The sequence below is a fragment of the Mucilaginibacter sp. RCC_168 genome (assembly GCF_041355315.1).
In the GTDB taxonomy this organism is placed as follows: domain Bacteria; phylum Bacteroidota; class Bacteroidia; order Sphingobacteriales; family Sphingobacteriaceae; genus Mucilaginibacter.
This window is the reverse complement of record NZ_JBFUPN010000012.1, coordinates 115,344-172,571: the sequence shown is the minus strand read 5'-3', so window position 1 is coordinate 172,571 and position 57,228 is coordinate 115,344. Positions and strand designations below refer to the sequence as shown.

At 42.6% G+C, this 57,228-nt stretch carries 67 protein-coding genes (2 of these 67 running past the window's edge); 29 read left to right on the top strand and 38 right to left on the bottom strand.

Going from position 1 to position 57,228, the window contains the following annotated elements; all coding sequences use genetic code 11:
- The 9 genes from lspA to AB6735_RS13280 all read right to left on the bottom strand — a co-directional run.
- A protein-coding gene (gene lspA, locus AB6735_RS13320; RefSeq protein ID WP_370996339.1) for a signal peptidase II crosses the window boundary here: on the bottom strand, nt 1-408 show its 5' portion. The gene continues 135 nt to the left of window position 1, outside the view; the window shows 408 of its 543 coding nt (coding positions 1-408); its start codon is at nt 406-408; its stop codon lies beyond the left edge, outside the window.
- 60 nt (nt 409-468) lie between these two features.
- Complete coding sequence (locus tag AB6735_RS13315) at nt 469-789, bottom strand: hypothetical protein (protein ID WP_370996338.1); 321 nt, start codon at nt 787-789, stop codon at nt 469-471.
- Nucleotides 790-847: 58 nt separating this feature from the next.
- Nucleotides 848-2,143, bottom strand: coding sequence for a phosphopyruvate hydratase (gene eno, locus AB6735_RS13310; RefSeq protein WP_166095758.1), 1,296 nt, complete (start codon nt 2,141-2,143; stop codon nt 848-850).
- A 167-nt stretch (nt 2,144-2,310) separates the two neighbouring features.
- Entirely contained in the window at nt 2,311-3,045 is a 735-nt protein-coding gene (locus AB6735_RS13305; protein ID WP_370996337.1) for a DUF2490 domain-containing protein, read from the bottom strand.
- A gap of 96 nt (nt 3,046-3,141) precedes the next feature.
- Nucleotides 3,142-4,620, bottom strand: coding sequence for a TonB-dependent receptor (locus AB6735_RS13300; protein ID WP_370996336.1), 1,479 nt, complete (start codon nt 4,618-4,620; stop codon nt 3,142-3,144).
- A 180-nt stretch (nt 4,621-4,800) separates the two neighbouring features.
- Entirely contained in the window at nt 4,801-5,895 is a 1,095-nt protein-coding gene (locus tag AB6735_RS13295; RefSeq protein ID WP_370996335.1) for an ABC transporter permease, read from the bottom strand.
- 115 nt (nt 5,896-6,010) lie between these two features.
- Nucleotides 6,011-6,775, bottom strand: a complete 765-nt coding sequence (locus tag AB6735_RS13290; RefSeq protein ID WP_370996334.1) for an ABC transporter ATP-binding protein — start codon at nt 6,773-6,775, stop codon at nt 6,011-6,013.
- A 472-nt stretch (nt 6,776-7,247) separates the two neighbouring features.
- Nucleotides 7,248-7,391: a hypothetical protein gene (locus tag AB6735_RS13285; RefSeq protein ID WP_370996333.1), complete on the bottom strand. Its 144-nt coding sequence runs from the start codon at nt 7,389-7,391 to the stop codon at nt 7,248-7,250.
- Nucleotides 7,392-7,397: 6 nt separating this feature from the next.
- Nucleotides 7,398-7,598, bottom strand: a complete 201-nt coding sequence (locus AB6735_RS13280) for a hypothetical protein (RefSeq protein WP_370996332.1) — start codon at nt 7,596-7,598, stop codon at nt 7,398-7,400.
- A gap of 503 nt (nt 7,599-8,101) precedes the next feature.
- On the opposite strand from AB6735_RS13280, the gene dctA reads away from it, so the two are divergent.
- Nucleotides 8,102-9,406, top strand: coding sequence for a C4-dicarboxylate transporter DctA (dctA, locus tag AB6735_RS13275; protein ID WP_370996331.1), 1,305 nt, complete (start codon nt 8,102-8,104; stop codon nt 9,404-9,406).
- Nucleotides 9,407-9,741: 335 nt separating this feature from the next.
- On the opposite strand, the gene AB6735_RS13270 is transcribed toward dctA, so the two are convergent.
- A complete protein-coding gene (locus tag AB6735_RS13270) occupies nt 9,742-10,746 on the bottom strand; it encodes a hypothetical protein (RefSeq protein ID WP_370996330.1) in 1,005 nt (334 codons plus the stop codon).
- Between the two features lie 210 nt (nt 10,747-10,956).
- Here AB6735_RS13270 and sucD point away from each other — a divergent pair, with 210 nt between their 5' ends.
- The 12 genes from sucD (at nt 10,957) to AB6735_RS13210 (ending at nt 21,993) form a co-directional block, all read left to right on the top strand.
- Nucleotides 10,957-11,832: a succinate--CoA ligase subunit alpha gene (gene sucD / locus AB6735_RS13265; protein ID WP_370996328.1), complete on the top strand. Its 876-nt coding sequence runs from the start codon at nt 10,957-10,959 to the stop codon at nt 11,830-11,832.
- 406 nt (nt 11,833-12,238) lie between these two features.
- On the top strand, nt 12,239-13,120 hold the full coding sequence (locus tag AB6735_RS13260) for a helix-turn-helix domain-containing protein (RefSeq protein WP_370996327.1): 882 nt from the start codon (nt 12,239-12,241) through the stop codon (nt 13,118-13,120).
- A gap of 122 nt (nt 13,121-13,242) precedes the next feature.
- Nucleotides 13,243-13,641 (top strand): cupin domain-containing protein, encoded by a 399-nt coding sequence (locus AB6735_RS13255; RefSeq protein ID WP_370996325.1) that lies wholly within the window; start codon nt 13,243-13,245, stop codon nt 13,639-13,641.
- A 10-nt stretch (nt 13,642-13,651) separates the two neighbouring features.
- Nucleotides 13,652-14,059 (top strand): putative quinol monooxygenase, encoded by a 408-nt coding sequence (locus tag AB6735_RS13250; protein WP_370996324.1) that lies wholly within the window; start codon nt 13,652-13,654, stop codon nt 14,057-14,059.
- 256 nt (nt 14,060-14,315) lie between these two features.
- The gene (locus tag AB6735_RS13245) at nt 14,316-15,299 is read left to right on the top strand and encodes an aldo/keto reductase (protein ID WP_370996323.1); all 984 of its coding nucleotides are present in this window, start codon (nt 14,316-14,318) and stop codon (nt 15,297-15,299) included.
- 479 nt (nt 15,300-15,778) lie between these two features.
- Entirely contained in the window at nt 15,779-16,153 is a 375-nt protein-coding gene (locus AB6735_RS13240) for a methionine-R-sulfoxide reductase (RefSeq protein WP_370996322.1), read from the top strand.
- Between the two features lie 558 nt (nt 16,154-16,711).
- Nucleotides 16,712-17,683 (top strand): ribonucleoside-diphosphate reductase small subunit, encoded by a 972-nt coding sequence (locus AB6735_RS13235; RefSeq protein WP_370996321.1) that lies wholly within the window; start codon nt 16,712-16,714, stop codon nt 17,681-17,683.
- A 183-nt stretch (nt 17,684-17,866) separates the two neighbouring features.
- Complete coding sequence (locus AB6735_RS13230) at nt 17,867-20,239, top strand: ribonucleoside-diphosphate reductase subunit alpha (protein ID WP_370996320.1); 2,373 nt, start codon at nt 17,867-17,869, stop codon at nt 20,237-20,239.
- A 169-nt stretch (nt 20,240-20,408) separates the two neighbouring features.
- On the top strand, nt 20,409-20,633 hold the full coding sequence (locus AB6735_RS13225; protein WP_370996319.1) for a cysteine-rich CWC family protein: 225 nt from the start codon (nt 20,409-20,411) through the stop codon (nt 20,631-20,633).
- Between the two features lie 217 nt (nt 20,634-20,850).
- Nucleotides 20,851-21,246 (top strand): RidA family protein, encoded by a 396-nt coding sequence (locus tag AB6735_RS13220; RefSeq protein WP_370996318.1) that lies wholly within the window; start codon nt 20,851-20,853, stop codon nt 21,244-21,246.
- Nucleotides 21,247-21,454: 208 nt separating this feature from the next.
- Entirely contained in the window at nt 21,455-21,595 is a 141-nt protein-coding gene (locus tag AB6735_RS13215; RefSeq protein ID WP_370996317.1) for a hypothetical protein, read from the top strand.
- 215 nt (nt 21,596-21,810) lie between these two features.
- Nucleotides 21,811-21,993 (top strand): hypothetical protein, encoded by a 183-nt coding sequence (locus AB6735_RS13210; RefSeq protein ID WP_370996316.1) that lies wholly within the window; start codon nt 21,811-21,813, stop codon nt 21,991-21,993.
- A gap of 80 nt (nt 21,994-22,073) precedes the next feature.
- On the opposite strand, the gene AB6735_RS13205 is transcribed toward AB6735_RS13210, so the two are convergent.
- Nucleotides 22,074-23,279: a family 16 glycoside hydrolase gene (locus AB6735_RS13205; RefSeq protein ID WP_370996315.1), complete on the bottom strand. Its 1,206-nt coding sequence runs from the start codon at nt 23,277-23,279 to the stop codon at nt 22,074-22,076.
- An 86-nt stretch (nt 23,280-23,365) separates the two neighbouring features.
- On the opposite strand from AB6735_RS13205, the gene AB6735_RS13200 reads away from it, so the two are divergent.
- The 7 genes from AB6735_RS13200 (at nt 23,366) to rpsJ (ending at nt 30,529) form a co-directional block, all read left to right on the top strand.
- Entirely contained in the window at nt 23,366-24,643 is a 1,278-nt protein-coding gene (locus tag AB6735_RS13200) for a hypothetical protein (RefSeq protein ID WP_370996314.1), read from the top strand.
- A 37-nt stretch (nt 24,644-24,680) separates the two neighbouring features.
- Complete coding sequence (locus AB6735_RS13195) at nt 24,681-25,409, top strand: hypothetical protein (protein ID WP_370996313.1); 729 nt, start codon at nt 24,681-24,683, stop codon at nt 25,407-25,409.
- Nucleotides 25,410-25,748: 339 nt separating this feature from the next.
- On the top strand, nt 25,749-26,750 hold the full coding sequence (locus AB6735_RS13190; protein ID WP_370996312.1) for a hypothetical protein: 1,002 nt from the start codon (nt 25,749-25,751) through the stop codon (nt 26,748-26,750).
- Between the two features lie 155 nt (nt 26,751-26,905).
- Nucleotides 26,906-27,319 carry a 30S ribosomal protein S12 gene (gene rpsL, locus AB6735_RS13185; RefSeq protein WP_002993550.1) on the top strand — a complete coding sequence of 138 codons (414 nt, stop codon included), beginning with the start codon at nt 26,906-26,908 and terminating at the stop codon, nt 27,317-27,319.
- 19 nt (nt 27,320-27,338) lie between these two features.
- A complete protein-coding gene (gene rpsG / locus AB6735_RS13180; protein ID WP_090462876.1) occupies nt 27,339-27,806 on the top strand; it encodes a 30S ribosomal protein S7 in 468 nt (155 codons plus the stop codon).
- A 173-nt stretch (nt 27,807-27,979) separates the two neighbouring features.
- On the top strand, nt 27,980-30,091 hold the full coding sequence (gene fusA, locus AB6735_RS13175; RefSeq protein ID WP_370996311.1) for an elongation factor G: 2,112 nt from the start codon (nt 27,980-27,982) through the stop codon (nt 30,089-30,091).
- Nucleotides 30,092-30,223: 132 nt separating this feature from the next.
- Entirely contained in the window at nt 30,224-30,529 is a 306-nt protein-coding gene (rpsJ, locus tag AB6735_RS13170) for a 30S ribosomal protein S10 (RefSeq protein WP_022830652.1), read from the top strand.
- A 138-nt stretch (nt 30,530-30,667) separates the two neighbouring features.
- Here rpsJ and AB6735_RS13165 read toward each other — a convergent pair whose 3' ends face one another.
- Nucleotides 30,668-31,078 carry a VOC family protein gene (locus tag AB6735_RS13165; RefSeq protein ID WP_370996310.1) on the bottom strand — a complete coding sequence of 137 codons (411 nt, stop codon included), beginning with the start codon at nt 31,076-31,078 and terminating at the stop codon, nt 30,668-30,670.
- 229 nt (nt 31,079-31,307) lie between these two features.
- A complete protein-coding gene (locus AB6735_RS13160; RefSeq protein WP_370996309.1) occupies nt 31,308-32,849 on the bottom strand; it encodes an acyl-CoA carboxylase subunit beta in 1,542 nt (513 codons plus the stop codon).
- Between the two features lie 608 nt (nt 32,850-33,457).
- Here AB6735_RS13160 and AB6735_RS13155 point away from each other — a divergent pair.
- From AB6735_RS13155 to can, 5 genes are all read left to right on the top strand, one after another.
- Nucleotides 33,458-33,790: a hypothetical protein gene (locus AB6735_RS13155; protein WP_370996308.1), complete on the top strand. Its 333-nt coding sequence runs from the start codon at nt 33,458-33,460 to the stop codon at nt 33,788-33,790.
- 141 nt (nt 33,791-33,931) lie between these two features.
- The gene (locus AB6735_RS13150; protein WP_370996307.1) at nt 33,932-35,536 is read left to right on the top strand and encodes a SulP family inorganic anion transporter; all 1,605 of its coding nucleotides are present in this window, start codon (nt 33,932-33,934) and stop codon (nt 35,534-35,536) included.
- Nucleotides 35,537-35,543: 7 nt separating this feature from the next.
- Nucleotides 35,544-36,236 (top strand): carbonic anhydrase, encoded by a 693-nt coding sequence (locus AB6735_RS13145; protein WP_370996306.1) that lies wholly within the window; start codon nt 35,544-35,546, stop codon nt 36,234-36,236.
- Nucleotides 36,237-36,571: 335 nt separating this feature from the next.
- Nucleotides 36,572-37,318 carry a YoaK family protein gene (locus AB6735_RS13140; RefSeq protein ID WP_370996305.1) on the top strand — a complete coding sequence of 249 codons (747 nt, stop codon included), beginning with the start codon at nt 36,572-36,574 and terminating at the stop codon, nt 37,316-37,318.
- A gap of 25 nt (nt 37,319-37,343) precedes the next feature.
- Nucleotides 37,344-38,006, top strand: coding sequence for a carbonate dehydratase (gene can, locus AB6735_RS13135; protein WP_370996304.1), 663 nt, complete (start codon nt 37,344-37,346; stop codon nt 38,004-38,006).
- Between the two features lie 159 nt (nt 38,007-38,165).
- Here the strand turns inward: can and pruA are convergent, their stop codons facing one another.
- The gene (gene pruA / locus AB6735_RS13130; RefSeq protein WP_370996303.1) at nt 38,166-39,803 is read right to left on the bottom strand and encodes an L-glutamate gamma-semialdehyde dehydrogenase; all 1,638 of its coding nucleotides are present in this window, start codon (nt 39,801-39,803) and stop codon (nt 38,166-38,168) included.
- A 94-nt stretch (nt 39,804-39,897) separates the two neighbouring features.
- Between pruA and AB6735_RS13125 the strand changes: the two genes are divergently transcribed.
- Entirely contained in the window at nt 39,898-40,383 is a 486-nt protein-coding gene (locus AB6735_RS13125; protein WP_370996302.1) for a GNAT family N-acetyltransferase, read from the top strand.
- On the opposite strand, the gene AB6735_RS13120 is transcribed toward AB6735_RS13125, so the two are convergent.
- Complete coding sequence (locus AB6735_RS13120; protein WP_370996301.1) at nt 40,373-41,239, bottom strand: DUF6340 family protein; 867 nt, start codon at nt 41,237-41,239, stop codon at nt 40,373-40,375. The genes AB6735_RS13125 and AB6735_RS13120 overlap by 11 nt on opposite strands.
- 278 nt (nt 41,240-41,517) lie before the next feature.
- Between AB6735_RS13120 and AB6735_RS13115 the strand changes: the two genes are divergently transcribed.
- From AB6735_RS13115 to AB6735_RS13105, 3 genes are all read left to right on the top strand, one after another.
- Nucleotides 41,518-42,633, top strand: coding sequence for a M42 family metallopeptidase (locus AB6735_RS13115; RefSeq protein ID WP_370996300.1), 1,116 nt, complete (start codon nt 41,518-41,520; stop codon nt 42,631-42,633).
- 99 nt (nt 42,634-42,732) lie between these two features.
- Nucleotides 42,733-43,635, top strand: coding sequence for an NDP-sugar synthase (locus AB6735_RS13110; protein ID WP_370996299.1), 903 nt, complete (start codon nt 42,733-42,735; stop codon nt 43,633-43,635).
- A gap of 150 nt (nt 43,636-43,785) precedes the next feature.
- Entirely contained in the window at nt 43,786-43,950 is a 165-nt protein-coding gene (locus AB6735_RS13105) for a hypothetical protein (RefSeq protein ID WP_370996298.1), read from the top strand.
- An 86-nt stretch (nt 43,951-44,036) separates the two neighbouring features.
- Here AB6735_RS13105 and dnaK read toward each other — a convergent pair whose 3' ends face one another.
- From dnaK to rplP, 23 genes are all read right to left on the bottom strand, one after another.
- Nucleotides 44,037-45,947: a molecular chaperone DnaK gene (gene dnaK / locus AB6735_RS13100; protein ID WP_370996297.1), complete on the bottom strand. Its 1,911-nt coding sequence runs from the start codon at nt 45,945-45,947 to the stop codon at nt 44,037-44,039.
- Between the two features lie 298 nt (nt 45,948-46,245).
- Nucleotides 46,246-46,836: a 50S ribosomal protein L17 gene (gene rplQ / locus AB6735_RS13095; RefSeq protein WP_370996296.1), complete on the bottom strand. Its 591-nt coding sequence runs from the start codon at nt 46,834-46,836 to the stop codon at nt 46,246-46,248.
- A 187-nt stretch (nt 46,837-47,023) separates the two neighbouring features.
- Nucleotides 47,024-48,016, bottom strand: a complete 993-nt coding sequence (locus tag AB6735_RS13090) for a DNA-directed RNA polymerase subunit alpha (RefSeq protein WP_076377379.1) — start codon at nt 48,014-48,016, stop codon at nt 47,024-47,026.
- Between the two features lie 188 nt (nt 48,017-48,204).
- Entirely contained in the window at nt 48,205-48,813 is a 609-nt protein-coding gene (gene rpsD, locus AB6735_RS13085) for a 30S ribosomal protein S4 (RefSeq protein WP_076377381.1), read from the bottom strand.
- 68 nt (nt 48,814-48,881) lie between these two features.
- Nucleotides 48,882-49,271, bottom strand: coding sequence for a 30S ribosomal protein S11 (gene rpsK, locus AB6735_RS13080; protein WP_166095849.1), 390 nt, complete (start codon nt 49,269-49,271; stop codon nt 48,882-48,884).
- Nucleotides 49,272-49,403: 132 nt separating this feature from the next.
- Entirely contained in the window at nt 49,404-49,781 is a 378-nt protein-coding gene (gene rpsM / locus AB6735_RS13075; RefSeq protein ID WP_076377385.1) for a 30S ribosomal protein S13, read from the bottom strand.
- 73 nt (nt 49,782-49,854) lie between these two features.
- The gene (gene rpmJ / locus AB6735_RS13070) at nt 49,855-49,971 is read right to left on the bottom strand and encodes a 50S ribosomal protein L36 (RefSeq protein ID WP_074487407.1); all 117 of its coding nucleotides are present in this window, start codon (nt 49,969-49,971) and stop codon (nt 49,855-49,857) included.
- Nucleotides 49,972-49,979: 8 nt separating this feature from the next.
- A complete protein-coding gene (gene infA / locus AB6735_RS13065; RefSeq protein ID WP_022833270.1) occupies nt 49,980-50,198 on the bottom strand; it encodes a translation initiation factor IF-1 in 219 nt (72 codons plus the stop codon).
- Between the two features lie 64 nt (nt 50,199-50,262).
- On the bottom strand, nt 50,263-51,054 hold the full coding sequence (gene map / locus AB6735_RS13060) for a type I methionyl aminopeptidase (protein WP_370996293.1): 792 nt from the start codon (nt 51,052-51,054) through the stop codon (nt 50,263-50,265).
- Nucleotides 51,055-51,062: 8 nt separating this feature from the next.
- Nucleotides 51,063-52,403 carry a preprotein translocase subunit SecY gene (gene secY / locus AB6735_RS13055; protein WP_166095856.1) on the bottom strand — a complete coding sequence of 447 codons (1,341 nt, stop codon included), beginning with the start codon at nt 52,401-52,403 and terminating at the stop codon, nt 51,063-51,065.
- A 6-nt stretch (nt 52,404-52,409) separates the two neighbouring features.
- Entirely contained in the window at nt 52,410-52,856 is a 447-nt protein-coding gene (gene rplO, locus AB6735_RS13050) for a 50S ribosomal protein L15 (protein WP_076377391.1), read from the bottom strand.
- 4 nt (nt 52,857-52,860) lie between these two features.
- Complete coding sequence (gene rpmD / locus AB6735_RS13045; protein ID WP_076377393.1) at nt 52,861-53,040, bottom strand: 50S ribosomal protein L30; 180 nt, start codon at nt 53,038-53,040, stop codon at nt 52,861-52,863.
- 6 nt (nt 53,041-53,046) lie between these two features.
- A complete protein-coding gene (gene rpsE, locus AB6735_RS13040) occupies nt 53,047-53,565 on the bottom strand; it encodes a 30S ribosomal protein S5 (RefSeq protein WP_076377395.1) in 519 nt (172 codons plus the stop codon).
- Between the two features lie 12 nt (nt 53,566-53,577).
- On the bottom strand, nt 53,578-53,928 hold the full coding sequence (gene rplR / locus AB6735_RS13035; RefSeq protein WP_166095862.1) for a 50S ribosomal protein L18: 351 nt from the start codon (nt 53,926-53,928) through the stop codon (nt 53,578-53,580).
- A gap of 5 nt (nt 53,929-53,933) precedes the next feature.
- The gene (gene rplF / locus AB6735_RS13030) at nt 53,934-54,491 is read right to left on the bottom strand and encodes a 50S ribosomal protein L6 (RefSeq protein ID WP_090462794.1); all 558 of its coding nucleotides are present in this window, start codon (nt 54,489-54,491) and stop codon (nt 53,934-53,936) included.
- A gap of 16 nt (nt 54,492-54,507) precedes the next feature.
- Entirely contained in the window at nt 54,508-54,906 is a 399-nt protein-coding gene (gene rpsH / locus AB6735_RS13025) for a 30S ribosomal protein S8 (RefSeq protein WP_076377401.1), read from the bottom strand.
- A gap of 147 nt (nt 54,907-55,053) precedes the next feature.
- The gene (gene rpsN, locus AB6735_RS13020; protein WP_166095871.1) at nt 55,054-55,323 is read right to left on the bottom strand and encodes a 30S ribosomal protein S14; all 270 of its coding nucleotides are present in this window, start codon (nt 55,321-55,323) and stop codon (nt 55,054-55,056) included.
- Nucleotides 55,316-55,879, bottom strand: a complete 564-nt coding sequence (gene rplE, locus AB6735_RS13015) for a 50S ribosomal protein L5 (protein ID WP_090462789.1) — start codon at nt 55,877-55,879, stop codon at nt 55,316-55,318. The genes rpsN and rplE overlap by 8 nt, the downstream gene beginning before the upstream one ends.
- The gene (gene rplX, locus AB6735_RS13010) at nt 55,879-56,223 is read right to left on the bottom strand and encodes a 50S ribosomal protein L24 (protein WP_166095873.1); all 345 of its coding nucleotides are present in this window, start codon (nt 56,221-56,223) and stop codon (nt 55,879-55,881) included. The genes rplE and rplX overlap by 1 nt, the downstream gene beginning before the upstream one ends.
- Nucleotide 56,224: 1 nt before the next feature.
- Nucleotides 56,225-56,593, bottom strand: a complete 369-nt coding sequence (gene rplN, locus AB6735_RS13005) for a 50S ribosomal protein L14 (RefSeq protein WP_073405786.1) — start codon at nt 56,591-56,593, stop codon at nt 56,225-56,227.
- A 1-nt stretch (nt 56,594) separates the two neighbouring features.
- Nucleotides 56,595-56,849: a 30S ribosomal protein S17 gene (rpsQ, locus tag AB6735_RS13000; RefSeq protein ID WP_090462782.1), complete on the bottom strand. Its 255-nt coding sequence runs from the start codon at nt 56,847-56,849 to the stop codon at nt 56,595-56,597.
- Between the two features lie 16 nt (nt 56,850-56,865).
- Nucleotides 56,866-57,075, bottom strand: coding sequence for a 50S ribosomal protein L29 (rpmC, locus tag AB6735_RS12995; RefSeq protein WP_090462779.1), 210 nt, complete (start codon nt 57,073-57,075; stop codon nt 56,866-56,868).
- A 123-nt stretch (nt 57,076-57,198) separates the two neighbouring features.
- Nucleotides 57,199-57,228, bottom strand: partial view of a 50S ribosomal protein L16 gene (gene rplP / locus AB6735_RS12990; protein ID WP_076377413.1) — the 3' portion only. The gene runs 393 nt beyond the window's last position; 30 of the gene's 423 nt are visible here — the last part of the coding sequence; its start codon lies beyond the right edge, outside the window; its stop codon occupies nt 57,199-57,201.

Here is a 57,228-nt window from a genome sequence, read left to right as displayed (position 1 = left end):
AAACCAGGGATATTTGATGAGCATAAAATCGGTTACACTTCCATAAACCCAACGATCGTAAAGGTTACCCATACCACCGGCCAATACCAGGATAATGCCCAATACGGTTAGTTTATTCAGGTTGGTTTTTATAATGATGTAAGTAAGTCCAAATAACAGCACAGCCGCCGGCATCAACGTAAGCAGCATAAACCGCCAGGGATTACCCAGCGAATCTCCCAGGCTTAAAAAGGCGCCTGTATTTTCGACCCGGGTAATGAGGTAATGGAGATTATTTTTGAAAGGCAGTATCTCTTCGTAATAACGGAAATTATGGCGTATATAGTTTTTAGTGATCCTGTCTAAACCAATATCAGCAACCAGGATCAATAGTATTACCAGGCCCCTCAAAACCCCTTTCTTGTTCATTAATGTAGTTTGTATGTGTATATGGTTATAACGTGGCTGGTATGGTTAAATTATTCGGGCTTATTGCTTCGGCATTGGATATTGGCCCATAAAACCTTTGTCGTGTTTAGTTTGCTCCCAGTTATTGGTATAGGCTGCCAGCCAGTAATCATACTTTTCAAAATCAAATTCCAGGGAGGTGTATGGTTTTAAAAAAGTAGCGTCGACAGGTTCCAGCTGATAGGTATCAAATATGGGATCATCGGCATCGGCCTCAAAATAATTTTGCAGGATAGACAGCTCAATAGGCGCAAGCTCAGCTTCGCCTGCTAAGGATTCGTCGGCCTTATTAAAGTACTGTATTTCCCGTTTTAACCATTCCGGCTGTTTGTTCTTTCCCATCTATACCAATTAAAAAGAGCCACCTGTTTTTAGGCAGATGGCTCTTTGATGAGTTAAATTATTTTTTGTAGAATTTGAAATTCTTACCGATGAATTTTGCATTGCTGCCTAATTCTTCTTCGATGCGTAATAACTGGTTGTATTTCGCGATCCTGTCTGAACGTGAAGCCGAACCGGTTTTGATCTGACCGCAATTTAAAGCTACAGCAAGATCGGCAATGGTTGCATCCTCAGTTTCGCCAGAGCGGTGACTCATTACAGAAGTATAGCCATTGGTTTGAGCTAAACTTACCGCGTTGATAGTTTCGGTCAATGAACCTATCTGGTTTACTTTTACCAGGATAGAGTTAGCGATACCTTCGGTAATACCTTTTTGTAAACGGGTGGTGTTGGTTACAAATAAATCGTCGCCTACTAATTGTACTTTAGCGCCCAATTTTTCGGTTAATAATTTCCAGCCAGCCCAATCGTCCTCGTGCATACCATCTTCAATGGATATTACAGGATATTTAGAGGCCAATTCGGCCAAATATTCTACCTGCTCGGCGCTGGTGCGGATGGCACCTTTTTCGCCTTCAAATTTGGTGTAATCGTACTTACCATCTTTGTAAAACTCAGATGCGGCACAGTCAAACGCAAGGAAAATGTCTTCACCGGCTTTGTAACCCGCTTTTTCAATAGCTTTTAAAACGGTTTCAACAGCATCTTCGGTACTATCAAAGGTTGGTGCGAAACCACCCTCGTCACCTACAGCGGTAGAAAGACCACGGTCATGCAGGATCTTTTTCAGATTATGAAATACCTCGGTACCCCAGCGTAATGCTTCGGAAAAAGATGGCGCGCCAACCGGCATGATCATAAATTCCTGGAACGCGATAGGCGCATCAGAGTGAGAACCACCATTGATGATGTTCATCATTGGGATAGGTAAAGTATTAGCGTTTACCCCGCCGATATAACGGTATAAAGGCTGACGGCTTTCCTGAGCTGCGGCTTTAGCAACGGCTAAAGAAACACCTAAAATAGCGTTGGCGCCAAGCTTGCCTTTGTTTTCGGTACCATCGATCTCGATCATGATGGCATCGATAGCGTTTTGTTCAAAAACATCAATACCTTTCAATTCTGGTGCAATGATGTCATTTACGTTGGCAACGGCTTTTAAAACACCTTTGCCCATGTATTTTGATTTATCGTTATCGCGAAGTTCAACAGCTTCGTGGGCACCGGTTGATGCACCTGAAGGTACAGCAGCACGACCTAAAGCGCCGTTCTCGGTTAAAACTTCTACCTCCACAGTGGGGTTACCGCGCGAATCTAAGATTTGGCGGGCGTGTACGTCAATTATTAAGCTCATAGTTTATTGTCAGATATTTGTAATTTGTAAACCGCGCTAAGTTAAGCAAATTCAGGAAATCGCAAAAAAGAGTTCAGATATTAGAATCAAGCTTTGGGGAATAAAGATCAGGGAGCCAGGATTATTTGTATTGTCCTTACTCTTTGATCCCTAAGTCCTTGCTCCTGTTAATCGGTTGTTGTAGGTACGTGCTCTTGCTGACCGGCCCCTTTGCGACTGATACGATACATCAGCATCAGCATAATATTATTTTTACCGCTGCTTTGTGTAGCCGTATAATTACGCTGATTGATCCAGCCGGCTTGTGCTATCCATTTTTTATCAAACTGATAACCCAATGCCGCAGATATCCGGTTGCGTTCAAAATTGGGCGCCTTATTATTAAAAAATACCTCGTCAAAAACCGATAGGAACCATGTTTTAGCTACGATCTTGGTATTATTCAATGGAATAAACATATTTAGCCTGTACCGGAAACGGTTACGGTAATCGCCATTAACCCAGCGCTGTTCTATACGGTAACGGTGTTCAAATTTAAGGCGGTATAGGAATTGGTTAACGGTCATTTGCTCCCACAACCTAAATTCATTAGTGTTGGGGCCGCTGCCCAAATCGGCATAGTCATAAGTATGATAGGTGCCTGTACCCAGTAAAGCGGTAAAATCTTTGTTGATATCATAGCTTACACCAGCTTTAGCCTCATAATATTGAAACTGGCTGAATGGCCCATTGGTACGTATCTGCAATTCAGAGTAGCCACCCCATTTATGGCTGCTGTCGCCGGGAAGTACTACTGTGGCAATTCCCCATGTCCCAACTTTAGAGTCCTGGGCGTGAGCACGAAATAAGCATGCTGTTAACAGTACAAAAATTACAATTATAATAATAGGGATCTTCAACATCTTACGCAGGTTTTATACCGCAAAGATATTTCCGCAATGTTATCTAAATGTTAATTTTAAGATAGTTAATGTTATGATAATGTTAAGCAATATCTTTTACCGCTCCCGAATCTTCATTTGCGCGGGTAGGTCTTGTTTAGCTCCATCTGCCGTTAAAGGGTATCCAAATAAATGACGTTCTTTGATCATCGCAGCTACCTCGGCCGGAACATATTCTTCCCATCCTGCTGCCCCCTGCTTAATGAGCTGTAATACGTTATCTGTCTCCACGTTCAGGTTATTTTCATTAAAGTGCCTGATATCTTCAATTTTATTATTAGCTATCAGGTATCTGAACAGGTCGATGAGGTGTGAAGGCAGCGAGAATTTCAGGCAATTCCAGATCACGCCATCGCGTAAAGTAGGATAGATAAATAGCTTTACTTTACGGCTAAATAAAGTGGCGAACGACTCGAGGATACCACCCGGCAGATCCTGGTAATGTTCTTCCGAAAAAATGTATTCCAGGTTTGGATAACCTAATACCACGCCCATTTTTAGCTTGGTGATCTTGGATAAGTAAGCTACCAGCTTATAATATTCATGAAAGTTAGAGATCAGTACCGTTTGCCCCAGTGAGCAAAGAATATCTACGCGGTCAAGAAAATCCTTTTCATCAATCTCGGCATCAAGATCGGCGTCCCTTTCCTTTAACGACTGCAGGGTAAGTTCGGTAACAACAATTACGTTGCTCTTATCCACATCGGGTTCCTGCAGAAATTGCTTAACACCCTGGGTTAGCATATCGAGGTGCACGTTGATAACCGGACGGAAACGACCGCGTACCACTACGGCATGTTTTTTATATAATGCCTCTGTTGGCTGCAGGTTTTTACCATCGGGACTAAATACAGCAGCATCCGAAAATCCAAATTTAACCAGGTGAAGACTCATCAAGCGGTTATCTACTTTCTGGAAATCAGGTCCCTCAAAGCTGATCATATCAATCTGGATACGATCTCTTGAAAGGTTATCTATCAGCGAAAGCAAAAACACCGGAGCTATTTCATGATAATAGAAACAAGCATAAATCAGATTGACGCCCAATATACCAGCGGCCTGCTGCTGCAGAATGTTATCGTTATCCAATAGCTTTACGTGGATCACCACATCATTAAACCCGCCATTGGGCTCTGTTTGGAAGCGAACCCCCATCCAGCCATGCCCTTCGTTTGTTTTATGATAGTTGAGGGCCGAAAAGGTATCAGAAAAAGCAAAAAAGGTTGTAGTATCGCCACGCAATGCAGCCAAACGCTCAATCAGCAAACCATATTCATGGTCAAGCATAGATATCAGCCTCGACTCACTTACATAGCGACGTGTTTGCTGAACTCCATAAATAGCATCAGAAAAAATCATGTCATAAGCCGACATGGTTTTGGCGATTGTGCCTGACGAAGCACCGGCTTTAAAAAAATTGGCAGCTACCTCCTGCCCTGCACCAATCTCGGCAAATGAACCATAAATTGAGGGGTCGAGGTTAATGGCAAGCGCTTTTTGTTTTGTTCCAATATCCTTATTATGAACGATATTCATAAGCTACGATTATTTATAGTTTACTGCTGCCAGTATGATGATCTGAAATACAGCTCAAAAATACGATTTTTTAAAGAATACAGCGAAAAACTGATAAATAAAGCAAGAAACCGACCTACATTTTTCGGTTTTGGGATTTTACATTAAGGAAGGATTATCACTATGTTAACGAACACTCTTTTATTCCCATTTAAAGGTTTTAACAGCAACAGCGTATATAATCACAAACCATATTAATAATATAAACAGTTGGTGCGTTACGTCGCCTAAACCGGCACCTTCAAAAGCTACTTTACGCATGGCATTATTCAGGTGGGTTAATGGCAATGCATTACTGATCCCTTGCAGCCATTTAGGGAAAGCGGTAACCGAAAAGAATGTACCCGACAATAAAAATTGCGGCAAGGTTATGATATTAGATAATGGAGGCACCGTACTTTCGTTTTTGGCGATGCCTGATATGGTGAAGCCAAAACCCATAAAAATAATAAGCCCTATGGCCGAGAGCACCAGCATATTGAGCACCGTGATTATACCATGTATCAGGGTGAAACCAAACATATAGTGACCAACCAGAATAATAAACAGGGCGCCTAATAATGAGAACGTCATCCTGGCTAATGCCTCGCCTAATACAATGCTGTAGCGTTTAACCGGCGTAGCAAAAAAACGTTTGATCACCAGGGTTAAACGCAGGCTCAGAAATACGAATGCCGTACCAAAAACACCGCTGCTCAATAAGGAGAAACCTAATTGCCCCGGCAGTATAAAATCAATGTATTTATACTCACGGCCCTGAATGGTGGTTTCCCTGATCTCGGCTACCGGCGGGGTATTGATCTGCGCATTGTTATTGATATTGTAATATATATTGCTGAGTACCGACCTGAGGATATTCCCTTTTTCGGCAGAAGCTTTAGTGTATTCTACATTAACCGTAAACGGAGGCCTGGTATTGTTTTTTTGTATATTGATAATAGCGTCAATGCTCCCTTTTGAAAGGTTTTTATTCATTTCTTCCGTGGATTGATCCTTCACCAAGTGAACAACCTTTATATTTTTCAACGCCTGGTAAACCGGACTAATGGTATCACAATTTTTAGCCACACCAACATCAACCGTAACGCCGCCGCCGCCAATATTGGCAAACACAATAATAAATATCAAAGGGAAAGCCAACGTAAATACCACCGCCGAAGGACTGCGCAGTATTGACCTGAAACTGGCTTTAGCTATAGCCAGGGTTGCTTTTGTATTGCTGTAATTTTGGTTCATTAGTTCAATCGTTCATTGAGAATCATCGTTCGGTTATTTGTGTGGGGCGCCATTGAGTCATTTTTTTACTGCAAACTCAAAACTGATAACTGCTCCCACTTCTGGGGTTGGGGGATTATCCCTCTCGCCATTCTTTACCGGTGAGATTTATAAACACATCTTCCAGGTTGGCCAGCTTTACTTGTTTTTTGCGTTCAAATCCGGATGCTACCAACTGGTCGATAAAATGATCGGGAGTATCAATGCCGATGATATAACCACCATCAACAAAAGCCACTCTGTCACACAATACTTCAGCTTCATCCATATAATGGGTGGTAATCACAACGGTGGTGCCCTGATCACGGATCTCGCGGATCAAATCCCACAAATTACGGCGGGCCTGCGGATCGAGGCCGGTTGTTGGCTCGTCCAAAAAAATGATCCTTGGATTATTAATAAGCGTGGTAGCAATAGAAAATCGCTGCTTTTGCCCTCCCGACAGGTCTTTATATTTAGCTTTCGCCTTATCGGTCAACGCTACTTTCTCCAGCATTTCCATGGGGCTTTTATCGATTCCATATAAGCCCGAAAACAGCATGATCAGTTCCGATAGGTTCAAATTAGGATAATAACCCGCTGCCTGTAATTGTACACCGATACGCTTTTTGATGCTATCGGTATCTGTTTCAATATCAAAGCCATCAACAATAATGCGGCCCGATGTTTTTTCGCGCAGGGTTTCAATGATCTCGAGGGTAGTGGTTTTACCGGCACCGTTTGGGCCGAGCAAACCAAAAATTTCGCCCTCATATACTTCAAAACTAATGCCTTTTACGGCTGCAAAATCGCCATAGTTTTTTACCAGGTCATTTACAGTGATGATGGGTTGTTTTGTCATAGGGTAAAAATGCATTACTATAATGAAATAACCATGAGTTTTATTTATATCCCGAAAATTTTACAGCTTGGGTGATTATTGTACCCGGTACTGCTTAGGGCGTATTACTTTATCAGGTGACCAATGGAGTGCCACAATGCTTCGGCATGTTGGGCGGCTTTCATAACCAGGTGAATAATTTGTATGGCGAGTAGCGTTTTCATGATGTGATGATTTTATGGTTCAAATGTGCTAACAGAATATGTTTTTGAGTAGTGCTTTTAGGTAAAGGCGGCTAAACTTCCGGTAAACGGCGGAAAATTACCGATGAATGAACCTGCTTTAGCCGCTCAGTTGGCAAGCATCCCAGGTACTTTTTCTCAGGTAAATAAATTAGCCATCAGTTGTGTAAACAGGGGTGAATGTTCCTGTAGGTATACTATTAATGATATAATAGGAGTAGATAAAGTTTTCATAGCAATGTTGTTTTTCTTCAAAATTGCTGTGTGGAGGCTATAGTAACCAAAGCTTTTTGACCAGCTGCGGGAAAATTCCGGTGAACGGCAGAAAATTGCGGGTAGATATTTTCGCCGGTAAACAAAAAGCCGGCTAAGCCGGCTTCCTGATCCTTTAACAAGTTTTATTATTTACAGGTTTTATCGCAATTGCCCGAAGTTTTGCAAACCTTGCTGCAATAATCCATACAGGCATTTTTATCACAGGTTTTTGAACATTTTGTGCAATGGTTCATTTTGCTGTTGCAGCATGGTGTATTAGCGTTAGCGATTGATGTAGCGCCCAAAGATGATACCATCACTATGGCGATGAAAAGAAACTTTTTCATGATTTGAATTTTTTAAATTGTTTAATAATAGAAGTTTAACCTAAACGGATAAGGCAAAGGCAGACAGGAGCATATTATTAAACTTTTGGAGGGCGCCAGGACCACGATGAATAAGCAGACAAGCTCCCCGAAAGGTAAGGTGTAACTGATCGTTCCCTCAAAACCGGAACAATTGGATTTACAGTTACCTGTTCAACAAACAGAAAGCCGCAGGTATTGCAGGATAACATGGTGTTGCACATACCCTTTCCACAATCGTCTTTTTGCTGATGTTCGCAGGACTGGCTTCTGGTTGTTTTATGGCAGCATTTTTCAAGCATGCCGCTACCCTTTGCCCTTACTGTAAAAACAGAAACAAAGACCATACAAATAACCAAAAGGAGCGCTGTTGCTTTCACTATTTCAAAGAACGGTACTTTTTTAATTAAATTACAAACCCATTTATCAGGCAAGTGTCATATCAAAATATTGGTATCATGAACCTAAAGCCGTATCATTGAGTAATGAAACGCTTTTTCTCAAACCTCACCGTCCAGGTACTTATTGCTATCGCTTTGGGCATTGTAGTAGGATTGAATTTTAAACAATTCGGGCCAACGGCCGAGATGATCAGCAAAATGTTCATCAGCCTGATTACAATGTTGATTGCACCTATTATATTTTTCACTATTGTATTGGGCATAGCTGGCATGAGCGATATGAAAAAGGTTGGCCGGGTGGGCGGCAAAGCTTTACTCTATTTTGAGATCGTAACCACTTTCGCACTCATTATCGGGGTTACCGTGGCCAATATTCTCAAACCGGGCGCTGGCTTTGTTCGGCAAGGGCCTATTGATACCGGTAAGATCGGGGTGTACGAAAAGGCTGCTTCTGAAATGCATTGGGGCGATTTCTTTGCTCACATTATCCCATCCAATGCTTTTGAAGCCTTTGCCAAAGGCGATATTTTGCAGATCCTGTTTTTTGCAGTACTGTTTGGTTACGGCCTGAGTTTGATGGGCGAAAGCGGGCAGCCCGTAATACAGCTGTTTGATAAGCTGTCAAAAGTATTTTTCAATGTGATGAAAATTGTGATGAAGGTAGCCCCTATAGGCGCTTTTGGGGGTATGGCTTTTACCATCAGCAAGTATGGTTTAAAAACATTAAAACCATTGGCTTTGCTCATGGGTTCGGTTTACCTCACTATGTTCCTGTTTATTTTTGTGGTGCTTAACCTCATCTGCTACCTGTTTAAATTTAGCCTGTGGAAATACCTGAAACATATTAAAGAAGAGATCCTGATCGTGCTGGGAACGTCCTCCTCCGAATCGGCCCTACCGGGTATGATGAATAAGATGGAAACTTTCGGCTGTTCCAAATCGGTTGTTGGTTTAGTGATTCCTACGGGATATTCTTTTAACCTGGATGGCACTACCATATATCTTTCCATGTGTGTTATATTCCTGGCGCAGGTTTTCAATATCCCTTTATCCTTATTTCAGGAGCTCACCATTATCGGCATTCTGATGGTGACCTCTAAAGGTGCGGCAGGCGTAACCGGTAGTGGCTTTATAGTATTAACCAGTACGTTGACGGCCATCAAAGTGATCCCGGTTGAGGGAGTGGCAATACTGCTTGGAGTAGACAGATTTATGTCCGAAGCACGGGCCATCACCAACGTGATCGGCAATGGAGTAGCCACCATCGTAATAGCCAAGAGCGAGAAAGAGTTTACACCACAACCAGACAAAGATGACGATGATGACGGTACCGGCGATTTTATAAAAGGAGCGGCAAAGTTTTTAAGTACTTTCCGGGGATTTAATTAGAAGATATGATCTCTGAAACTTTTTAAACCCTAAATTTTAACACTTTTCTGCCCAAAAGCGGCCGAAAATCACTCAAAAAACATTCAAAAAACTTCATTTTAACAAATTACAGCCAGTTTTGAGCAGTTTTAAAAACTTTAAAAAGTATTAATTTTTGATAGTCATATATATTACATACCAAGTGGTCGGTTTATACCTTTTTTACCCTAAACTAAAACGGCCCGTTTCTCCGGATAAAGGAGAACGGGCCGTGGTGTTTTTAAAAGATACTAAATCTTGGAGCAATGTCAAACATCGACGACTCACCAAAAGCCCCCTCTTTAGGGGTCGGCGGGCTAATTACAAATCACTTTCAATTTCTTCGTCACATCGGGGTTCAAAGGCTCATTGGTTTGGGCCAGGCGCTGGGCGCCTACGTTGGCCGGGCAAGCTATGCCATTGGGGCCATCATATGTAAGTCCAGGTTTGGTATCGATCAGCCCTTTGGGCACATATATCTGTACGGTGGTTTGCGAATATCCATGCGGAATAAACCGGATATAATATCCATCGGGATGTAATGACCAGATGCCCGACGGAACTTCCGGATCGGGCTGGGGTGCCAGACCGGCAATCATGGCATATTTCTCCATTTCTTCGTACGATGCATTACCCGATGCCGCCAGCTGACGGATATTATTTTCGGCCTCAAAAACACTTTGCGCGGCGGGTGGCAGCTGATCTTTGGCTTTGGCCATTACACTGGCAGGCAGTACGCCCAGGGCGCCGCCTTCCAGCATCAGCAGTTCATTGGGTGATAACAGCCTGGTGGCGGTGAGCTTAATATCGGTACCAAAATCGGCAAATTTGGTGCGGGCAATTATCGCCCATAACAATATCTGAATGCTGTGCTGATTAACCTCCGGATGCGTTTCGGCATGTTTCAGTATCAGTATCACCACATCACGCTTAGGACCAAGCACGGGGGCAAGCATATAACCGTCGCCGCTGCTGGGGCCGCGTGTACCGGCGTGCAGGCAATAGCTTTTATTGGTCATTTCGTAAAAGCCGGCGCAAAGCTTATAAGCGCCTGTGGATGTTTTGGGTAAAAGATATAAGGGCTCGGGTGTTTGCCCTTCCATAAACGATGGCGGTTTTGAGCCCGTTTTGTTTACATCTTTAAAACTGGTGGTAATGGCCTGTGGTTGTTTCAGGATCTTGTTAAGACCACCTCCGGATGCCATTTCGGTGCCTTTATCCAGTAGTTTTTTTCCCAGGCCGCCAAATTGTGCCTGCGCGGCAGTGGTACAAAAAAAGCATGCTATAAGCAGGGTAGTAAGGTTTTTGTTTGTTTTTTTCATAGTGTTAAGGCGTAATGTGGGGCTAAATTAATTAAATGATAGCAAAAATGGGAACTATCCAATCCCGAAAACAAGCTCTTTCCGATAACCCGAAAGTCAACTTTATGTTAACAAACAAAATTATTACCGTATAAGCAGTTTGAGCGGCTAAAATTAATTTGACTTTATTGTCAATAACTTTAGCTTTGCCGTACTAAACGAAAAAAGCCAATGAGTGTTCTCGTAAATAAAAATTCTAAAGTTATTGTACAGGGTTTCACAGGTAAAGAAGGTACTTACCATGCGGAGCAAATGATTGCTTATGGTACCCAATTGGTTGGGGGTGTTACACCGGGTAAAGGCGGTCAGCAACATTTAGACAGACCGGTTTTTAATACTGTTAAAGACGCGGTTACTGTTACTGGTGCCGATGTATCTATCATTTTTGTACCTCCGGCTTTTGGTGCGGATGCCATTATGGAAGCTGCCGAAGCTGGTATTAAAGTTATTGTTTGTATCACCGAAGGTATCCCTACAAAGGATATGATCGAGGTAAAAGAATATTTAAGCGATAAGGATTCACGCCTTATTGGTCCTAACTGCCCGGGCATCATTACTGCCGACGAAAGCAAAATTGGTATTATGCCTGGATTTATCTTCAAAAAAGGTAACGTAGGTGTAGTTTCTAAATCAGGTACCTTAACTTACGAAGCCGTTGACCAGGTGGTTAAAGCCGGTTTAGGTATCACTACCGCTATTGGTATTGGTGGAGACCCGATCATTGGTACACCAACCAAAGAGGCTGTTGAGTTATTGATGAATGATCCTGATACGCACGGTATCATCATGATTGGTGAAATTGGTGGCGGCATGGAAGCCGAAGCTGCCCGCTGGATCAAAGCAAACGGTACAAAACCAGTAGTAGGTTTCATCGCGGGCCAAACAGCGCCTCCGGGTCGCCGTATGGGTCATGCCGGTGCAATTGTTGGTGGGGCCGATGATACTGCTGCCGCTAAAATGAAAATTATGGCCGAATGCGGTATCCGCGTAGTGGCATCACCCGCCGAAATTGGCGCTGCCATGGCAGAGGAACTGGCTAAATTATAACCCCCCAGCCCCCTAAAGGGGGAGCTTGGAAAATCATATTTAAAAATCCCGGTCAAGGTTTGGCCGGGATTTTTTTTGTGGGTGGTGATTTTGTCTGAACCATGATTTTGTTGGATTTTAGGATTACCGCGATTACAAAACTAATCAGCAGTCCTAACCCACACGTCATTGCGAGGCACGAAGCAAGAGCCCCCTCTAAATCTCCCCCAAAGGAGGAGACTTTAAAAATGCTTTAAAGCCCTCTCCTTTGGAGAGGGTTGGGTGAGGCTCTTGCTTCGTACCTCGCAATGACGCGCGGAGAGAAAAAGGCTCCTCATCCTCTTCCTGCCGCAGATAGGGTGATCCAGCGAAGCGCAGATCGGCGAGTCCACTCACATTTACTATTTGTTTTTCTTATTTTTACTTTATGGATGATAAAGGAATGGCCGCGCTTTGCGATGCCCACGCGGTTGATTTGAAGCTTAAAGGTTTTAAGGTATACGAAATTGAAACCGGCGCAAGCCATGTGCCGGCTTACCGGCGTAAGGATTTTTATAAAGTATGTATCCTGAATGCAAAAAGCATCATACATTATGCCGACAAGAGCATTAACCTGGATGGCTCCACTTTATTCTTTGCCAATCCACACATACCTTACGCCGCCGAACTTTTATCCGAAAAACAAACCGGATACGCCTGTCTATTTACAGAAACATTCCTAAAAGCCAATGAGCGTTCGCAAAGCCTGCAGGAATCACCCTTGTTTAAGATCGGTGGTAACCCTGCATTTTCATTAAATACGGAGCAGGCCGCATTTGTTAATACCATCTTTAAAAAGATGCTGGAGGAGCAAAGTACCGATTACCTGTACAAGAATGACCTGATCCGCAATCACATCAATCTGCTTATCCACGAGGCGATGAAAATGCAACCTGCCGATAACTTTATCAAGCATAAAAACGCGTCGTCGCGAATCACTTCCTTATTCCTGGAACTCCTGGAAAGACAATTCCCGATAGAAAGCGCCGACCGGCCGCTCAAGTTAAAAACAGCGCAGGACTTCGCCCAAAACCTGTCGGTACATGTTAACCACCTCAATCGTTCGGTAAGGGAAATTACAGGTAAACCCACCACCGCGCACATTGCCGACCGCATCATCAGCGAAGCAAAAGCGCTCCTGCAACATACCGACTGGAGTACTGCCGAAATTGCCTATGCTTTAGGGTTTGAATATCCCACCTATTTTAACAATTACTTTAAAAGAATTACCGGCACTATCCCCAAATCTTTAAGGACTAAAGCTGTTTGATTTTCTTACTCTTCTGTTTGATATTCATTAACCGAGGCCTGTTTGCTGGCGATATCTTTGTGCTATCTAAAACACTATGGATAAATTAGTGTAATAATTAAGTATATCAAACAGATCATTTTATGGAAATTAAATGCAGCGGCTCACAACCATCGGGTAAAGGTCCCGCAGAATATTTTACCGGAACGGTACGTATCGATCCGCTTTTTAATCCGCCAGACCCGGCGCGTGTGGCCATGGCGCTGGTTACGTTTGAGCCGGGTGCTCGTACGGCATGGCATACCCATCCGCTGGGGCAAACCCTTATTATTACCGCCGGCAGCGGCTGGGTACAGCGCGAGGGCGGACCAATAGAAAACGTTCACCCCGGAGATGTAGTTTGGTTTGCCCCGGCTGAAAAACACTGGCATGGCGCTACAACCACTACAGCGCTGAGCCATATAGCCATCCAGGAAAAACACAATGGTTCGCCGGTTGACTGGATGGAGCAGGTTACGGACGAGCAATACAATAATCAATAAAGGCAAAAAGATGAAACCTGTTATTTCAAAACCCCGTCACGCAATAATGGTTATGATCCTGGTGTTAACGCTATTTTCACTGAGTAATGCTGCTGCGCAGGATAAAAACCAGGTAGTGCGGATAGCCAAACTACAGATAGATCCGGCACAGCTGGAAAACTACAAAACCGCCTTAAAAGAACATGCCGAAACCGCTGTGCGTGTAGAGCCTGGGGTGATAACTTTATATGCTGTGGCCGAGAAAAATAATCCTACGCACATCACGGTTTTTGAAATATATGCCAATGCCGAAGCATACCAGGCGCATTTGCAAACAGCACATTTTAAAAAATACAAGAGTACGACAAAGGATATGGTCAAGTCGCTCGAATTGGTTGATGTTGAGCCGATCGCTTTGGAAACGAAAATGAAGCAGTAGCATCTAAAAAAGGGCACTGTCAAGCTACAAGGTTAAAGTCAAGGCGCTGAACAGACTCACCCGGTCTACGCTGCGCTGGACCACCTTCTCTACGGCTTCGCCGCAAAGAGGGTAAAGAAAAAAGAAAGCCCCCTCTATGCGCGAAGCGGAGAGAGGGGTGACTAGCGAAGCGATGTCGGGGTGAGTCGATTGCCACCATGTTTCGATGACACTCAGCACGCCCCCGTTCGGACATAGTAATTAAAAATTCTACAAAATGGAAAAACGAAAATTAGGTAATAGCGGTCTTGAAGTTTCCGCACTGGGACTGGGCTGCATGGGTTTGAGCTTTGGCTATGGCCCGGCCACAAACATACCGGATGCCATTAAACTCATCCGTACCGCCTTTGAAAGTGGTGTTACCTTTTTTGACAGCGCCGAAGCTTACGGCCCTTTTAAAAATGAAGAATTATTAGGCGAAGCACTGGCTCCATTCCGGGATGAGGTGGTGATCGCCACCAAGTTTGGCTTTAAGAACGGAAACGTTCAGGAAGGTGTGGACAGTCATCCGGAAAACATCAGGCAGGTAACTGAAGCCTCGCTTAAACGATTAAAAACCGATCGTATCGATCTGCTGTACCAACACCGTGTAGACCCCAATGTACCTATGGAAGATGTGGCCGGTACCGTAAAAGAACTTATTGCCGAAGGCAAAGTAAAACACTTCGGCATGTCTGAAGCCGGTGTACAAAACATTCGCCGGGCGCACGCAGTACAGCCGGTTGCCGCCCTGCAAAGCGAATACTCGTTATGGTGGCGCGAGCCAGAGCAGGAAATTCTACCTGCATTGAAAGAACTGGGTATTGGCTTTGTACCCTTCAGTCCGCTGGGTAAAGGTTTTTTGACCGGAGCTATTAATGAGAATACCACGTTTGACAGTACCGACTTCCGCAATATTGTGCCGCGCTTTACGCCCGAAGCCCGCAAAGCTAACCAGGCACTGGTTGATCTGCTGGGTAAGATAGCCGCTCAAAAGCAAGCTACACCCGCCCAGATAGCGCTGGCCTGGCTGCTGGCCCAAAAGCCATGGATTGTACCGATACCGGGAACCACCAAACTGCATCGCCTGCAAGAAAACCTTGAGGCTGTTCAAATAACGCTTACTGTAGAAGACCTGCACGAAATTGAAGAAGCCGCCGCTCATATTACTATTGAGGGGGAACGCTATCCGAAGCACCTTCAACAACGGGTTGACCGCTGATTTGATTTGAACGCTGGCGAAGACTCACCCCAACATTGCTTCGCTTGTTGACCCTCTCTCCGGCTATGCCGGAAAGAGGGTTGGGAAAATACCTATTTTGTCAAGGAACGGAGTAAAGCATCTGTTGTATGACAGGCATATTGAAGAAGATCCTTCGCTGCGCTACCCATGACGTGTTTAGTAAATTGAGTAAAGACTTACGAAGTTTTTGAAACTTCGTAAGTCTGGCATCAGCGCAGGATCCGTCATTTCATCTTCAGAATCCAGCGGATTTTACAACTCAGGATGACAACTTTTATATCACTGCATCCTCATCTGCACATTTGAAATCTGCACATCTGCACGTCCGAAACACCCATGTCAAATCAGTGTAAACAAGCCCGTAGCAGGCAATCCATCCCGGTAAAATTCCGTATCTTTAAGTAACTAAAGAAGGTTTGAGAAATCACTAATTCAGTAATTCACTAAATCAATAATTAATGATGTATAATCAGTTAACACCCGATGAAGAATGGGTGATATTGCATAAAGGAACCGAAAGACCATTTACCGGGGCTTTGCTCGATAATAAGGCCGAGGGCCTGTATGTTTGCAAACGCTGCGATACGCCGCTGTATACTTCCGAATCAAAATTTGAATCACACTGCGGCTGGCCAAGTTTTGACGATGAGATCCCCGGCGCGGTGAAAAGGGTACCGGATGCCGATGGACGCCGTGTAGAAATTGTATGCGCTAATTGCGGCGCTCATTTGGGCCATGTGTTTGAGGGGGAATACCTTACACCAAAAAATGTGCGCCATTGCGTTAATTCGGTATCGATGAAATTTGTATCGGCTGACGACATAAAAAAATAATTAAAACTTTTAGGAATATCCCGGCGTGTGATCAACCTGTTGGGATATTTCGTTTTCCACAATTGCAAAATAAGCCTGTTTTTCCGATCAATTTCAAAGTTGTAATTGGTGCTTAGCAAAGCCGTTATACAATTCGCAATAATTGTCGGTGTTAAGTCAACTAATTCTCAATGTTAAATTATCGTTTTTTGCAAATATTTTCCGGGCAAATTTAACCTGCATTTTTTAACCGACTGTAATCAAGTTCATTAATTTTTTCTTTTATCAGATAAGGGCATTAAAGTGTTAATAACTCGGGGGTTTGTGTAAAACTATCATTAAAAACTTGGGGTTTCAAACATTAACTTTGTTGAACAAGGTTCGCAAAAAGTATTCAAAAGACAGCCGGATGTATTCCCCATCCAAAATAAAAGAACTTAGCTGTCAGTACGTTACATAATAAAACCTGTGATTGGTCAGGCCAAACGCAAATATCCAAACGCCCTAATTGAAAAACTGGGGTGGCTTTCGTGTCTGATTGCTTGAAGTAATAAAAAGGAACAATAAAAAAGGTATCATATGAAACAGGAAGATGAAATATTACTCAAAGAAAACAAGGACAGGTTTGTAATTCTGCCGATTAAATATCCTGCTATTTGGGAAATGTATAAAAAGGCCGAAGCCAGTTTCTGGACGGCCGAGGAGATCGACCTTTCGGACGATATGAAACATTGGGAAAACCTGAATGAAGGCGAGAAACATTTCATCTCACACATCCTGGCCTTTTTTGCGGCGAGCGATGGTATCGTGAATGAAAACCTGGCCGTAAACTTTATGAGCGAGGTGCAATTGCCCGAAGCCCGTTGTTTTTATGGTTTCCAGATCATGATGGAGAACATCCACTCCGAAACCTATGCCCTGCTTATTGATACTTATATAAAAGATCCGGCTGAAAAAGACCGCCTTTTCCATGCCATTGATACCGTACCATGCGTGGGCAAAAAAGCAGAGTGGGCATTACGCTGGATAAACAACGGCAACTTTGCCGAGCGCCTGGTAGCATTTGCTGCCGTAGAAGGCATTTTCTTTTCGGGTAGCTTCTGCTCTATATTCTGGCTTAAAAAACGCGGCCTGATGCCTGGGCTTACCTTCAGCAATGAACTAATATCGCGCGATGAAGGTTCGCATTGCGAGTTTGCCTGCTTATTATACAAAATGCTGAACACCCGCCTAAGCGCAGATGCTGTAACCAAGATCATTACCGACGCGGTAGAGATAGAAAAAGAATTTGTGACCGATGCCCTGCCGGTGAACCTGATTGGCATGAACGCCAAAATGATGAGCCAGTATATTGAATTTGTGGCCGACAGATGGTTGGGCGAACTGGGTTACGAAAAACATTATGGCGCAACTAACCCATTCGATTTCATGGAAATGATATCCTTACAAGGCAAAACCAACTTCTTTGAAAAACGCGTAGGCGACTATCAAAAAAGCGGCGTAATGAACAATGCCGAAAGCAAGGCGTTTTCGTTGGACGAGGACTTTTAGAGGCAGTATCAAGTAGTTAGTATCAAGTATCACGACAAGAATACCAGCAAGTTGAAAATCATGATACTTGATACTAACTACTTGATACCAATAACCACTATATACTAAAATTAATTAACACACTATATACACAAGTTGGTATAGGGCTTGCTACCTGATATCAGCTTCTAAATACTCGAAAACATGCTTGTAGTAAAAAGAGACGGTAGAAAAGAGTCGGTAAAATTCGACAAGATCACAGCACGTATAGAAAAACTGTGCTATGGGTTTAACCTGGTTGACCCCATTGATGTGGCCAAAAAAGTAATTGAAGGTTTGTTTGACGGGGTTACTACGTCTGAGCTGGATAACCTTGCTGCAGAAACGGCAGCATCGTTAACCACCAAACACCCTGATTATGCTTTGCTGGCATCGCGTATAGCGGTATCCAACCTGCATAAAAACACCATCAAGTCGTTCTCTGAAACCATGCGTTTACTGCATGAATATATCGATCCCAAAACCGGTAAGGACGCGTCACTTATAGCTGATGATGTTTGGGAAGTAATTGAAGCCAACGCTGAACTGCTTGACAGCACCATCATTTATGACCGCGACTTTGGTTTTGATTACTTCGGTTTTAAAACCCTGGAGAAATCATACCTGTTAAAAATCAACGGTAAAATAGCCGAGCGTCCGCAGCACCTGTTTATGCGTGTTTCGGTTGGTATCCACAAAGCTGATATTGAAAGCGCTATTAAAACCTACCATTTAATGAGCGAGCGCTGGTTTACCCACGCTACTCCTACGCTGTTCAACGCGGGTACACCAAAACCGCAAATGTCGTCATGCTTCTTGTTAACCATGAAAGATGACAGCATTGACGGTATATATGATACTTTAAAACAAACGGCCAAAATTTCGCAAAGCGCCGGTGGTATCGGTTTAAGCATCCACAATGTAAGGGCTACAGGCTCCTACATCAGCGGCACCAACGGTACCAGCAATGGTATCATCCCTATGCTGCGTGTATTTAACGATACTGCCCGTTATGTTGATCAGGGTGGTGGCAAACGTAAAGGCGCCTTCGCTATTTATCTGGAGCCTTGGCATGCCGATATATTTGAATTTCTTGACCTGCGTAAAAACCACGGTAAGGAAGAGATGCGTGCCCGCGACTTGTTCTATGCCCTTTGGGTATCTGACCTGTTTATGCAGCGTGTAGAAGCCAACGAAGACTGGAGCTTATTCTGCCCGCACGAAGCACCAGGCTTAGCCGATTGCTTTGGTGACGAGTTTGTTGCTCTTTACACTCAATACGAAAAAGAAGGCCGTGCCCGTAAAGTGATCAAAGCACAGGAATTGTGGTTTGCCGTATTGGATGCCCAGGTTGAAACCGGTACACCTTACTTATTATACAAGGATGCCGCCAACTCAAAATCGAACCAGCAAAATTTAGGTACTATCAAAAGCTCAAACTTGTGTACCGAAATTATGGAATATACCGATGCCAATGAGATAGCCGTTTGTAACCTGGCTTCATTAGCATTGCCACGTTATATTATCAATGGCGAGTTTGATCATCAAAAACTGTACGAAGTAACTTACCAGGCTACTTTGAACCTGAACCGTATTATTGACGGTAACTACTACCCTGTTGCCGAAGCAGAATACTCAAACCTGCGTCACCGCCCTATTGGTTTAGGTGTACAGGGTTTGGCTGATACCTTTATACAACTACGCATGCCGTTTGAAAGCGACGAAGCCAAACAGTTGAACAAAGAGATCTTTGAAACTATTTACTTCGCGGCTATGACGGCTTCAAAAGACCTGGCCATTGCCGAAGGTCCGTATGAAACTTTCAAGGGTTCACCACTGTCAAAAGGTAAATTCCAGTTTGACCTGTGGAACGTAGAACCTGCCAGTACCCGTTGGGATTGGAAAACCCTGCGCAAGGATGTGATGAAAAATGGTGTACGTAACTCTTTATTAGTTGCGCCAATGCCAACCGCGTCAACCTCACAAATATTAGGTAACAACGAGTGCTTTGAGCCATATACCTCAAACATTTACACCCGTCGTGTATTAAGTGGTGAGTTTATTGTAGTGAACAAATACCTGCTGCGCGACCTGGTTAACCTTGGTTTATGGAGCCCGGCAATGAAAGATAAGATCATCAGCGCCAACGGATCTATCCAGGACATTGCCGAAATACCTGCCGATATCAAAGAACTGTACAAAACCGTTTGGGAGATCAAGATGCGTAATATCATTGATATGGCTGCCGACAGGGGTGCTTATGTTTGCCAGTCGCAATCATTAAACCTGTTCATCAACTCGCCAAACGCGTCGAAATTAACTTCAATGCACTTCTACGCATGGAAAAAAGGTTTAAAAACCGGTATGTACTACCTGCGTACACAAGCTGCATCACAAGCGGTTAAATTCACCGTTGAAAACCAGGGCGGTTCAAACATGGAGCCTGTAATACCAGAAGTGGTTGAACAACTGGCCGACAATGTACCAGAAGGCCCAAGCTGCTCAATGGAAGAAGGTTGTGTAACCTGCTCTGCATAAGTTTAGTTTAGTCCGGAAGTCCGCATAAGTCAGGAAGTCCGAAAGATAAAAAAGACCGGGAGTGATGGCTTCCGGTCTTTTACATTATAATGATCAGCCGGATTTTTATATCTTGTATAACTTACTGACCTTTGCTTAATACTTCCGGACTTACGCGGACTTCCCGACTATGGACTCCAAAAAACAAATGACCAAACACGAGATCATCCGTTGTGAACGCTGCGGGGCCCCTTTTGAATGTAAAGCCAACTCATTCAGCAAATGCCAGTGCAGTACCGTGCAGCTCAGCCTCAACGAAGTACAGTACGTAAGCGAACTATATGACGGATGCCTGTGTGCCAGCTGCCTGCTCATCATTCAGCAGGAATATAGGGTGAGTATGGGTCTGATATAGCGCTATTTTTCCGGATCGATTGCTATTGAAATAAATCCTGACTTAAGGGTCAGCTGTTAAAGCTATTTGTTCTCTTTAATAAAAAGAGGCGAATTGTATGTAGAAAACTACAGAAAAGCAGCCTGAAAAACCCTTTTTAATAAAAATTGGAATTGTAATAAACCTGGAATACCTTTGTTGAAGTGCAATAATTTAACCATAACAAGAAACCCAATCCATGACGCTTGAGTGCATTAATCCCAAAGATCTCCCAACTCCACAAACATACACCCAGGTCGTCGTTGCAACGGGAAGCAAGATGGTATTCGTCTCGGGTCAGGAACCCGAAGACATAAATGGCAAGCTCGTTGGGCCCGGTGATCTTGGTACTCAGGCGCGCCAGGTGTTTGACAATCTCGGCCGGGCACTTGCTGCTGCCGGTGCACAACCTGCACAGGTCACCAGGATCACAATCTACGTCGTCAATTACAAACGCGACGAATGCTTGCCGATTATTGAAAAGGCCCGGATAGCGCTGTTTGGAGATCACAAACCAGCAGATGTGGTGCTCGGCGTAGCAGCGCTGTCCCCTGGCTACCTGATCGAAGTTGACGCCATCGCGATCATTGATTGACCAAAACATCGGGAGCTGCACAAGTTCGCATACGCCTTTCATATGCTGATCAAAAAACTGATTTGAAATTCTCCCAAAAAGTTAAGGTGAATTAACGCTCTTCATTTAAGCAGCCTACATTATCGCCCCCATTAATCCTTTTCATTTTTATCCAGTCATATAGTTATACATCTTTAATAAGATGCACAAAACTTTAAATGTGATCGTCATGAAAAAGAGATTCTTTGCATATATGTTAGCATTAACAGCGATAGTATCAGTAACCTCGGGTTGCGTAGTACGTGAAGGAGGATATGGATATCATCACAGATATCATAATGGCTATTATAACCATTACCGTGGTTATTAATTGAGTAGTGTTTGAGTGAGTTAGTTTTGATAAATGATGAAAGAGCGGTGCGTGAGTGTTCCGCTCTTTTTTTGTTACTACCTGTTGATTGCATATGTCATATCAATACCATTCCTTTCCAACCGTGAACCCTTACCTGTTAATCCTTTTCAATTTAATCCAGTCAAACCTATACAAAGCCTGTTAGTTAGACGGCCACATTAATAGTTATCACCATGAAAAAGAATTTGTTTGCATATATGCTGTTACTAACAGCGATAGTATCAGTAACCTCGGGTTGTATGGTACGTGAAGGATACGGAAACCGCAGGTACCATCATGACAGGTACCACAATAACGGTTATAATAATGGTTATAACCGTGGAGATCATTACCATGACAGCACACATGGTTATTAATAAAAAGTGCTAATTGAGTTAGTTTTGATAAATGATGAAAGAGCGGTGCGTGAGTGTTACCGCTCTTTTTTTGTTCCTGATTACTGCTGCAAAACCGTAATACCATCCATATTTTGCATGCGTGCCACAATACCCCAGCCATAAAAATAGTTGGATACCCCAATGATCAATTCATTATCGCCGGCTTTAAGCGGGACATCAAAGGCGGAATTGGCAATATCTAACCGGCCATCGGGATATTTACGAATGGGTTGCGGGTACTGGTTTTTATCTACATAAAGCAATCCACGGTTAATAAACACATACACTTCGTCGCTAAAACCCAATTGAATTCTGGCAATTTGTTCTTTGCTGGAGTGTATGGTGGTTTTAAGCCATACATACCTGTTTTTATCCTGCACGCCGCCATAGCGGTTCTCCACCCCACCAAACACGCGCGTAAGGTTGATCAGTCCCCTCCGTTCGGCCAGTATAGGTTTCCATTTAGTGGTATCTGTTGGCAGATCTTTAATAATGAGCTCCCGCCCGTTTTCCAGGAATTGAGGGACCGATACATCCCAGCGGCGGATATAATTGATATCATGATTAGTCAAGTCGACACCTTCCTCAGGTGACAATCCTTCCGTTTCATTAGGTTTCATGGTGAGATTGGCAAAATAAGCAGGCCCGTCGAAGGCGATAGTTCCGGCATGGCTTTCCCCTTCCAGGCGCGGAATTTGCAGTACCGGGCGTTCCATATTATTCAGGTACACCTTCATCTGCGGGCCCGATATTACCAGTTTAAAATGGTTCCAGTCGTTGTTATGGATAGGTGCGGATGCCTGGAACTGACCATATATATCCCACATATTGATGCCATGTAGTATTGGGGCGTACTGGATACCATCATTACGCTGCTGGCTTTCATCGGGCCGGGTACGCAAATAAACAATTTCGCTTTCGCCGGGACTTTGCTGCCTGAAATATACGCTCATGAACGATGGTCGGCTGCCATCAACAGGCTGCGTATCAAATTCAATAGTACCATTGGTAAAACTAAAATCTTTTAATATCACCTGGTTGCTACCGTTTTTACCCCGCACTATTTTCATAGCTTTTACATTTTTGTAGGTTAAAAATTCCGCGTGCTGTTTAGTAGTATCCCAACGGCTTGCTTCAAAGGGAATGGATATGGCTTTGCCCTTGCCGTTTTTTACCTGAGCCATACCCGCGGTAGTAAGCAGAAACAGGCATAGCATACTTGTAATTAATGGTTTAATTTTGTGTTGGTTAAGTTTATTTTTCATCTTTATGAATATTTTAGCTAAAGGTGAAATTGTATCGGCGTAAACCCATATTCAAGTACATTCAATCACGTTCACGGTCATAAACCATGCAGGAAGAGGCCCCATATATCAATACCTGGTGCAAAACGGTCGAGAGATCGCTGGATTGGGGCGAAAGCTCGTCATGGAACGATCATGATTTTGAAAAACTGGGCGAGCTTATATTTCAGAAAACCGGTACCCTGCTAAGTATCACTACCCTCAAGCGCATCTGGGGACGGGTTAAATACAACAGCTCGCCCACCATAGCTACATTAAATACCATGGCGCGCTTTGCCGGAGCTGAAGATTGGCGTATCTATAAAAAAAATACAACAGCTGAAAAAAAGATCTGCACCCCGCCGGTATCCCAAACAGGCATTAAACAAAAAGGCTATATTATTGTGTCAATGGGCATGGCATTGGTTGTTGTGGTATTAGGCATATTGGCCGCCCGCAATTTAGCTCCGCCAAAAGTTGTAAAACCCAACCTTAACGGGCCGGTTAAATTTTCCAGCCGGAAAGTGACCGATGGTCTGCCTAATTCTGTAGTTTTTGATTATGACGCATCGGCCCTAAACATTGATAGCGTAACCCTGCAGCAAACCTGGGATCCATCGCGGGTAGAAAGACTGGCTACCAGCGGCCGGCAGCATACCTCTATCTATTATTATCCGGGCTATTTTACAGCAAAACTGATTGCCAACGGCCGGATAAAAAAAGAGAACCCGGTATTTATTAAAACACGCGGATGGACAGGCATCATCGGCAGAAATAATAATCCGGTTTACCTGGATGATAAGGACATCCATCGACCCGGAGGTATGGGCCTCGATAGTAAAACACTGGCCTTAAAATTATCATCGCCGGTATTTAATGGCCAATGGCTCAGTTTTTATAATGTACGTGAGTTTGACGGCCTGGATGGCGGTGATTTTACATTCGAGACCACCCTACGTAATACCTCGGGAATGGATGAATCATCCTGCCGGAAAATGATCCTGTATATTTTAGGTAAGCAGAATGCCATCATTATCCCCCTGGCCGATAAAGGCTGTATTTCGGACCTTAATATATATACCTCGTCTGACTGGATATCGGGCAAAGACCATGACCTGAGTGCCTTTGGCTGCGATTTCAGCAATTTTCAAAAACTCAAATGCGAGGTAAGGGATATGAAATTAAGCGTGTATTTAAACAGCAAGCTCATCTTTACAAAGCCTATCACCCAAACCATTACCCAAATCGCGGGTATCTGTATAGCCTTTGAAGGTTCAGGCGAAATAAAGAATGTAAAACTGGGCAATCGGGATAAATTAGTACTGGACGATAAGTTTGGGAGGTGATATTCTGTTTTAGTTATAAATTATGAATTAATGTAATATGATCCGCTATTTTCCTTTAGATAATCGTAATAAAAAATTATATGCAGAAATAGGTGAAGCTATCAAACAGTATTACCCTATTGGAGTAATGCCTGATTCTCCCGAATATAATGCGCATCCTGGGATGAAAAAAATCATGGCTATTATGGAGGAGAATGCTACCCAAAATAAAAAATTCAACAAGCCATGGGCTGATTTTCTAAAAAAACTGCGAAGCGGATCAAAAAGCAAGATACACAACTGTAGCTATTTGCATGATGTATCTTTTAGCGGTGAGCTCATCCTCGAACGCTACCAGGATGATGCATTGCTGAGGATAAAAATGATCCGGTTTTCCGTTAGCTTAATTGCCCCCTACTTTACTATATACGGCGTCGATGAAACCGTTATAAAAGAAAAGGCAGATGAATTAGCTTACGGTTACCGTGCCATTAATGTAATCACTGAATCGCCATACATGGAATTTGGAACCGATTTTAATTATTTACAAAGGGAAATCGAGGCGCAATTTGTAGATTACAGTTTTGTTCCGATCAGAACAAGCTTGCTTTATGTTAAGGGCCTGCATACACCATATTTGGGGCCTGATGAATGTAAAGTACATAACGCGCTGTTCAATGGTTATTTTGATTTTGCGCCCGTCATATTTTTCCGGGGCGAAATGTATTATGGCAGTGGCCCCAGTAACATTACTGTTGAGTTATTTCCTCCGCCTCCAACAGCTTAATTAGTAAATAATTTCGTTTAAAAATCCGGCTCCCGCACCCAACACCTTACTCCATCAATCCATTCAGCTTATGGTCGGTGTTATCACCGCACCACTATTATCAACTTAAAAAAGTTCTTGTAAGTAACCATAACGTGGTGCGGTGATAACACCGACCACAGGCTTAAAGAATGTAAAATTGGGTAATAGTGATAAGGTAGTGCTGGGTGATCAATCTGCAAAGTAATATCCCAAGCTATTGAATAATAAACCCTCTCTATTAAAAACAACTACCCATGTATTGAAAAAGATTCTTTTATAAAAAAATAATAGCAAGCTTTATAATAGCAATCTATTTTTATGAAAAGAACGTTACCTGTAAAAGGCGTCTCTATTACCGGCACTTTCCCTCTAATCCATGTCATCTGCAATCTGCTCCTGATTGCTTTGTGTGTTACATGCTCTTTCGGTTATGGGCAAACTAACATCATAGATACGGGCATCATGCCCCAGGTTTTTGCGCCCGGCATGATATCCACACCTTATTCAGAATGGTCAACATCTTTTACACCCGATGGACAGACTGTTTACTCGAGCCAGGGAAGCATTTACTGGACCATCGTTTTTTCGAAACGGCAGAACGGGCAATGGATGAAACCAAAGGTTGCCTCATTTTCGGGTAAGTTCAGGGATACCGACCCTTTTGTAACACCCGATGGGAAAAAGATCTTTTTTATTTCTAACCGTCCGCCAAAAGGTAAGCCTCAGGATAAATCACAGCAAGCCGAGCATATCTGGTATGCTGATCATCTGACGGGGGATGCCTGGGATACACCACAACAACTCGATTCAGTTATTAACTTAACCGGCATCAGCAATTATGCCCCATCGGTAAGTGCCAGGGGTACGCTTTTTTATTGCTCGCGCCGTAAAGAGCTTACTGGTATGCAAAGTTTTTACGCCGCATGGCTGGGCAGTCATTATGATAAACCCCGGCAGCTTATTATCCCCGGCGTGAGCGAGATACAAGATCCTTTTATCGCCCCAGATGAAAGCTATCTTGTTTTTTTAAGTGGTAACGATATCTACATCAGTTTTAAACAAAACAACAATTGGGGCCAGGCGCAAAAGTTAGGGCCGGCGGTTAATAATGGCGATGGTAATTCATCACCTTATGTTTCGGCTGATGGAAAAACCTTGTATTATAGCTCCAACCGGATACAGGGATTTTATAAGCGCGACCTGAAAAAACCGGCCCTTAATTATGATGAGCTGATCAAAGAAAACAACAGTCTTTTTAATAGCCAGGGCAATATTTTAATGATTCCTATTCACTTACCACAGCACACTGGTAATAAATAATTTAACCTTCTATCCCTCCATAAAACCCGCCTATAAATTGGGGCATCAACCTATTACAAAAACTTTTTTGCGCAACCACTTGAAAATCAAAAAATAAGTCCGTACTTTTGCAGTCCTTAAAATAAGGATAAAACTGTAAATACAAAAAAGGAAAAATGCCTACTATTCAGCAATTAGTTAGAAAAGGTAGAGTAGCTCTGGTTGACAAGAGTAAGTCACCAGCGTTGGACAGCTGTCCACAGCGAAGAGGCGTATGCACCCGTGTGTATACCACTACCCCTAAGAAACCAAACTCAGCAATGCGTAAAGTTGCCCGTGTGCGCTTAACCAACGGAAAAGAAGTAAATGCTTACATCCCTGGTGAAGGTCACAACTTACAGGAGCACTCCATCGTGTTGATCCGCGGTGGTCGTGTTAAGGATTTACCAGGTGTACGTTACCACATCATCCGTGGCGCGTTAGATACATCAGGTGTAGCCGGTCGTAACCAACGTCGTTCTAAATATGGTACTAAACGCCCTAAACCAGGACAAGCTGCTGCAGCCCCTGCAAAAGGTAAAAAGAAATAATTAAGGAGGATAGATAGCAATGAGAAAGTCAAAACCAAAAAAGAGAATTATCCTTCCTGATCCAAGGTTCAATGATACCCTGGTAACAAGGTTTGTAAATAACATGATGTATGATGGTAAAAAATCTACCGCGTACTCTATATTCTACAACGCAGTTGATATTGTTGAGAAAAAAACCAGCGAAAACGGTTTAGAGACCTGGAAAAAGGCTTTAAACAATGTAATGCCTGCTGTTGAAGTAAAAAGCCGCCGTGTAGGTGGTGCTAACTTCCAGGTACCTACAGAGGTTCGTCCGGAGCGTAAAATAGCTTTGGGTATGAAATGGTTGATCAGCTATGCCCGTCGTCGTGGTGAAAAAACCATGATGGAGAAATTAGCCGGCGAGATCATCTCAGCAGCTAAAGGTGAAGGTGCAGCAGTGAAGAAAAAAGAAGATACGCATAAAATGGCTGAAGCCAACAAAGCGTTCTCACACTTTAGGTTTTAATTATTGAATTAGTGAATTAGTGAATTATTGATTACATAACATTATGCTAATCGGTAATTCACAAATTCGCAATTCCTTAAACAAAATTTACTGAATAACAGAATCAGTGACTTGAAATCTTAAAAAGTAATTTTCACTCACTAATTCACTAATTCAATAACTCAATAATTAACATGTCAAGAGATCTAAGATATACAAGAAACATAGGTATTGCCGCCCACATTGATGCCGGTAAAACCACCACAACCGAACGTATCCTTTATTACGCCGGTGTTAGCCACAAAATTGGTGAAGTGCACGAAGGTGCCGCAACTATGGACTGGATGGCACAGGAGCAGGAACGTGGTATCACTATCACTTCTGCAGCTACAACCGTAAACTGGAAATACAGGGGCCACAACTATCACATGAACATCATTGATACTCCGGGACACGTGGATTTTACCGTTGAGGTAAACCGCTCCCTGCGTGTATTAGATGGTTTGGTTTTCCTTTTTAGCGCGGTTGATGGTGTTGAGCCACAATCTGAAACTAACTGGAGGCTTGCTAACAACTATAACGTTGCCCGTATCGGTTTCGTTAATAAGATGGACCGTTCTGGTGCCGACTTCTTAAACGTTGTTAAACAGGTTAAAAGCATGTTAGGCAGCAACGCCGTTCCATTGCAATTGCCGATTGGTGCTGAAGAGCATTTTAAAGGTGTGGTTGACTTAATTAACTGGAGAGGTATTGTTTGGAATGAGCATGATAAAGGTATGACCTTTACTGAAGTGCCTATTCCGGAGGATATGATCGAGGAAGCAACTGAGTGGAGAGAGAAATTATTGGAATCAGTAGCTGAGTATGATGAAAGCCTGATGGAAAAATTCTTTGACGCTCCTGAAACTATCACCGAACGCGAAGTGCTTGACGCTTTACGTAAGGCAGTTTTAGATGCTAAGATTGTTCCTATGGTTTGCGGTTCATCTTTCAAAAACAAAGGTGTACAAACCATGCTTGATTACGTGATGGAACTATTGCCTTCACCAATGGACGTTGAAGGTATCATCGGTACAAACCCTGATACTGGCGAAGAAGTATTACGTAAACCAGATGTTAAAGAGCCATTTGCAGCTTTAGCATTTAAAATCGCGACTGACCCGTTTGTAGGTCGTTTGTGCTTTATCCGTGTTTACTCTGGTAACCTGGAAGCCGGTTCATATGTACATAACATGCGTTCTGACAACAAAGAGCGTATCAGCCGTATATTCCAAATGCACGCTAACAAGCAAAACCCTATCCCTAACGTAGGTGCAGGTGATATTGCTGCGGTAGTAGGCTTTAAGGATATCAAAACTGGCGATACCCTTTGTGACGAGAAACACCCGATCATTCTGGAGTCAATGAACTTCCCTGAGCCGGTTATCGGTTTAGCTATTGAGCCTAAAACACAGGCCGACGTAGATAAATTAGGTATGGCCCTTGGTAAATTAGCCGAAGAGGATCCAACCTTCCGTGTAAACTCTGACGAAGAAACCGGCCAAACTGTAATTTCAGGTATGGGCGAGCTTCACTTGGATATCATCATGGACCGCTTAAAACGTGAGTTTAAAGTAGAGGTTAACCAGGGTGCTCCGCAAGTTGCTTACAAAGAATCTATCACAGGTACTATCCAACACCGCGAAACATATAAGAAACAAACCGGTGGTCGTGGTAAATTTGCCGATATACAGGTTATCCTTTCTCCAAATGACGAAGGTAAAGAAGGTTTACAGTTTGTGAACGAAATCAGCGGTGGTTCAATCCCTCGTGAGTTTATCCCATCTGTTCAAAAAGGCTTCGAAGCTTCAATGGTAAACGGTGTATTAGCCGGCTATCCATTAACCAGCTTAAAAGTTCGCTTAATTGATGGTTCATTCCACGCTGTCGATTCAGATGCTTTATCATTTGAGTTAGCTGCTAAAATGGCTTACCGTGAGGCATTGCCAAAATGTAAACCAGTATTGCTGGAGCCGATCATGAAGATCGAGATCTTAACCCCTGAAGAAAACATGGGTGATGTTATCGGTGACATGAACCGTCGTCGTGGCCAGCTTTTGGGTATGGATTCACGTGCAGGTGCACAGGTTATTAAAGCTACTGTACCACTTTCTGAGATGTTTGGTTATGTAACCCAGTTACGTACCATTACTTCAGGCCGTGCTACTTCAACCATGGAGTTTGATCACTATGCTGAAGCGCCACGTAACGTACAGGACGAAGTAGTAGCCAAAGCAAAAGGCAAAAAAGCTGCTGCAAACGCGTAAATTAATTTTGAATTATTGAATTAGTGATTTAGTGAATTAAAACACAAAAAACTGATTCAATAATTCATTAATACAATAAATCAACAATTGCTCTAATAAATAGCTCTTAGGGTAATTAAAATCAAAAACAACATGAGCCAAAGAATCAGGATCAAATTAAAATCTTACGATTACAACCTGGTAGATAAATCTGCCGAGAAGATCGTAAAAACAGTAAAGCCAACTGGCGCTGTAGTTAGCGGACCACTTCCGTTACCAACCGAAAAGAAAATTTTCACCGTATTACGTTCACCACACGTAAACAAAAAAGCACGTGAGCAATTTCAATTATGCTCATACAAGCGCTTATTAGACATTTACAGCTCTAATTCAAAAACTGTAGATGCCCTGATGAAGCTTGAATTGCCAAGCGGTGTTGAAGTTGAGATCAAAGTTTGATAGACGACCGGCCCACTGAAAGGTGTGGGATAACATAAAAAAACACCATCCGAAACCGGATGGTGTTTTTTTGTTATGAAACGTTTACTCACCCATTACGTCATTGCAATGACGCGCGGGCTGTAAAAGTTAATTACATTACATTTGCTGCGGAATAGCGCTCATATCCATATAGGCAAACTCCCATAAGTGGCCGTCAAGATCCTGGAAACCGTGACCGTACATCCAGCCATAATCCTGCTTTTCGTTAGGGACTGTTGCACCGCCAGCTACGGCCTTCCGCACCATCTCATCAACGGCTTCCCGGCTATCCAACGAAATACAATTAATAGTTTCGGCTACTTTGGTAGCATCAGCAATATCTTTTTTAATAAATGATTTAAAGAAAGGCTCGGTTAGCAGCATAAAAAATATGTTATCGCTGATAACCAGTGATGCACCTTGCTCATTGGTGAACTGAGGATTGAAAGAATAACCAAGGCTGGTAAAAAATTCGATAGATTTGTTAAGATCTTTAACCGGTAGGTTTACAAAAATTTGAGTTGCCATAATGTTTTAATATTAGATGTTTATTTGTTTAAATGTCTGATACAAACATACAGGCATTAACCCAACCCGATGAGGGGCAAAAACGACAAATTAAGGGTAAATAAGGACAACTGAACAGGGTATACCTTACAGGCACTTATGTCTCCCATGTCTTTTTTACTTCGCGGGTAGTTTATCGGCAAGTAAAAATTCAAAAAATCTTCAATCGAATATCCCAATTCCGAAATTTCTACAACGGCATATTCCCGTGCTTTTTTCGGGGATTGTTTACTACCTTATTCTCCAGCATTTTAAAGGCCTGTATCAGCTTAAAGCGGGTTTCGGCAGGTTCTATCACCTCGTCAATAAACCCACGTTCAGCAGCCCGGTACGGGTTGGCAAAGGTATCTGAGTATAGTTGCTCCATCTCCCGCCACTTGGCCTCTTTGTCTTCGGCAGTACTGATCTCCCGTTTAAAAATAATTTCGGCGGCTCCCTTGGCGCCCATCACAGCTATCTCTGCCGATGGCCACGCAAAATTCATATCGGCGCCTATGTGTTTGGAGTTCATTACATCGTAAGCGCCGCCGTAGGCTTTACGGGTGATCACGGTGATACGCGGTACGGTGGCCTCGCAAAAGGCATACAGCAATTTAGCACCATTGGTGATAATGGCGTTCCACTCCTGATCCGTACCTGGTAAAAACCCGGGCACATCCTCAAATACCAGCAACGGTATATTAAAGCTATCGCAAAAACGAACAAAGCGCGCCGCTTTGATAGAGGAGTGTATATCCAGCACGCCGGCCAGAAAAGCCGGCTGATTAGCCACAATGCCTATACTTCTGCCGGCAAGCCTGGCAAAACCCACTACAATATTTTCGGCAAAATCCTTATGTACTTCAAGGAATGAGCCCTGATCAATTACATGATCAATGATCTCCCTGATATCATAAGGAGTAGAGGCATTTTCGGGCAGCAGGGTGTTCAACTCCGGTCGGAGCTCGTTGCTGGTTTCGTATGGTAATGCCGGAGCCTTGTCCTCACAATTTTGTGGCATATAGCTTAGCAAAGCTTTTATATTTTGAATAGCGGCAATTTCATTGGCGCAGGCAAAGTGGGTAACGCCCGATTTGGTGGCATGAGTAGTTGCCCCGCCCAGTTCTTCGGAGGTCACCACCTCATGAGTAACCGTTTTTACCACGTTTGGCCCGGTCACAAACATATAGGAGGTATTCTCTACCATCAAAATAAAGTCGGTTATAGCAGGCGAATACACAGCGCCACCTGCACAGGGACCCATAATAGCCGATATTTGCGGTATTACACCCGATGCCATAGTATTGCGGTAAAAGATATCGGCATAACCACCCAGGGACACTACCCCTTCCTGTATCCGCGCACCACCAGAATCATTAAGTCCTATCACCGGCGCCCCGTTTTTGATAGCGAGATCCATGATCTTACAAATCTTTTCGGCATGTGTTTCAGACAATGACCCGCCGAAAACGGTAAAATCCTGCGAAAAAACATAAACCAATCGCCCATTTATAGTACCGTAGCCGGTCACTACGCCGTCGCCCGGATATTTTTCTTTCTCCATTCCAAAATCGGTAGAGCGGTGTGCAACCAACATCCCGATCTCCTGGAAAGAGCCTTCATCCATCAAAAAATGCAGGCGCTCCCGAGCTGTAAGCTTTCCTTTTTTATGCTGACTTTCAATACGTAACGCGCCGCCGCCTTCAAACGCTTTTTGGCGCTTATCCCTTAATAATCCGAGCTTTTTATTCACAATTCAGGTTGATTAAAAAGAATCAAGAGGTGAGAGTCAAAAATTAAGACAAAAACAATAGCTACTCATACCAACATTTCAGATAAGCAATCTTATCTACATGGAAGCTATTTTATTATTGTCCTGACTCTTAATTCTAATATCTTGATTCACGATCCAATAGGTTAAAAATAGTAATTAAATTGATAAAATAAGCCTCACCCTGCCCTCTCTCAAGAGCTACTGTGTATACACATCTTTTCAATGCACTAATAGTTAAAAAAGCTGCTCCAGAGGAGCAAAATGTAAGTAGAAATAATAAAATTCAACCTCTTTAGTGCTGTAGGTACTCAACTAACCTGGTTCACGTTTCTTGATGCGCATTATTTGACCTGCAAAGTTCAATAGTGACGTACCTATGGCACGTAAACTTCTTTTGATTCTATTTCTACCGACATTAAACCCCTCTGGGGGTTTATCAAAAAGATGTGTAAACACAGTAGCTCGTGGAAGATTATTACATGAGAGTTTCACCGTTTATATGAGATTAAATAGTAATTAAATTGTAAGATTAGACTAAAACTATATTCCCCACGTTTTAACAGCTGTATTTTTATATATTTGTAATAATGAAGATCAGGAATTTCAAAACGCTGATAGTAGTAATGTTTATGGGTGTCTTTATGATAAAGATGGCCATATCACTTGCGCCTGCGTTTTTATATCTTGATACCAAAACCGTGAGAGCAGTGATATTGCAGCTTGAACAGGAATCCAAAACTGAAAAAGAAAATCCGGATAAGGATGCATTTAAGGAGAAAAAAGCCTTTGATGAATATTATCTGCACAGTATAGCTCATATTACATTTGTTGCAGAAACTAATATACTCCATAACCAGGAAGATCATTTGTACAAACAGGTATATCACCCTATTGTCCCCACACCCCCTCCCAACGTTTAAATGATTAACCGGATACTTCCCTATCCGGATGCTAACGCTTTACAATTCATTTAAAATTTTATCAAAATAATTTATTAACGATGATGATTTATCATCCTGATCATATATCGGGACGATACTTTCATTCAAATTATCGATCTTATGCAAGATAAGCAAGGTGGCTTTGCTGTGGGCAATCTCAACCTGAAAAAATATTTCTTACCCAAAAACTTAAAGAAGGATATTCCGTCGAGTATCGTTGTATTCCTGGTAGCGCTGCCTTTATGTTTGGGCATAGCGCTGGCATCGGGCGCGCCTTTGTTTGCCGGGGTATTAACGGGTATTATTGGCGGCATTGTAGTAGGTACATTAAGTGGTTCGCAATTGAGCGTGGCCGGTCCTGCTGCCGGTTTAACCGTTATTGTATTAAATGCTATAACCAACCTTGGCTCGTACGAAACCTTTTTGTTAGCCATTGTGCTGGCCGGTGTTTTCCAGATGTTGCTGGGGATATTAAAAGCAGGTACTATAGCCAATTATTTCCCCTCATCGGTAATTGAGGGCATGCTTGCGGCCATAGGTATTATCCTGATCATGAAGCAGTTTCCACATGCTGTTGGCTATGACGCCGACTTTGAGGGTGATGAACGCTTTAGTCAGACCGACGAGCACAATACTTTTTCAGGTATACTGCGAGCGGTAGCCCGTATCAATTATGGTGCTGTTATTATTACTGTTGTTTCGTTAGCGCTGCTCATCTATTGGCCCAAATTCAAGAAACTGGCTATTATACCAGCCCCGCTGCTGGTTGTTTTAGCCGGTATTGGTCTGAGCACGGCATTTGCGGGTAGCGGTTTTGCCTTGTTGGATAAACAATTTGTACATATACCTATTGTAAACAGCAGTGCCGAATTTTTTGGTTTGTTCAAATCGCCAAATTTCAGCGCTATTGGCAACAAAGAAGTTTGGATAACAGCTTTTACCATAGCCGTAGTAGCCAGCTTAGAAACCCTGCTTAGTCTTGAAGCCGTTGATAAGATTGACCCGATAAAGCGTATTTCACCCACCAACCGCGAGCTGGTTGCCCAGGGAATTGGCAACATCACCAGTGGCTTATTAGGTGGCTTGCCCATGACTGCCGTAATTGTACGTTCATCTGCTAACGTAAATGCAGGTGCCCGTACCAAAATGAGCAGCATAACCCATGGTTTGCTCCTGCTGGTATCACTGCTTTGCATCCCCTTCCTTATCAACCTCATCCCGCTATCGTGCCTGGCAGCTATACTCCTCATGACTGGTTATAAACTAACCCGCATCAGCCTGTTTAAGCACATGTGGCATTTAGGCCTGAGCCAGTTTATACCATTTGTGGTTACTATAGTGGCGGTTGTATTAACCGACCTGCTGAAAGGTGTGGGCATTGGTATGCTGGTTGGTATATTTTATATCCTGCGTACCAATTTGCGCAACCCCTACTTTTACCAGATCGATCGTAATGGTGATAAAAAAGTGATCAGGATAAAGCTCGCCGAGGAAGTATCCTTTTTAAATAAAGCTGCCATACAGATAACGCTAACCAGCTTACCTAAAGGCACAGATGTGATCATCGATGGTTCCAACTCCAGGTTTATAGACCCGGATGTGATCGAGATTATCCACAATTACAAGCACAATGCCTACACTAAAGGTATAGTTGTGCAACTACATGAAGTAAAGGAGAAGTATGATATACCTCCTTTAAAAGAATTAATGTATAACCCTAACTAAGAAAATCATGACCTCAATAAATAATAATTTACACCTGGTTAACAATGACAGTTATAACGCCCTGATACGCGGCAACAGCCAATGGGTTGACCTGAAGCTACAGGAAGACTCAGACTATTTTAAAAAACTGGCCAAAGGCCAAAGTCCGGAAGTATTATGGATAGGCTGCGCCGACAGCCGCGTACCTGCCAATGAAGTAACAGGCACCAGGCCTGGTGAAGTATTTGTACACCGCAACATTGCCAACGTAGTGGTACACTCTGATATGAATATGCTGAGCGTATTGGATTACGCCGTAAATGTGCTTAAAGTAAAACACGTAATTGTAGCCGGCCATTATGGCTGCGGTGGTGTTGCAGCCGCTATGAGTAACAAACAGTTTGGTGTTATTGACAACTGGTTACGTCATATTAAGGATGTATACCGCTTGCATGCCAAAGAACTGGATGCCATTGAAGATCAGCAGGAACGTACCAATCGCCTGGTTGAACTTAACGTGAGCGAGCAGGTTTATAATGTTTGCAAAACCACTATTATACAAAATGCCTGGATGGAACGCAGCGATCTGGAAGTTCATGGCTGGGTGATTGATCTGAGCTCCGGCCTGATCAAGGATCTTAAAGTCTCCAGCAGCAGTCCGCATAACCTGGGTTATGTGTATGAGTTCGACAACGCAGATGCTGTTGCTCAACATTCATAAAGGCTGCTGCCCTTAAGCCTTCAAGAATTCTCCCCGCTACCTGCTAAGGGAGAGGTTTATGTTTGGTTTGCCCCGGTTCATGGAAGTGGCCGGGGTTCTTTTTTGGGGCATAAGAATTCACATTGATGATAAAGCTCCCCTCTTGAGAGGGAGCGGGTTGAAATGCGCGGTAGCAGGGGTGTGTTATTCTCGTTGTAATAAACACACCCCTCCACCCCTCTCAAGAGGGGAATCGCACAATCTCTTACTCTTTCCGTAAGGCTTTCTATAAATTCATACCCAATCCTCATTATTTTTATCCTATTTTTATCCTGAGCACCAAGCAAGGGAATTTTATGCTGAGGCAATCAAAAGAAACACGTACTTTAAAACAGAATTTATTGCTGGCGTCGTCAACCGCTTTTGTATCGGGTGTGACCAATGTGGCTGGTATGATCGCTTTTCTGGCTTTTACCTCCAATATCACCGGGCATGTGGCCAACCTGGCCAAACATGTGGTTGAACAGAATTGGGGCGAAATTGTGGTATTTATTATCTGGCTGCTCATGTTTTTCGCCGGGGCTTTTCTATCCAACTTCATTGTACACTCATTGGAGCATAAGAGCCGCTATCGGGCGCACTCCATCCCTATCGTTATCGAGATCATACTGCTGTTGTTCGTTGCTATTTATGGTCATAACTTTTACCGAGAAACCCAAACCGAGCGCGAAGTAGTGATCGGGGTGATTATTTTTTGCATGGGTTTACAAAACAGCCTGGTATCTACCATATCGGGCGGGCTCATCAAATCCACTCACTTAACCGGTCTGTTTACCGATCTGGGCGGCGATGTATCTGAATGGCTTCATCCCAATACGGCCAAAACCGAAACCATCCGTAACAAGATCTACGTACGACTTACCGTACTGGGCTTCTACTTTTTTGGCGGCATCATGGGCGGCTTCTTTTTTAATTTGTATGATTTTGCTATATTTTATTTCATTCCGCTAATTTTGCTTACCATTTTATATTACGATCTTTCGCCGGTGGCACTGCATAAAATAAGCCGGATATTCCGGACCAACAAAAGCAGACCGGTTTAGATCATTACACTCAACATTTATACCTATGTGCGCAAAAACAAACACTCATGACACCAGCCATATTACCTACGAAGGCTTGCTGGAAGGTAACAAACAGTTTATTACAAACGCGTTAGACTCCGATCCGGATTTTTTTAACAAGCTGGCTAACGGCCAAAATCCACCTGTGTTGTGGATAGGCTGCGCCGACAGCCGCGTGCCGGCCAACCAGATCACCAATACTGCACCCGGCGAAATATTTGTACACCGCAATATCGCTAACATGGTTATCCACTCCGATATGAACATGTTGAGCGTGCTGGATTATGCCGTGAACGTTTTAAAAGTAAAGCATGTGATTGTAACCGGTCATTACGGTTGTGGCGGTGTGCTTGCCGCCATGAGCAACAAAGCCTTCGGACTTATTGATAACTGGCTGCGCCACATTAAAGATGTATACCGCCTGCATGCAGAGGAGCTTGATGCCATTACTGATGATATCGAACGCGGTAACCGCCTGGTGGAGTTTAACGTGATCGAGAACGTATATAACCTATGCAAAACCACCATTGTGCAAAATGCCTGGAAAAATGGGCAGGAACTGGGCGTACACGGCTGGGTTTACAGCCTGAGCACCGGCAAAATTGGCGACATGAACGTGAGTACCTATAACAACGATAATATGGAGGATGTGTTTAGGTTTAAATAACCCCCCAGCCCCCTAAAGGAGGAGCTTTTTGATGTGCAGATGTGCAAATTTCAGATGTGCAGATAATTTAAAATAATAAAGCCTTGGTTCTTTTGAGAACCAAGGCTTTATTATTTAATCATGCTATTCAAAAGCTCCCCCTTCAGGGGGTTGGGGGGGCTAAACTTCTTTTTCTAAAAACGGGTACCTGTAATCCTTTGGTGGATCAAAGGTTTCTTTGATGGTGCGTGGCGATACCCAGCGCAGCAGGTTGATCATAGATCCTGCCTTGTCGTTTGTACCAGATCCACGAGCTCCGCCAAATGGCTGCTGACCAACAACGGCCCCTGTGGGTTTGTCGTTAATATAGAAGTTACCGGCAGCATTGCGTAAACGGTAAGTAGCCTCGGCAATAGCATATCTATCCTGCGATATGATAGAGCCTGTAAGCGCGTAGATAGATGTTTTATCTACAATGTTAAGTACTTCATCAAATTTGGCGTCCTCGTACACGTAAATGGTCAATACGGGACCAAACAGCTCCTCGCACATGGTTACATAGTACGGATCATCTACTTTTAATACGGTTGGTTCTACAAACCAGCCAACGGTTTTATCATAGTTACCACCGGCAACCACTTCAACACTTTTATCGGCTTTAGCTTCATCAATGTATTTAGCCAGTTTATCAAACGATACTTCGGTGATCACGGCGTTAACAAAATTTTCAAAATCTTCCACCGGACCCATTTTAAAGGATGCGATATCGCGCTGTACATTGGCTTTTACCGCTGGCCATAACGAGGCCGGGATATAAGCTCTGGAAGCGGCAGAACATTTTTGTCCCTGGTATTCAAAAGCACCACGAACCAAAGCGGTACTTACCACATCGGCATTGGCACTTGGATGGGCCAGCACAAAATCCTTACCACCGGTTTCGCCTACAATACGCGGGTAGGTTTTATATTTATGAATGTTGGTGCCAATAGTTTGCCAGATATTCTGGAATACTTTGGTTGATCCGGTAAAGTGGATACCGGCAAAATCGGGATGGTTAAATATCACCTCGCCTGCAACCGGACCATCAACATAAATCAAATTAATAACACCGGCAGGTACACCGGCTTCTTTAAACACCTTCATGATCACGTTGGCGGCATATATCTGGGTATAGGCAGGTTTCCAAACCACTACATTACCCATCATGGCTGCTGATGAAGGCAGGTTACCCGCGATGGCCGTAAAGTTAAATGGCGTTAAGGCAAACACAAAACCTTCCAGCGGGCGTTGTTCCACACGGTTCCAAACACCTTTGCCTGATACAGGGGGTTGTTGTTTGTAGATCTCGGTCATGTATTCTACGTTAAAACGCAGAAAATCGATCAGTTCACAGGCAGAATCGATCTCGGCCTGGTAGGCGTTTTTCGACTGGCCCAGCATAGTTGCCGCGTTAATTTCGGCACGGTACGGACCGGCAATCAGTTCGGCAGCTTTTAAAAATATGGCGGCGCGCTGCTCCCAGGGTAAATTTTCCCAATCGGCTTTGGCAGCCAGGGCAGCATCAATAGCAGCGGTTACGTGACTGGCATCACCTTCAGAAAAAGTGGCCAGTAAATGTTTATGATCATGCGGCGGACGGATCTCGAGCTTAGTGCCCGTACGTACTTCTTTGTCGCCGATGTACATAGGTATATCCAATTGTTGAGCGCGGGCAGCCTCTAACGCGGCTTTAAGCGCTACACGTTCCAAACTGCGCGGGCCATAGTTTAAAACAGGCTCGTTCTGCGGCGGCGGAACATTAAAAAATCCTTTAAGCATAGATGGGTTATTTATGTTGCCGCAAAGATACGGATTTTGGAGGGAAGGGTGAATTGAGGCAATGTCAAAAATGCTATAGATACAACACAAACGTTTGAGAAAATTAAACTGGATACCTTACGTCAAAATCAACCGTACTATTAATATCAATATTACTTTTGCATCTATGATCCACATAGAACAAATACGTCCTGAGCTCACCTGGCGCCTACGCCGGCAGGTGCTTTATCCCGAGCAAAAGCTGTATGAAATGGAAATGGAAGAGGATAATCATGGTCTGCATTTTGCCGCTTTTCTGGACAATAATGTGGTAGGTGTGATATCCCTTTTTGCCAAAGGTGATGATTACCAGTTCCGCAAGTTCGCGGTTGATGGATCGGTGCAAGGCAAAGGCATTGGTACCCAAATGCTGGCATACATTACAGATTTTGCCCGCACCAATGGCGCGAAACGCTTATGGTGCAATGCCAGGGTAACGGCCATCAGCTTTTACATCAACGCGGGGTTTCAGCATACCGGGCAACTGTTTACCCGCCAGGGTTTTGATTACGAGATCCTCGAAAAAGACCTTACTCTTTGATCAACGCGGCAATCAACGTAGTGGCATAATTATTTTGCTGTTTCTGATTGGATAGTTTAGCCAGGGCAAGCGCCTCGTCTATATCGCCCTGCGCCTCATAAACTACGGCCAGGTTATAAGCGGCCCTGCTGGCTAATTTGGCATCGGCACCATCAATAAGCGGGTTAAGTATTTTAAAGGCAAGATCAAACCGGCCCGCCAATATTTGTTTTACCGATGAAGCCAGCAGGTCATTCTGATTATAAAGCGGCCGGTAATTGGTAATGGTATAAGGTAAATAATCCTTCAATGCATCAAGCGCCGCGTTTCGGGCTGCGCCATCAATGGAGTATCCAAACCTGCCGTCCTGCGGTTCGGTAGCTACGCCCTTAAGCTTTTTAAAAAAGATCCCATTACTTTCATATAAAGTAAAAGCTACATTGGCCTTAGTGCTGTAATAAGCTATCTGGGCATTGCCATCGTACTGTACATTGTCCAGCACAAGGCCTGCATTAAAGCTATCAAGCGTTAAAACATAATTAGCCTTGTATTTGGCTGCCAAATGTTTTACAGAATCTTTATTAGCGCCAAATGATACAGAATCAATAAGGTTGGAAACTTTAACGCCCGGTAACAGCTTCAATTCCTTTTCAGCCCCCTTTATCGCGCTATAGGCAGCGGCTTTAAGCGCTATGATCTTGCGCTTGTTGATGCGGGTTGAATCAAAAGTAAGTTTATTAACAACCAATATATGTGCGGTATCCGTTCTGAATACCAGCTTTGGGGCATAACTAACCGGTACGGTAGCATATTGCACAACATTGCATGATGTTAGTCCGGCGATAAATAATATACAAATTAACTTAAACAGTTTCACAGCGCGGGTAATTATAGATGATGTAAATTTACGAAACTACAATGAATTTGAAATGAATATTAATATGGCTTTATATGTAAACCATACAGTTAATCACAACTAACTAATCAAGTGGCATAAATTTTACACTTTTCAAAAAAAAACGTTAATACTGTAACATTAGTATTAAATTAATAATAAAAACGTGCTTTTATTTCCAATATGACAGGGTATTTTATCGCTTTAACACCAACTTTATTATATTTGCTTATTGCACATTAATAGATTGCTAAAGAAATATGGCTAAAAAAAAATCAGATGCATCAACGCATGCCCCTGTTGTAAACGAAACCTCTCTTTCATTTTTTGAAAAATATATAAACAACCCATCCCCTACCGGTTTTGAATGGAAAGGCCAGGAATTATGGCTCGACTATCTGAAACCTTACATTGATACCCATTATGTAGATAATTATAGTACCGCGGTAGGTGTCATCAACCCCAAGGCCGACTATAAAGTAGTTATTGAGGCCCATGCCGACGAGATCTCATGGTTTGTAAATTATATCACTAATGATGGCCTAATATATGTGATCCGTAACGGCGGTTCAGACCACCAGATAGCCCCTTCAAAAAGGGTGAACATACATACCGATAAAGGTGTGGTTAAAGCGGTTTTTGGCTGGCCGGCTATCCATACCCGCCTGGGTGGCGATAAGGAAGAGGCGCCAACCTTAAAAAACATTTTCCTTGATTGCGGCTGCACTTCAAAAGAAGAAGTAGAAAAGCTGGGCATCCATGTAGGTTGTGTAATTACCTATGAGGATGAATTCATGATCCTGAACGATCGCTATTATGTTGGCCGCGCACTGGATAACCGTGCTGGTGGTTTTATGATAGCCGAGGTTGCCCGTTTGTTAAAAGAGAACAAAGTAAAACTACCTTTCGGACTATATATAGTAAACGCGGTACAGGAAGAAATTGGCTTGCGTGGCGCCGAGATGATCGCTCACAAAATAAAGCCAAACGTGGCCATTGTAACTGATGTTACGCATGATACGCAAACGCCGATGATCAATAAGATAACCCAGGGCGATCTGGCTTGCGGTAAAGGTCCGGTAGTATCATACGCACCCGCCGTTCAAAACAACCTGAACAAACTGCTTATCGAAACAGCCCAAAAAGCTAATATCCCTTTTCAGCGCCAGGCATCATCGCGCTCAACTGGTACAGATACAGACGCCTTTGCTTATTCAAATGATGGCGTGCCATCGGCGTTGATCTCTTTACCATTACGGTACATGCATACTACTGTTGAAATGATCCATAAAGAAGACGTAGACAACGTGATACGCCTTATTTACGAGTCATTATTAAATATCAAAGCCGGTCAGGATTTCAGATATATCAAATAATTACGCGTTTTTTTAAAACAATTTAGGTAATAGATTCATTTCATTATAAAATTTTATGCAAAAGCATTTGGTTATTCCAAAATACCCCAATATCTATCTATGAAACCAACACTTCTTATTTTGGCCGCGGGAATGGCCAGCCGCTATGGCAGCATGAAACAAGTTGATGGCTTTGGCCCCAACGGAGAAACAATTATCGACTATTCCATTTACGATGCTATCAAAGCGGGTTTTGGCAAAGTTAGTTTTATTATCCGCGAAGAATTCGCCGATAATTTTAAAGCTATTTTTGAACCGAAGCTTAAGGGCCGTATCGAAACTGATTATGTCTTTCAAAGTTTTGATTTAACGCCTTTTGGTATTGATAAAACGATTGAACGCGCCAAACCGTGGGGTACTGCTCACGCGGTGCTTGCCGCACGTAATCAGATCAACGAGCCCTTTTGCGTGATCAATGCGGATGACTTTTACGGTTATGACTCATTTGAAAAGATGGCCAAATTTTTAACCACCGAAGTTGCAGACGACACTTACTCGCTGATCGGTTACCAGATTGACAGAACCCTGTCTGACTATGGTTCGGTATCGCGCGGTGTTTGTAAGGTTGATGACGCAGGTAATATGGTGGAGATTAATGAACGCACCGAGGTTTATTTTAAGGAAGATGGCAGCGTAGCTTATAAAGATGCTACCGGTGAGCATGCCTTATCAAACGATACCCGCGTATCTATGAACTTTTGGGGCTTTACTCCTGCTGTATTCGCGCAAAGCGAAAACATGTTCAAAGAGTTTGTGGCCGCCAATGAAAATAACCCAAAATCAGAATTCTTTATCCCCCTGGTTGCCGATCAGCTGATCAAATCTGGTACAGCTTCATTCAAAGTTATCCCAACCGGTTCCAAATGGTTTGGTGTAACTTATAAAGAAGATAAACCTATTGTACAAAAAAGCATATCAGAACTGGTAAATAACGGCACCTATCCTTCAAAACTTTGGGATTAATTTAGTCCTCTTTCTATATTTAAATCCCGTCATTGTGCGGGATTTTTTGTTTTGTGTTAAAAGAATTTTTCAATACTTATCGTTTAATTTACTATTTTAATTGTGCCTTCGAAAAGGATAAGCATTTTTTAACTTTTAAAACTTAACAAAATGAAAAACCAAACAATTAATGAAAAATTACAGTTAACAGAACTGACTAAAGATGAGCAAAGAAAAATTTCTGGCGGAATGGCAGATAGCAGCCTTGCAACCCTTACAAGCATTATGAAGCTGAAACAAGATACAGCCAAAAACGCCATTAATAATCTCAGATAATTATGCTTGTTTTGCTAAAAACCTAACAAAAAAGCCCGGTTCAGGAAAATCCTGACCGGGCTTTTTATTATTCAACAACACTTATATTATTTTGTATCGTCTTTTACTTCTTCAAAGTCAACATCGGTTACGCTGTCGCCTTGATCCTGCGGACCAGCACCTGGAGCGCCTTCGGCACCTGGCTGACCTGCTTCGGCAGAGGCTTTGTACATCTCTTCAGATGCGGTTGCCCATGCAGCATTCAGTTCGGTTTGAGCTGCTTCGATAGCATCGAAGTTCTTAGATGCATAGGCTTCTTTCAGCTTGGTTAAACCAGCTTCGATAGGGCCTTTTTTGTCGGCTGAAATTTTGTCACCGTATTCTTTCAGTTGTTTTTCTGTCGAGAAGATCAGGGCATCAGCAGCATTCAGTTTTTCAACTTCTTCTTTTGCTTTTTTATCGGCATCAGCGTTAGCTTCAGCCTCGTCCTTCATCTTTTTGATCTCGGCATCAGTTAAACCTGAAGAAGCTTCGATACGGATCTTTTGTTCTTTACCGGTTGCTTTATCCTTAGCAGATACGTGTAATATACCGTTTGCGTCAATATCAAAGGTTACTTCGATCTGAGGCACACCGCGAGGTGCTGGTGGTATACCATCCAAGTGGAAACGGCCTATAGTACGGTTACCCGCAGCCATTGGGCGCTCACCCTGTAATATGTGGATCTCAACAGATGGCTGGCTATCAGACGCAGTTGAGAAAGTTTCAGACTTTTTGGTTGGGATAGTTGTGTTCGACTCAATTAGTTTGGTCATTACACCACCCATAGTTTCGATACCTAATGAAAGCGGGGTAACATCTAACAGCAATACATCTTTCACTTCACCGGTTAATACACCACCTTGAATAGCAGCACCAATAGCTACAACCTCATCAGGGTTAACACCTTTTGAAGGTGCTTTACCAAAGAATTTTTCAACAGCTTCCTGTATAGCAGGGATACGGGTTGAACCACCTACCAGGATAACTTCGTCGATATCTGATGTGCTTAAGCCAGCGTTTTTCAAAGCTGATTTACATGGATCGATAGTACGTTTGATCAGACTGTCTGCCAGTTGCTCAAATTTAGCACGGGTTAATGTTTTAACTAAGTGCTTTGGCATACCATCAACAGCAGTGATGTAAGGCAAGTTAATTTCTGTTTGTGCAGAGCTTGATAACTCAATCTTAGCTTTCTCGGCTGATTCTTTTAAACGTTGTAAAGCCATTGGATCTTTACGCAGATCAATACCTTCGTCATTTTTAAATTCGTCGGCTAACCAGTCAATAATTACCTGGTCAAAGTCGTCACCACCTAGGTGCGTATCACCATCGGTTGATTTTACTTCGAATACACCATCGCCTAATTCCAGGATAGATACGTCATGTGTACCACCACCGCAGTCAAATACCGCAATCTTCATATCCTTGTGCGCTTTATCAAAGCCATAAGCTAAGGCAGCAGCAGTAGGTTCGTTAATGATACGACGTACTTTTAAACCTGCAATTTCGCCGGCTTCTTTAGTAGCCTGACGCTGAGCATCGTTAAAGTAAGCTGGTACGGTAATAACCGCTTCAGTTACTTCGGTACCCAAAAAGTCTTCAGCTGTTTTCTTCATTTTCTGAAGGATCATGGCCGAGATCTCTTGCGGAGTGTATTTGCGGTCGCCAATTTCAACACGCGGGGTGTTGTTGTCGCCTTTTACCACCTTGTAAGGTACACGGGCTGCTTCACTTGTAACTTCGTTAAACTGGTTACCCATAAAGCGTTTAATTGACGAAATGGTTTTTGTAGGGTTGGTGATGGCCTGACGTTTTGCAGGATCGCCAACTTTACGCTCGCCGTTGTCAATAAAAGCTACTACGGACGGCGTAGTACGTTTTCCCTCACTGTTAGCAATAACTACAGGCTCATTACCTTCCATTACAGCTACGCAGGAGTTTGTTGTTCCTAAGTCGATTCCAATTATTTTAGACATATGATTGTTTTACTTGATTTAATATTTTACTAACTACAGCTATTTATCAACGTTTGTGCCAATAGCCATTTGGCAGTATATATAGTCAGGATGACAAATATTGCGTCAGAAATGCTATACACGTTGGTGACAGGTTGGCAGAAATTTGCCTGAATCCGAATTTTCAGAATTTAAGAATTAACAAGATTTTGGCTAATCAACTCTGAAAATTCCAAGATTCTGAAAATTCAGATTCAGACATAAATAAAAACGCCTTGCTCAAATGAGCAAGGCGTTTTCTTAATATCTCAAAGAGAAATTATTCTCCTTTTTCAGCGTTTTCTTCTGCTTCTGGTGTTGCAGGAGCTTCAGCAGCCGGAGTTTCAGTAGCTTCGGCAACTGGTGCTTCTGCTTTAACTTCTTCTTCAACAACTTTTGCTTCTTCAACAGGAGCAGTTTCTTTAGCAGGCGCTGCTTTTGCTTTAGCACCAGAACCACCACGACGACGGGTTGATTTTTTAGCTGCAGCTGCAGTATCAGCACCGTAAACGGTGTTATAATCTACTAATTCGATGATTGCCATTTCAGCGTTATCACCTAAACGATTCTCTAACTTCACAATACGGGTGTAACCGCCTGGGCGGGTAGCAATTTTCTCAGCAATTTCGCGGAACAGGATAGTAACCGCGTCTTTGTCTTGTAAATAGCTAAACACTGTACGACGAGAATGTGTAGTATCGTTTTTTGATTTTGTTAAAAGTGGCTCAACATAACCGCGTAAAACTTTTGCTTTTGCTAATGTTGTAGTGATACGCTTGTGTAAAATAAGCGAAGTTGCCATGTTAGCCAGCATCGCTTTGCGGTGGCTGGTAGTACGGCCTAAGTGATTGTTTTTGTTTCCGTGTCTCATTGTTATTAAATTATTTCACGTGCATACCGTCCGGCGATAAAATCAAGCCTTCGGAATTATGCCTTCGCTAATTAGATTTTAGTACTGAGATGTGAGATTTGAGATTACTCCTGGCCCACACCTTTTAATTATATTTAAAAGTCAGATATGAAATTTGTCTCAAATCTCATATCTAACATCTCAAATCTTATTCTTCGTCTAACTTAAATTTAGACAGGTTCATACCAAAAGATAAGCCTTTTGATTTAACCAGGTCCTGAATTTCGGTTAATGACTTTTTACCAAAGTTTCTGAATTTTAACATATCAGCAACATCGTATGATACCAAATCGGCCAGGCTGCGGATGTCGGCAGCTTTTAGGCAGTTCAGGGCGCGTACAGAAAGGTCAAGATCAACCAATTCAGTTTTAAGGATCTTGCGCATATGCAGGATCTCTTCGTCAACTTCTTTAGTTTCTTCTTTAGCCTGTGCTTCCAGCATCATGTTTTCATCGCTGAACAGCATAAAGTGCTGGATCAGAATTTTGGCTGCTTCTTTTAAAGCGTCTTCCGGATGAATTGATCCATCGGTAGCAATATCCAATACTAATTTTTCATAGTCGGTTTTTTGCTCAACACGATAGTTCTCAATAGTATATTTTACGTTTTTAATAGGCGTAAAGATGGAATCGATAGCTATTACACCAACGTTCGCATCCGGATTCTTATTTTCTTCGCTTGGTACATAACCACGGCCTTTACCTACAGTAAGCTCAATTTCAAGCGTTACAGATGAGTCCATGTTACAGATAACCAGATCAGGATTTAAAACAGTAAAGTTATTAGAGAATTTAGTAACATCTCCGGCTTTAAAAGCGTCCTGGCCATTTATGATAACGAATACCTTTTCAGTATCACCAGACTCGCCTGTTTTTTTGAAACGAACTTGCTTCAGGTTCAGAATGATCTCGGTTACGTCTTCAACAACACCTTTGATGGTTGAAAACTCATGCGTAACTCCTGAAAAACGAACAGAAGTGATGGCAAAACCTTCAAGTGATGAAAGTAAGATACGACGAAGAGCATTACCAATGGTTATACCGAAGCCTGGTTCTAACGGACGAAACTCAAACGTACCATCGAAATCATTTGCTTTCTGCATGATAACCTTGTCTGGTTTTTGAAATGCTAAAATTGCCATTTATATCCTTTATTTATTGTTTACTTGATTATAGATGTGAGATGTGAGATTTGAGATGTGAGACTTACACTCACCCTTTCTGAAATCTTATCATCTAACCTCTTTTACTTATTTCCTTTTGTATATGTATGAAACCAGAAATGAGATTTGAAAACAAGTCTCAAATCTCACATCTAATATCTCATATCTTATTTAGAGTACAACTCGACGATTAGGTTTTCTTTGATATTCTCAGGTATCTCGTCGCGGTTAGGATAGTTTAGGAATTTACCTGTTAAGGCGTTAGCATCCCATTCTAACCAGCTGTATTTATTGATTCTTCTTCCGGCTACTGATGTAGTGATTGCTTCTAATGATTTAGATTTTTCACGTACAGAGATCACATCACCTGCTTTTAAAGCGTATGAAGCGATGTTTACCACAGCACCATTAACATTAATGTGTTTGTGATTAACCAACTGACGGGCTGCAGAACGTGTAGGAGCAATACCTAAACGGTAAACAGCATTATCTAAACGAGCTTCTAAGAATTTCAGCAGGTTTTCGCCTGTGATACCCTCTTTAGCAGATGCGCGGTGAAACAAGTTTTCGAACTGACGCTCTAATACACCATAAGTGTATTTTACTTTTTGTTTCTCCTGTAACTGAGTTGAATACTCAGATTGTTTTCCTCTTCTTTTTGAGGCACCGTGCATTCCCGGTGGATAGTTCTTGCGTTCTAACGCTTTATCCGGACCGAAGATCGGCTCGCGGAAACGACGTGCAATTTTGGATTTTGGTCCTGTATATCTAGCCATTTTTGTGTGTTCTTAAAGTATCAAGCAACCTGTAGCTGCCGAATCTTAGCTTTAAAAATAATTGTTAATTAAACTCTTCTTCTTTTTGAAGGACGACAACCGTTGTGCGGAAGCGGTGTGATATCTTTGATAGTTGTAACCTCAATACCTGCAGTTTGCAAAGTACGGATAGCCGACTCGCGACCTGCACCCGGACCTTTTACAAATACTTCAACTTTACGTAGGCCCAGGTCATAAGCTACTTTACCGCAATCGGCAGCTGCTTGTGAAGCGGCATAAGGGGTGTTCTTTTTTGAACCTTTAAAACCCATTTTACCAGCTGATGACCATGATACAGCCTGACCGGTTTTGTTGGTAAGGGTGATGATGATATTGTTAAAAGTAGCATTGATGTGTGCTTCGCCTACAGGCTCAACAATTACAACGCGCTTTTTGGTTACTTTTTTGCTCTTAGCCATTTTTTTAATTTTTGAATTAATGAATTACTGAGTTATCGAATAACCCGGACCCATTAATTATATTGTTAAATGAGGTAATCCTAATGAATTGTTAAGCGACAAAACTCACCGCTCACCAATCACTATTCAATATTATTTAGTAGCTTTTTTCTTGTTAGCAACTGTTTTACGTTTTCCTTTACGGGTACGTGAGTTATTTTTAGTACGCTGACCACGTAATGGTAAACCTTTACGGTGACGTGTACCACGGTAACAACCTATATCCATCAAACGTTTGATGTTAAGCTGCACTTCTGAACGTAGCGCACCTTCCACTTTGATCTGATCGTTGATAATTCCACGAATTGAGGCTAATTGCTCATCGGTCCAATCTTGTACTTTTGTATTAAAATCAATACCAGCCTCAGTCAAAATCTTTTGAGCTGTTGAGCGGCCTATACCGAAAATGTAAGTAAGTCCGATTTCTCCTCTTTTGTTTTTCGGTAAATCTATACCTGAAATCCTTGCCATATTTATTGTTTGTTTTTTAAATGATAACCGAACGGCGGGCCACCGTTGTACGAATTATCACAGTTTTTTTTAATTATCCCTGACGCTGTTTGTATTTAGGGTTCTTTTTGTTAATAACATAAAGTTTCCCGTTACGGCGAATGATCTTGCAATCAGCGCTGCGTTTTTTTATGGATGCTCTAACTTTCATCTCTTTGTTTATTTATATCTATAAGTTATTCTACCCTTTGTTAAGTCGTACGGACTCATTTCAAGCTTCACTCTGTCACCAGGTAAAATTTTAATGTAGTGCATACGCATTTTGCCGGAAATGTGTGCAATAATCTCATGACCATTTTCCAGTTCAACCCTGAACATTGCATTTGACAATGCTTCCCTAATTGTACCGTCTTGCTCAATCGAAGATTGTTTAGCCATATTTTGTTGATTATTACTTAATTATCCGCCCTAAAACCGGGATGCAAAATTAATAAAAATTTATTTAATTATTATTCTTTTCTTTCAAAACATTTTCAACATACTCAAACGTTGATAAAATGTCTGGTTTACCTTTACCAATAGCTACGGTATGCTCATAATGGGCCGATGGCTTTTTGTCGACAGTTGAAACCGTCCATCCGTCGTCCCAAAACTTAACACCCGCACGGCCAGCGTTGATCATGGGCTCAATAGCGATCACCATTCCTTCTTCCAGTTTGATGCCCGCTCCGCGCTTACCATAATTAGGCACTTCAGGTTTTTCGTGCAGCTTAACGCCCACTCCATGCCCCACAAGCTCCTTTACTACGCCAAAGCCATTCTTCTCTGCATGTTCCTGTATAGCATAACCGATATCGCCTATGCGCATACCAACAACTGCTTTCGCAACGCCCAGGTCAAGACACTCTTTGGTTACCCTCATGAGCTTCTTAACGGTATCGCTTACTTCACCGATAGCGAAGGTGTAGGCCGAATCTCCCACAAAGCCATTTAAGGTAGCTCCGCAGTCAACAGACACCAGATCACCTTCCTGCAGGGTATAGTTCCCGGGGAAACCATGTACTACCTGATCATTCAGCGATATGCAAAGTGAATAAGGAAAGCCGCCGTAGTTTAAAAAAGTAGGAACTCCGCCGTTGTCACGTATAAAGGTTTCAGCAAGTCTGTCGAGTTCAATAGTTGTAACACCAGGTCCGATCACTTTGGCAACCTCCGCGTGTGTGCGGGATACCAGTAAGGCGCTTTCTCTGATGAGCTCTATTTCTTCGGCAGACTTGTAAAGAATTTTTGACATGCTTTAAATTAGATAGCCGTCGGAGTTGTTCCGGCAGCAGCAGGCATTGCTGTACGACCTTTAATTCTTCCGGTTTTCATTAAACCATCATAATGACGCATCAACAGATGACTTTCTATTTGTTGCAGGGTATCCAAAACTACACCCACCAGGATGATCAGGGAAGTACCACCAAAGAATCTTGCGAAGATCGGAGATACGCCAACCAAGCTGGCAATGGCCGGGATAATGGCTATAATAGCCAGGAATATTGATCCCGGTAAAGTTATTTTTGATATTACACCGTCAATAAAATCGGCAGTTGATTTGCCTGGTTTAATGCCTGGTATAAAGCCACCGTTCTTTTTCATATCATCAGCCATCTGGTTAGGATTAACCGTAATAGCTGTATAGAAATAAGTGAACAGGATGATCAGGATACCAAACAACAGGTTATGCTGCCATGAGTTATAGTTTGACAATGCGATAAGGATACCGTTTGATGCAGCATTCGGGAAAAACTGTTGTACAGTTTGCGGAATAAACATCAGGGCCTGGGCAAAAATGATAGGCATTACACCGGCAGCATTTACCTTTAAAGGTATATACTGGCGCACACCACCATATTGCTTGTTACCTACTATACGTTTAGCATATTGTACCGCGATTTTGCGTGTACCCTGTACTATCAATATAGTGAACATTACCACACCTATCAATGCAACAATTTCAACAATGAAAGTTACCAAGCCGCCTGTACCACTGGTACGGGAGCTAAACTCTGTTATAAACGCGCCAGGCAATTGGGCAATAATACCCACCATGATAATTAACGATATACCGTTACCGATACCCTTATCTGTAATTTTTTCGCCCAGCCACATTACAAATAATGTACCCGCGGTTAAAACTACTGTAGTTAATAAGGTAAACAGCGGATCGCCGATTAAACGCGCATCAGGACCAATTTGTGAACGTACATAACCGATGGCCTGCAAAGCAGTAATACCGATGGTTAGGTAGCGTGTCCACTGGTTAAGCTTGTTACGCCCGCTTTCACCTTCCTTTTGCAGTTTGGTAAAATAAGGTACAGCAATACCCAGCAGTTGCACCACAATTGACGCCGAAATGTAAGGCATTACGCCTAACGCGAAAATAGAGGCACGTGAAAACGAACCTCCTGCAAACATATTCAACAATCCTACTAATCCTTCTGCTTTTTGGTTTGCGAATGACGCACCGTTCACGCCAGGCAACACTACGAATGAGCCTACGCGATATATTAAAAGAAATAAGAGTGTGTTTATAATACGCACTCTCAGATCTTCGATTTTCCAGATATTGGATAATGTGGTGAAAAATTTCTTCATTGAAACTTACAACTTAACTATGGTACCACCAGCTGCTTCAATAGCTTTTTGAGCTGTAGCAGTAAATGCATGTGCTTTAACTTCCAATTTGGCTTTCAGTTCGCCACGGCCCAGGATCTTCACCAGGTCGTTACGTGAAACCAAACCATGTTCTTTCAGGGTATCGAAATCAACTGCCGCCAGCGAGAATTTCTCAACTAAGCCTTGCAGTACATCCAAATTAACACCTGTGTATTCAACACGGTTAGGGTTTTTGAAACCAACCTTAGGTACACGACGTTGTAAAGGCATTTGACCACCTTCAAAGCCTACCTTAGTGCTGGTACCTGAACGTGAACCGGCGCCTTTGTGGCCACGGGTTGACGTGCCGCCACGGCCAGAACCTGTACCACGGCCAATTCTTTTTCTATTTTTAGTAGAACCTTCTGCAGGTTTTAGATTACTTAAATTCATGATATTAAATGTTTTCTACCGCTACCAGGTGATTAACTTTTCTAACCATCCCAATGATAGCAGGTGTAGCCTCTACTTCCACACTGTGGTTAATTTTACGTAAGCCTAAAGCTTCGACTGTCTTTTTTTGGCGTTCACTTCTGTCGATCACGCTCTTAATCTGAGTTATTTTGATTTTGGCCATGACTGATTATCCGTTAAATACTTTACCTAAACTAACGCCACGTTGCTGAGCTACAGTATGCGCGTCGCGTAATTGCGCTAATGCTGATACAGTTGCTTTTACCACGTTGTGCGGATTTGATGAACCTTTTGATTTTGCCAGTACGTTGTGGATACCTGCCGACTCTAATACGGCACGCATTGCACCACCCGCAATAACACCGGTACCATTTGCTGCTGGTTTAATGAAAACAAAACCGCCAGAAAATTTACCAATTTGCTCGTGAGGTATAGTTCCGTTTAAGATAGGAACTTTTACCAGGTTCTTTTTAGCATCATCAATGCCTTTTGCAATAGCTTCGGTAACCTCTTTGGCTTTACCTAAGCCGTAACCTACAACACCGTTCTCGTCACCTACTACCACAATGGCAGAGAAACTGAATGTACGGCCACCTTTGGTTACTTTGGCAACGCGTTGTATGCTTACCAAGCGGTCTTTTAATTCGATCTCGCTTGTTTTTACTCTTTTTATGTTGATTGTTGACATTTCTCTTTTCGATTAAAAGTTTAAACCACCTTCACGTGCACCTTCGGCCAGTGATTTAACACGACCATGGTACAAATAACCGTTCCTGTCGAAAACCACATCTTTGATACCTGCTGCAATAGCTTTTTGAGCTACCAGTTTGCCTACGGCTACTGATTGATCTGATTTAGTGCCATTGGCTGCAAAATCTTTTGATAAAGATGAAGCCGATACGATAGTTTTACCGGTTAAATCGTCAATGATCTGCGCGTAAATTCCTTTATTACTTCTGTAAACTGACAGGCGAGGACGCTCTGTTGATCCTGAAAGGCGTTTTCTGATGCCTTTTTTAATCCTGTCTCTTCTTGATAATTTAGCTCCCATGACGATTATTTTTTAGATGCTGATTTACCTGCTTTTCTTCTCAATACTTCGCCAACAAACTTGATACCTTTACCTTTGTATGGCTCTGGTGCACGTAACGAGCGTATTTTTGCCGCTACCTGACCGATCAGTTGTTTGTCGATAGATTCCAGGATGATGGTTGGGTTTTTACCCTTCTCAGCAGTGGTTGTAACTTTAATTTCTTTTGGTAATTCAAATACATAGTGGTGAGAGTAACCCAACACCAGATCTAAAGTATTACCTGTATTGGTAGCACGGTAACCTACACCTACTAATTCCTGCTCCACTTTGTAACCAGTGGTTACACCTACTACCATGTTATTTAAAAGCGCACGGTATAAACCATGTAACGCTTTATGACGTTTTTGTTCAGACGGGCGTTGAACTAACAACTGGCCGTCTTCCTGTGCAATGGTGATATCGCTATCAACCGCTTGCTGCAACTCACCTTTAGGGCCTTTTACAGTAACAACATTCTCTGCTGATACGGTAACGGCAACTCCCTGAGGTAGTGCTATCGGTGCTTTTCCTACTCTTGACATTGCTTAATTTCTCCTATTAATAAACGTAGCATAATACTTCGCCACCTACATTTTGCTGACGAGCTTCTTTATCGGTCATTACACCTTTTGAAGTTGACAGGATAGCGATTCCTAAACCATTTAATACTCTTGGCAGGTTATCGGTACCTGCGTATTTCCTCAAACCTGGTTTACTGATGCGCTGAATGCTACGGATAGCAGAAATTTTAGTTATCGGGTGGTATTTTAAAGCAACTTTAATGCTGCCTTGCGGACCAACTTCCTCAAACTTGTAATTGGCAATGTAACCTTTGTCGAAAAGCACTTTCGTGATTTCCTTTTTCAGATTTGATGCAGGAATTTCAACAACCCTATGGTTGGCTTTAATAGCATTCCTTACTCTTGTAAGATAATCTGCGATTGGATCTGTATTCATTTTATTGTGTTATGATAGTGGTTTCCTTCCGGTAACATCCCGGGCGACCTTCCATCGGTTAATTCATTTTTTGTGCTTAACGCTAAAAGCACAAAGCCTAAAGCTTCATGAGCCTTACGCTTTATGCCTTAAGCTTTCAGCTTAATATTACCAGCTTGCTTTCTTTACTCCCGGTATTTTGCCAGCTAATGCCATATCACGGAATGTTACACGTGAAATGCCAAACTGACGCATATAACCACGAGGGCGGCCGGTTAATTTACAACGGTTGTGTAATTTTACCGGAGATGAAGCTTTAGGCAATTTATCTAAGGCTGCATAATCGCCGGCCTCTTTAAGGGCTGCTCTTTTCTCTGCGTATTTAGCAACCAATTTAGCGCGTTTTAATTCACGTGCTTTTACACCTTCTTTAGCCATTGTTATTTTGATTTTTAAATGGTAATCCAAATTGTTTCAACAACTCCAATGCTTCAACATCGTTTGTTGCGGAGGTTACAAAGGTAATATCCATACCTTGAATTTTATTGATTTTGTCAATATTTATCTCAGGGAATATAATTTGCTCTGTAATACCTAATGTATAGTTACCTCTTCCGTCAAAACCTTTGTCGTTGATGCCTTTAAAGTCACGGATACGTGGCAGGGCAACAGCGATTAAACGATCCAAAAACTCATACATTGTGTTGTCACGCAGGGTAACACGTACGCCAACCGGCATATTTTTACGCAATTTAAAGTTTGAGATATCTTTTTTAGATTTTGAAGCAACTGCCTGCTGACCGGTAATGGTAGTTAACTCAGTGATGGTGTTTTCGATCAATTTCTTGTCGGTTGTGGCAGCGCCAACACCCTGGTTAATGGCAATTTTTTCCAGTTTAGGAACCTGCATTACGCTTTTATACTGAAATTTATCTTTCAGTGCGGTACGGATCTCCTCTTTGTATTTTGTTTTGAGTCTTGGTATGTAAGTCATTACTTAATTTCCTCCCCTGATTTTTTTGCTACCCTTACTAATTTGCCGGCATCGTTTTTCTTACGGCCAACACGGGTTGGGTTACCTGTTTTAGGATCAACCAGCATTAGGTTTGAAATATGTATAGCAGCTTCTTGTTTAACAATACCACCGTTTGGATTAGCAGCATTAGGTTTGGTATGTTTTGATACCATATTGGCACCCTCAACAATAGCCCTGCCTTTGTCTAACAAAACCTCAACAATTTTGCCTTGTGTTCCTTTTGAATCACCGGCTATAACTTTAACCAGGTCGCCTTTACGGATCTTTAATTTAGCTGGTTGCTCGTGTTTTTTCTTTTCCATGTTACAATACCTCCGGTGCTAATGATACAATTTTCATAAATTGTTTCTCACGCAGTTCCCTTGCAACAGGGCCAAAGATACGGGTACCTCTCGGCTCGTCCTGGTTATTTAACAATACAGCTGCGTTATCGTCGAAACGGATGTATGAACCATCTTTTCTGCGGATCTCTTTTTTGGTGCGTACTACTACGGCTTTTGATACAGTACCTTTTTTCACGTTACCTGATGGTAAAGCGCTTTTTACAGTTACTACTATCTTATCGCCGATTGATGCGTACCTTTTACCAGTACCGCCCAATACACGGATCACTAAAACTTCTTTAGCTCCGCTGTTATCGGCTACGTTTAATCTTGATTCCTGTTGTACCATCTTATTTAGCCCTTTCTATAATTTGAACTAATCTCCAGTTTTTGCTTTTGCTCAACGGACGTGTTTCCATAATCAATACGGTATCACCAATACCACAGGTATTTGTCTCATCATGAGCCATGAATTTGGTAGTTTTCTTTACGAATTTACCGTAGATAGGGTGTTTTACTTTACGTTCAACAGCTACTACGATTGATTTTTGCATTTTATTGCTAACTACCAAACCGGTACGTGTTTTTCTTAAATTTCTTTCCATTTTTCTGAACGCTTAATTAATTGTTTTCAGAAGTTGACGCAGCTTTACGCTTTGTTAATTCAGTATTTAACCGAGCAATGTCCTTGCGTACTTTTGTTATACGTGTTGGATTCTCAATAGCTGATACTGCATGGGCAAATTTAAGTTTGGTAAGGTTTGTTCTCTCCTCTCCTACTCTTGCAACCAATTCTTCAGTTGATAGCTCCAAAATTTCTGAGTTCTTCATTTTCTTTTGTTATTTGTTGTTGTTGTTCGCAGTTTCAACGCTGTATTGTTTTTTTGATGGGTGAATGTTCGGCATCTAACATCACAACATGAAAACTTTACAACTTTTCAACTAACTTTCCGTTTATGCTTCTACGTAATCTCTACGTACTAT

Coding starts and splice junctions, on each gene's coding strand:
- AB6735_RS13315 (WP_370996338.1), bottom strand. CDS start 789: ATGGGAAAGAACAAACAGCCGGAATGGTTAAAACGGGAAATACAGTAC.
- eno (WP_166095758.1), bottom strand. CDS start 2,143: ATGAGCTTAATAATTGACGTACACGCCCGCCAAATCTTAGATTCGCGC.
- AB6735_RS13305 (WP_370996337.1), bottom strand. CDS start 3,045: ATGTTGAAGATCCCTATTATTATAATTGTAATTTTTGTACTGTTAACA.
- AB6735_RS13300 (WP_370996336.1), bottom strand. CDS start 4,620: ATGAATATCGTTCATAATAAGGATATTGGAACAAAACAAAAAGCGCTT.
- AB6735_RS13295 (WP_370996335.1), bottom strand. CDS start 5,895: ATGAACCAAAATTACAGCAATACAAAAGCAACCCTGGCTATAGCTAAA.
- AB6735_RS13290 (WP_370996334.1), bottom strand. CDS start 6,775: ATGACAAAACAACCCATCATCACTGTAAATGACCTGGTAAAAAACTAT.
- AB6735_RS13280 (WP_370996332.1), bottom strand. CDS start 7,598: ATGAAAAAGTTTCTTTTCATCGCCATAGTGATGGTATCATCTTTGGGC.
- dctA (WP_370996331.1), top strand. CDS start 8,102: ATGAAACGCTTTTTCTCAAACCTCACCGTCCAGGTACTTATTGCTATC.
- AB6735_RS13270 (WP_370996330.1), bottom strand. CDS start 10,746: ATGAAAAAAACAAACAAAAACCTTACTACCCTGCTTATAGCATGCTTT.
- sucD (WP_370996328.1), top strand. CDS start 10,957: ATGAGTGTTCTCGTAAATAAAAATTCTAAAGTTATTGTACAGGGTTTC.
- AB6735_RS13260 (WP_370996327.1), top strand. CDS start 12,239: ATGGATGATAAAGGAATGGCCGCGCTTTGCGATGCCCACGCGGTTGAT.
- AB6735_RS13255 (WP_370996325.1), top strand. CDS start 13,243: ATGGAAATTAAATGCAGCGGCTCACAACCATCGGGTAAAGGTCCCGCA.
- AB6735_RS13250 (WP_370996324.1), top strand. CDS start 13,652: ATGAAACCTGTTATTTCAAAACCCCGTCACGCAATAATGGTTATGATC.
- AB6735_RS13245 (WP_370996323.1), top strand. CDS start 14,316: ATGGAAAAACGAAAATTAGGTAATAGCGGTCTTGAAGTTTCCGCACTG.
- AB6735_RS13240 (WP_370996322.1), top strand. CDS start 15,779: ATGATGTATAATCAGTTAACACCCGATGAAGAATGGGTGATATTGCAT.
- AB6735_RS13235 (WP_370996321.1), top strand. CDS start 16,712: ATGAAACAGGAAGATGAAATATTACTCAAAGAAAACAAGGACAGGTTT.
- AB6735_RS13230 (WP_370996320.1), top strand. CDS start 17,867: ATGCTTGTAGTAAAAAGAGACGGTAGAAAAGAGTCGGTAAAATTCGAC.
- AB6735_RS13225 (WP_370996319.1), top strand. CDS start 20,409: ATGGACTCCAAAAAACAAATGACCAAACACGAGATCATCCGTTGTGAA.
- AB6735_RS13220 (WP_370996318.1), top strand. CDS start 20,851: ATGACGCTTGAGTGCATTAATCCCAAAGATCTCCCAACTCCACAAACA.
- AB6735_RS13215 (WP_370996317.1), top strand. CDS start 21,455: ATGAAAAAGAGATTCTTTGCATATATGTTAGCATTAACAGCGATAGTA.
- AB6735_RS13210 (WP_370996316.1), top strand. CDS start 21,811: ATGAAAAAGAATTTGTTTGCATATATGCTGTTACTAACAGCGATAGTA.
- AB6735_RS13205 (WP_370996315.1), bottom strand. CDS start 23,279: ATGAAAAATAAACTTAACCAACACAAAATTAAACCATTAATTACAAGT.
- AB6735_RS13200 (WP_370996314.1), top strand. CDS start 23,366: ATGCAGGAAGAGGCCCCATATATCAATACCTGGTGCAAAACGGTCGAG.
- AB6735_RS13195 (WP_370996313.1), top strand. CDS start 24,681: ATGATCCGCTATTTTCCTTTAGATAATCGTAATAAAAAATTATATGCA.
- AB6735_RS13190 (WP_370996312.1), top strand. CDS start 25,749: ATGAAAAGAACGTTACCTGTAAAAGGCGTCTCTATTACCGGCACTTTC.
- rpsL (WP_002993550.1), top strand. CDS start 26,906: ATGCCTACTATTCAGCAATTAGTTAGAAAAGGTAGAGTAGCTCTGGTT.
- rpsG (WP_090462876.1), top strand. CDS start 27,339: ATGAGAAAGTCAAAACCAAAAAAGAGAATTATCCTTCCTGATCCAAGG.
- fusA (WP_370996311.1), top strand. CDS start 27,980: ATGTCAAGAGATCTAAGATATACAAGAAACATAGGTATTGCCGCCCAC.
- rpsJ (WP_022830652.1), top strand. CDS start 30,224: ATGAGCCAAAGAATCAGGATCAAATTAAAATCTTACGATTACAACCTG.
- AB6735_RS13165 (WP_370996310.1), bottom strand. CDS start 31,078: ATGGCAACTCAAATTTTTGTAAACCTACCGGTTAAAGATCTTAACAAA.
- AB6735_RS13155 (WP_370996308.1), top strand. CDS start 33,458: ATGAAGATCAGGAATTTCAAAACGCTGATAGTAGTAATGTTTATGGGT.
- AB6735_RS13150 (WP_370996307.1), top strand. CDS start 33,932: ATGCAAGATAAGCAAGGTGGCTTTGCTGTGGGCAATCTCAACCTGAAA.
- AB6735_RS13145 (WP_370996306.1), top strand. CDS start 35,544: ATGACCTCAATAAATAATAATTTACACCTGGTTAACAATGACAGTTAT.
- AB6735_RS13140 (WP_370996305.1), top strand. CDS start 36,572: ATGCTGAGGCAATCAAAAGAAACACGTACTTTAAAACAGAATTTATTG.
- can (WP_370996304.1), top strand. CDS start 37,344: ATGTGCGCAAAAACAAACACTCATGACACCAGCCATATTACCTACGAA.
- pruA (WP_370996303.1), bottom strand. CDS start 39,803: ATGCTTAAAGGATTTTTTAATGTTCCGCCGCCGCAGAACGAGCCTGTT.
- AB6735_RS13115 (WP_370996300.1), top strand. CDS start 41,518: ATGGCTAAAAAAAAATCAGATGCATCAACGCATGCCCCTGTTGTAAAC.
- AB6735_RS13110 (WP_370996299.1), top strand. CDS start 42,733: ATGAAACCAACACTTCTTATTTTGGCCGCGGGAATGGCCAGCCGCTAT.
- AB6735_RS13105 (WP_370996298.1), top strand. CDS start 43,786: ATGAAAAACCAAACAATTAATGAAAAATTACAGTTAACAGAACTGACT.
- dnaK (WP_370996297.1), bottom strand. CDS start 45,947: ATGTCTAAAATAATTGGAATCGACTTAGGAACAACAAACTCCTGCGTA.
- rplQ (WP_370996296.1), bottom strand. CDS start 46,836: ATGAGACACGGAAACAAAAACAATCACTTAGGCCGTACTACCAGCCAC.
- AB6735_RS13090 (WP_076377379.1), bottom strand. CDS start 48,016: ATGGCAATTTTAGCATTTCAAAAACCAGACAAGGTTATCATGCAGAAA.
- rpsD (WP_076377381.1), bottom strand. CDS start 48,813: ATGGCTAGATATACAGGACCAAAATCCAAAATTGCACGTCGTTTCCGC.
- rpsK (WP_166095849.1), bottom strand. CDS start 49,271: ATGGCTAAGAGCAAAAAAGTAACCAAAAAGCGCGTTGTAATTGTTGAG.
- rpsM (WP_076377385.1), bottom strand. CDS start 49,781: ATGGCAAGGATTTCAGGTATAGATTTACCGAAAAACAAAAGAGGAGAA.
- rpmJ (WP_074487407.1), bottom strand. CDS start 49,971: ATGAAAGTTAGAGCATCCATAAAAAAACGCAGCGCTGATTGCAAGATC.
- infA (WP_022833270.1), bottom strand. CDS start 50,198: ATGGCTAAACAATCTTCGATTGAGCAAGACGGTACAATTAGGGAAGCA.
- map (WP_370996293.1), bottom strand. CDS start 51,054: ATGTCAAAAATTCTTTACAAGTCTGCCGAAGAAATAGAGCTCATCAGA.
- secY (WP_166095856.1), bottom strand. CDS start 52,403: ATGAAGAAATTTTTCACCACATTATCCAATATCTGGAAAATCGAAGAT.
- rplO (WP_076377391.1), bottom strand. CDS start 52,856: ATGAATTTAAGTAATCTAAAACCTGCAGAAGGTTCTACTAAAAATAGA.
- rpmD (WP_076377393.1), bottom strand. CDS start 53,040: ATGGCCAAAATCAAAATAACTCAGATTAAGAGCGTGATCGACAGAAGT.
- rpsE (WP_076377395.1), bottom strand. CDS start 53,565: ATGTCAACAATCAACATAAAAAGAGTAAAAACAAGCGAGATCGAATTA.
- rplR (WP_166095862.1), bottom strand. CDS start 53,928: ATGGGAGCTAAATTATCAAGAAGAGACAGGATTAAAAAAGGCATCAGA.
- rplF (WP_090462794.1), bottom strand. CDS start 54,491: ATGTCAAGAGTAGGAAAAGCACCGATAGCACTACCTCAGGGAGTTGCC.
- rpsH (WP_076377401.1), bottom strand. CDS start 54,906: ATGAATACAGATCCAATCGCAGATTATCTTACAAGAGTAAGGAATGCT.
- rpsN (WP_166095871.1), bottom strand. CDS start 55,323: ATGGCTAAAGAAGGTGTAAAAGCACGTGAATTAAAACGCGCTAAATTG.
- rplE (WP_090462789.1), bottom strand. CDS start 55,879: ATGACTTACATACCAAGACTCAAAACAAAATACAAAGAGGAGATCCGT.
- rplX (WP_166095873.1), bottom strand. CDS start 56,223: ATGGAAAAGAAAAAACACGAGCAACCAGCTAAATTAAAGATCCGTAAA.
- rplN (WP_073405786.1), bottom strand. CDS start 56,593: ATGGTACAACAGGAATCAAGATTAAACGTAGCCGATAACAGCGGAGCT.
- rpsQ (WP_090462782.1), bottom strand. CDS start 56,849: ATGGAAAGAAATTTAAGAAAAACACGTACCGGTTTGGTAGTTAGCAAT.
- rpmC (WP_090462779.1), bottom strand. CDS start 57,075: ATGAAGAACTCAGAAATTTTGGAGCTATCAACTGAAGAATTGGTTGCA.